Genomic DNA, 41,258 nt, shown 5'->3' with positions numbered 1-41,258 from the left:
TAGGCTCCATAGCCATCAGCATGGCGCGTTGGACAATGCGGTCTGTCAGGGTCGGAATACCCAATGGTCGTAGCTTGCCATTTGATTTCGGGATAGGCAATGATAAGCACGCTCTTAATTTACTGAAAATTTTGTGACACAACCCGCGCACCTTGATCATAGATTATCAGATTTATAATCTTATAGTTCCATAATATAGATTACCGCCCCAAGAGCTACGATGAGGGTGGGTTCAAGCTTGAAGTGCGACTTGCAAATGATAACAATGAGTTATCCAATGCAAGGAACTCGTCATGGAACGCACCTACTCGCATATTGATCTGGATGAACGCCGTAAAATAGCACGCTGGCGTAGTGCGAAGCTCTCCGTTGACGTTATTGCTGAGAAACTGGGTCGCCATCGTGCCACGATTTTCCGTGAACTCAAAAGTAATCAGTTTAACGATGTTGAGATCACAGATCTGCGCGGTTATTATTGCACGATCGCTGATCAAAAAGCTCGCGAGCGGCGTTCAAAGCAACGGAAACTGATCCGCTTTGATCATTTGCGTAAGTCCGTGGTCGAGCACATAAGTAGTGGATGGTCGCCGCAATAAATTGCTGGGAGAATGCGCTTGGAGCGCCATCCCATCTCTGTCAGTCATGAAACCATCTATCAGTTTGTGTATTCTGCCGATGGTCGAAAAAATGAGCTCTGGAAATATCTGCCTGAGCGCCGCACCAGACGACGACCGCGTCATGCCAGACGGCGTCATGGGCGTCGTTTCCCCCCGAATTTAGCATTCTACACCGCCCGGACATGGTTGCTAGACGTAAACAGTTTGGGCATTGGGAATGTGAGCTAATCCAGTTTCGTAAGAAATTCGGCAAGGCCAATGTGACGTCTCTGGTCGAGCGAGTTAGCCGTTTTACAGTTTTGTTGCGTAACAACGATCGCCAGTCACGACCAGTCATGGATGGGGTGATTAGAGCACTCCAACCCCTACCCCAAATGGCGCGTCGGTCTATCACGTTTGATCGCGGCACCGAGTTTGCAGAATGGGCCTATTTGCAAGCCGGTATTGGATCGCAGACATGGTTTTGTGATCCGCAATCACCCTGGCAAAAAGGAACCGTTGAAAACACCAACAGACGAACAAGGCGCTGGCTCCCCAGAGACATCGATCCGCTGACGCTAAGCAACCGCGATCTGGCATTCATTTGCAACCGCCTCAACAATACGCCGCGTAAATGTTTGGGATACAAAACGCCTGCACAAGTCTTTCGGCAAAAATTAATCGCAAACAGACATCGTTATACGTAAACTCGAACCACAAAGTCGCGCTTCGGCATGAATTCACAAGGTAATATACAGATGCGACTTATGGGCAAACCATGACTGGGACGACCTACGTGACTCATTGCAACGCAATAGATAAAAATTGCAAGAACCATAAACATATCGAAGACAGCGATTTTGTGTGCCGCCGGTTTTATCCGCTGCCATAGCAAGGACATTGGCTCCTCCTCCCCCCTGATATGGTTTTATTATTTATTCTGAGCGGCCTGCCAGCTTAACAAACGCTGACAGCCTGTTTCATTATTTTACGTCTGCAACCTGTTTGAGCAGGTCGGGCATCCATTTACCTGTCAACCCTGATAGAATGGAGATCTGATCAAACAATTGTCTTTATTGCGTGTTTTAATTGATTTTTAGGTTTTGACAGCGGAAGGCTTATCATGAGCGATCTTTTCTGGCTTTCAGATGCTGCATGGAATGTAATCGAACCAGATTTTACCCAATAACCACCCCGTACCTTGTCTTATGAGTATCTTGGGCTCCTTGAGATAAAAGGAGCGGCTACCAAGCACTCCAAACTGCGGGGTCGCGGCGTAGGTGGCATCGTACGGAGCATGGTCCTGAAGGGCTGCGGTCGAGTTTGATGAGCCTCCGCCTTTTTCTGACGTCCTGAACGGATACGTGGGCTGCGGGTCCGAACGACAAGTAAAGGTAGATAGAAAAGATGGCCAAGGATACCATTTGGATTGATGTGTCGAAAGACCGTCTGGACGCTTTTTGGCTCTCTCGTGATAAGGCGCGCTGCATAGCTAACACGGCATAAGGTTTTGCACAGTTATGCGTCTGGATTAAGCAAATTGAAGATGTGTTGGTTGCCTTCGAGGCGACGGGTGCCTATCATCGTGGTCTTGAGCGACATCTCAGCCTGGCAGAATTACGCTTCATCAAAGTCAATCCCAAACAAACTCGCAGATTTGTGCAGGCGATTGGTCGACTGGCCAAAACCGACACCGTCGATGCTAAAATGCTAGCACGCATGGGTATCGTTCTCGATCTGGCACCACAAGGCGTGCAGGGCGAAGATGTTCATGATCTCAGAGAGTTACTGACTGCACGTCGCGCACTGGTTAAAGATCAGATTACAGCGAAGACGCGCCTCGCTACAGCGCTCAATTCGCTCATTCGTGAGCAACTCCATCGCTGTATCAATGACATTATCGCCGCTATTCATACACTGGACGCAGTGATGGCACAGATCGCCAAGCAACGCGGAACCCTCGAAAAACGCACTCTGCCATTTAATGACTATTCCAGGAATTGGCAGGTTAACCGCGATGACGATGTTGATCGACATGCCCGAACTTGGACATCTGGATAGCAAAAAGACCGCCGCTTTGGCTGGTTTGGCTCCGATGACGCAGCAGTCTGGAAAATGGCAGGGTAAGGAACGGATAACCAGCGGACGATCATCGCGCCGAAGAGCAACTTATATGCCTGCGCTCGTCGCGATCCGCTTTAACAGTGATCTTCATCAAAAATACCAAGAGATGCTGATGGCCGGCAAAGCGAAGAAGGTTGCCACTGCTGCCGTTATGCGCCGCATCGTTATTCTGGCAAACACATTGCTGCGTGAAGGGCGTAATTGGCTTCCATATCACTCTTGACAAAGACAGATACACGACGAGTTGATGATCGGCGCGTGATCTCTGGTATCTCGCATGTTCTCAAGGTCGGTTGTCGCTGGCGTGTTGTTCCTGCCACTTGACACAGTAAGCAGGACAAGCCTCATTCTTGAAATCATACGTAATAACTGGTCGCTTGTTCTTACTCATAAGGTTCTCCTGTTCACTCAAATATTGACAGAAAATCCCTCCATTTTATCGGGGCCAGTCTAATCAGAAGAATGACACTCCGTATCGCGAATATAGAATTTTGAGCCGCGTTCTTAAAAATTCTCGCCACCCGTCATACTATCAACATAAACTCATCAAGAAGAATTATTGGCTAAGCTTCACACAGGTTCATAAAAATCCCTCCGCATATATTCTGCGGAGGGATATAATAAAGATAAATTAGTCTTGCTTGCCGTAAATGCCGGTATGGATAACACCGTCAGCACCACACCAAGCGCGGTACATGCCCGGGCTATTGAACGGTAATTCGATATTACCTTTAGCATCAACCGCAATCAAACCGCCGGAGCCACCAAGTTCGCCAAGTTCCTGCACAACATCGCCTGCAGCCTGAGCAAGACTCTGCCCAGCCCAACGCATGCGTGCATCAATTTCATGGCCAACTGCCCAGCGGATGAAATATTCACCATGGCCGGTTGCAGAAATGGCGGCGGTTTTATCATCTGCCCATGTGCCGGCGCCAATAACCGGACTGTCACCGACACGGCCTGGTGTTTTTGCCGTCATACCACCAGTCGATGTTGCAGCTGCTATATGACCATGTTTATCAAGCGCAACGGCACCCACAGTTCCGTGCTTGCGTGCCGGATCACCATCATCGGCAAGGCCTAAACGGCGACGTTCCATTTCAGCATTTAAAGCATCGAGACGCTGCTGAGTGGAAAACCATTCAGGTTCCATCATTTCCAGATCAGCATTTTCACAAAAGCGCTTAGCGCCTTCACCTGCAAGGAACACATGCTCGGTTTTTTCCATCACTGCGCGTGCAGCCAGCACAGGATGTCTTGGCCCGCAAATACCGGTAATTGCACCGCAACGACGAGTTGCGCCATCCATCACTGCCGCGTCCATTTCATGGGTTGCATCTGTGGTGAAAACTGCACCGCGACCAGCATTGAAAAGCGGATCGTCTTCCAGTGCCATTACTGCCGCAGTTGCGGCATCAAGTGCACTGCCGCCTTGCTTGAGAATGTTAAGGCCTGCTTCCAAGCAAGCTTTTAAGCCGGCATGATATTCGGCTTCACGCTCTGGTGTCATATTGGCTTTCAGAATTGTTCCTGCGCCACCATGAAGTGCAATTACAGGGGTTGTTTCAGACATCATATTCCTCAGATGGTTTTAAGAGATCGTGGGTTTGCTTTGCGAATGCTGAACATCATCCGCATAAAAGTAAGGCATGAGAAAACGGGTGAGCGCCACGGCATCAGTGACCGTCTGATGATGTGCCGTCAAAATAGCGAGAATGGCCTCAAAAACAGCCAATGCAGCAATACCTGAGCCATGCAGTACAGGATGCTCTGCCGGTATGAAAATCTGCTCATCACTGAGAGCACATAAAGGCGAGCTGTCGCCATCTGTAATGGCGACGCAATAGGTGCCACGCCCGCGAGCGATTTTCATAAAGTCAACGGTAGCTTGAGAATAGCGCGGCAAAGCCATCGCAATGAGCAGATCATCAGGGGTAAGCCCTGCTGCCTTAATAGCAACGCGTTCTAAGCCGCAATCACCGGTCAGCATCATTTGAGCGCGGCTGAAAGGCAGCAATCTATCGGCAAAAAGCTGCAATAAATTAGCGCTGATGCCAAAACCTAAAAATGCAATACGTTGCGCATTCAATATCCGTTGGGCTGTGCTTTCCCAAACAGGATTATGCACTTGACCCGATATAGTTTCCAGCAATTTTACGGCATTGGTAAAGGAATCCTCAACCACACGCTGAGTTGGTACATGCTGAGCACGCTCGACATTTTTGACGGGTTTCAGCAAAGATTGATAGCCCTGCACAGCATGGTTGCGAAACTCCGCATAACCATTGAGACCGAGCGCTTTAACAAAACGAGTAATAGTTGCAGAAGAAGTTCCGGTTGCGCTGGCAAGATCTTCAATACCCATTGTGGCAACCGGAAAAGGATTGGTCAGCACGAAATCAGCAATTTTTTGCTGATTAGCTGTTAAATTTAACCATTGCGCTTCGATGAGTACGGCCAGTGACACAAATTTCCTCCTGTAGGGAATGAAAATAATTCTATCAAAAATAAAATAATATGAAAATCTTTTTTCAATCTATATGCGATATAATCAGCATTGAGATTAGCATTGAGATTAGCATTGTGATTAGCATGTTGAATTTTTAGCTCAATTTGCTGTACCCAAAATGTGAGTACTACAGGAGGGATGATATGAGAGTTTATATTTCAGCGGATATTGAAGGTGTCGCAGGTGTAGTGACAGCACAACAAGGGCAACCTGGAAATCCTGAATATGAGCGCGCACGTCGCCTGATGACAGAAGAAGTTAACGCTGCCATAGAAGGCGCATTAGCGGGTGGTGCAGACTATATTCTGGTCAATGACTCTCATGGGCCAATGGTCAATATCATTCCGGAAATGCTTAACCCTGCAGCCGAACTTATTCTCGGCCGCCCTAAAAAATTTAACATGGCAGCCGGTCTGGATCAAAGTTTTGATATGCTGTTTTTCACCGGCCACCATGCAAGTGCAGCGCAATATGGTGTGCTGGCGCATACTACCAATGGTTTTGCATTCAGAACGATTAAACTGAACGGACAAATCGTCGGTGAGCCCGGTTTTTATGGTGCTTATGCTGGTGAGTTGGGCGTGCCTGTTGCCTTGATCAGCGGCGATGATCAAACCGAATTAGAAAACCGCCTGTTCTTTCCGAATGCAGAATTTGCAAGTGTTAAAGCGGCTCTCGGCAACCGCGCTGCCCGTCAGATGTCTGTGCATAATGCCCGCGCTCTGATCCGCGATTTAGCACAAAAAGCTGTTGAGCGTAAAAATGAACTAAAAGCGTGGAAACCATTTACCGGACGCATCCATGCCGAGTTTATCATGAATTCGCCTCTGCTTGCCGATCAGATGGCGATTATCCCATGTGCAAAACGCACAGATGCGACCACGATTAGCTTTGATTGCGCCAATGTGGCCGAAGCTGTTGGCTGGATGGGTGTTCTCTCAGGTCTTTCTGCGAGTGTGAGATGAAAAACTAACGGGGCGACGGTCCGATATAGTTTGATTGCGGGCGGATAAGTCGCCCTAACCTCTCCTGCTCAAGCACATGAGCCGTCCATCCTGCCATGCGCCCTGCCGCAAAAACATTAGTAAAACTATCACGTGGAAAACCTACAGCTTCCAACACCAGAGCTGTATAAAATTCGACATTAGTTTGCAGCGAACGAAGCGGCTTTTTAACTTCTAATAGAGCAAGTGCTGCCTGTTCTACCTGGCCGGCAAATAGAATTCGGTCAGAACCATCCTGCAGCGCAGATACTGCCTCTTTCAATACGTCTGCACGCGGATCGCGCACACGATAAATACGGTGGCCAAACCCCATCAGGCGCTCCCCACGCTCTAACCTGTCCCGCAGCCATGTTTTTATATTAGCTTTCTCTCCGATTGCATCCAGCATATCCAGCACAGGGCCAGGTGCGCCGCCATGCAAAGGCCCCTTCAGAGCGCAAAGCGCACCAATCACAGATGAAAAAAGCCCTGCTTCTGTTGAGGCTATAACGCGCGCAGTAAAGGTTGATGCATTCAAACCATGATCTGATACGGTCGTCAGATAAGTATCTAATGCTTTAATCTGTTCAACGGACGGTATCACTCCGCTCAACATATATAAAAAGTCGGCTGAATGTCCAAGCGAGGGATCGGGTGCAATGGGTGCAAGTCCTTGCTTCATTCGGATGGTTGCTGCCGTAAATACGGGAACCGCAGCCACCGCCATGATGTAATGCGGACAGGTTTCTGTATCCGACAGTGCGGATAATTGTAATCTCAGTGCCTCTACGGGTGTGAGTGCCCTCGTTTGCGGTTGTATTAACGCAAATGCCCGCTCTCGTGCCCCTGCCAGTTGCATACGTATGTCTGTTGCCGTCATGGTATTGGCAGTTTGTCCTGACCACAAAAGTTCCAGCACTTGCTCGAAAGTCCAGCTCGCTAATTCAGCTAAGTGATAACCGCGAATGATCAATTGACCAGCATTGCCATCTACATGGCTAAGTATGGTTTCAGCAGCCACTACATTATCAAGGCCAGAGCCAGACATGTCATTCACAAGAGCAGATTCGATTGTCATATTGACTTTCCTCATATTGATAAAATCTGCCTTGAGGATGATTGCTTGATTATATATCGTCAATCTTGATTAAGATAATCAATGTGGGGTTTCATGCAGGCAACGGAAAAATTCATCACTGCCGAGATGGCCGCAGCTGAACTTGGCATCAGTCGTGCAAGTCTTTATGCCTATGTTAGCCGCGGATTAATCCAGACAAGCAATGTAGAGAATGACCCGCGTCGGAAGCTTTATAGCGCGCATGATATTGCGGCTTTGAAAAAAAGAAAAACGGTTGGGCGCCGCCCCACGCAAGTTGCAGCGACAACGCTCGACTGGGGGTTACCCGTTCTGAAAACTTCAATTACTGAAATTGATGCGGGGCACTTAACCTATCGCGGGCAGGACGCGCTCATTTTATCTCAATCGTCCACATTAGAAAACATCGCCTGCTTGCTATGGGAATGCGCCGACTTTGATCCGTTCAGCACACAACGCTCTGGTCCGGCATCATGGCCTAGGGACGTTCTTTTGAATGCTCAATCATTACCATTGATTGAACGATGTCAGTCATTGCTTCCATATGTCGGGGCTGGGCAAATGCCGGTTTGGGGACGTGACCATCGCCGTCTGGTGCAAGATGCAGCCTGTTTGCTGCAAGCTATCACAGGCGTCTGCACGGCATCGCAGCCAGATACGCTTCCCGTTCACTTGTCTCTGGCTGAAAAGTGGAAAACCGATGCGGAAGGCGCAGATATTATCCGGCGTGCGCTGGTATTGCTTGCCGATCATGAGCTCAATGCCTCGGCTTTTACTGTTCGTGTTGTTGCATCAACCGGCGCCTCACTCGGCGCATGTTTAAATGCCGGCTTATCGGCTTTAAGTGGCCCTTTGCATGGTGGCATGACCAGCTTGGTCGAGTTATTATTTGATGAGTTGGAGCGAAAGGGAGATACTAAAAGACTTATTCATGAGCGTTTGCGTCGTGGTGAGACTGTACCAGGTTTTTATCATCCGCTCTATCCGGATGGAGACCCTCGCGCCATCGGTATTCTTTCGTATTTACCCGCGGATGAACGGCGTGTCGAACTATTACAATGCATGTATGAAATGACCGGACAATTACCGACTTGTGATGTCGCACTGGTAAGCTTGCGCCGGAGCTTAAACTTACCCGTTGGCAGTGCCCTGGTGCTTTTTGCGATTGCCCGCACAGTCGGATGGATCGCTCATGCCTTAGAGCAAAAGCAAGATGGAAAACTCATCCGCCCGCGCGCGCAATATGTGAGATGATGTTAATGTTTTCTACTTTATAACAGCAGATTAGATATTTTAATTGTGCATTTATAAATGAAAATATCTCAATATTCGTCAAGGTTACGCGCTTTACGATAGACGCTAGGCGTCACACCTGTTTCACGTCTAAAGGACGTGGACAGATGTGCGACATCTGAAAATCCGCAAGCACTTGCGATGAAGGAAATGGATAAATCCGATTGTTTTAGCAACTTACGTGCACGTTTAATCCGCGTTAAAAATATATAACGCGCAGGTGTGTAGTGCATAGATGTATTAAAGCGTTTGATGAAATTGGTACGGCTCACGCCAGCAATCGCTGCCAGATCATTGGTTCTGATGCTGCTTGCAAGCTTGTTGTCAATATATTCCAATACACGTTTTAATTGACTTGGATTCAATGTCTCTTCAATGCAATCAAAACTTGGTTCAACTGTCTCTTCTGTAAATTTTTGTAAAAAATCGACAATTAATGAGCGGGCAGTATATTCCATCAAAAGTTCACTTTTAGGGGAAAAGCTTTTTAAAACTTCCCGTAACGATTGAATAAGTACACTCGTTGTTGAATTACTTCTGACAATATTAGCCGGCAATAAAATTTTACACTTACCCGACTGGTAGAATTTTTCTGTCACTTCCTCTACCAAAATGTTTTTAATAAAAACATGGAATGCTTTGATGGGGTTTTGTAAGTGAACCTCAATAGGTGCCTGATTGCTGTTAATAAAAACATCACTAGGTAATATAGTCAGGCTCTCTTCAATATCGTTAAATCTAACTTTAACATGCGCTGTATTTAATGGCATAATGAACCATAAACCAGAACCTGCTCCATAAGTGAAATGGTGCGGTAACTCTTCTGTTAATGCGAGGCAAACGGTTGAAGATTGCGCGATATCTTCGCTTGAACAAAGAATATGAACATCTTTATTCATAAATACTGAAGTTTGCTTAACTGAATATACATCCGGAGAGCTCAGCTTGGTTGCGAATTGACCTTGCTATTCTGGCTCGCAATTCATGCTATATAGAGCATTATTAGCATCAAAATGCATTATTCCTCACAAACATACAATAGGCTGTCCTTGCTTCGCATTTATGTCAAATTAAATGCAAAATTGAGTGCCATAAATTAATATGGCTATGGTCTTACATATATTCATAAATTGCATTTTACAAAACTGATATAAATATATGCAAATTTTGTTGTATAATCGTCCATATTATTAATTACTCATCAGAATTTATAAAAATATCAGGAAATAACCTAGACGATTTTACAGGCTTACATATGAATATCTTATCTGTCTCAAACATAACATATTCGTGCTATAGAGCCGTTTCTGTAAAAATGACGCGCCGTTTACTGACATGAAAGCTCTTAAAATGAAGCCGTTTTCCAGCCAGATTGATATGTTTGAGGCTCAGCCACATCATAAACAATCAGAACCCTCGAGACGGATTAATCCCCAAAAAACCAAAGCTGAGGATTTTGATGAGCTGATGGCGCGCCGATTAGAAAAGACGGGACGCTTTCGCATTCTGCGCCAGCTTACGCCACGCCCCATTATTGAACGACAAGACAGCCTGTTTGAAAGATTGGCCATTGTCATTGATACGGAAACAACCGGCCTGAGCCACCAAACAGATCAGGTCATCGAATTTGGTGCTGTAGCCTTTACCTATAATGATGACGGTAGTTTTGGTGATGTTGTTGGTGTGTTCAACGGTTTGCAGCAGCCAACAACTCCGATACCTGCCGAGATTACCCGCATTACAGGCATCACCAATGAAATGGTACAAGGACAAGTACTCGACATTAAAGCAATCGAGGCCATGATTGCACCTGCAGATTTAATCATTGCCCATAATGCCAAATTTGACCGGCCATTTTGCGAAAAACTCTCCCCCCTCTTTGCATCAAAGGCATGGGCTTGTTCTGTTGCTGAAATTAGATGGGCTGATCTTGGCTTTGAGGGCAGCAAGCTTGGCTATTTAGTCGGGCAAGCGGGGCTTTTTCATAACGGGCACCGCGCGACTGATGATTGCCATGCTTTATTGGAAGTTATGCTGCAACCAGTCGGACGCAAAAAAACAATTCCCTTTGCCGAACTATTACAAGCAAGCCGCAAATCACGCATCCGCATTTATGCCGAAAACAGCCCGTTTGATTTAAAAGATCATTTAAAGAAAAGAGGCTATCGTTGGTCTGACGGCACGGATGGACGCCCGAAAGCGTGGTGGACGGAAGTAGACGAGAGTGACTATGCGGCTGAGCTGGATTACCTGCGCACAGATATTTATCGCTGGAAAGAGGCCGAGCCACTGTCGATACGTTTAACTGCGGTGGAACGGTTCAAGGCTTAAGCGGCATGTCCATGATTTCAGCCGCAACATCCGTAATTAAAGCAGAAAATTTGCGCATGAAATCGTTCTTTTTACTCGAACTACGCCAAAACAAACCGATTTCACGCTGAAAATCATCCGATTCCAGTGGCAGATAAGAAATTTCTGGGTCGGTAACTTGCTTGCCGCAAGCCAATTTCGGCAGCAATGTCAGCCCCATGCCGGCAATAACCATCTGCCGTAATGTTTCAAGGCTGGTGCCGCGAAAATCGTCATATTCATGCGCGCCATAGCGATGACACAGCGCCAATGCCTGATCGCGCAGGCAATGCCCTTCTTCCAACAACAAAACGCGCTGCCCAAATAAAGCACTTGATGACAATTTTTCATTGTTGGCCATCGCGTCTTTAGCTGGCACCGCCAGCCGGAACGGCTCGTGAAAAAGCTTAACACCTGTCAGCTGCGGATAATCGACAGGTAAAGCCAATAAAGCGGCATCAATCTGCCCATCAAGCAAGCGCTGGATGAGAACAGGACTTTTTTCTTCCGTCAGTAAAATTTCCATTGAAGGAAAACTACGAATGAAGCGTGTCACGACATGGGGTAAAAGATAAGGCCCAAGAGTGGGAAACACGCCTAAATGCAAGCGTTGTGTGCCTGATTTGGCGTAAGCTTCCGCCTCTTCACGTATTTGTGCCACTTCATGAAGGACAGTGCGCGCCCGCTTGACCGCAGCCTCACCGGCTTGCGTTAAAATAATACCGCGCGGCAAACGCTCGAATAAAGCAACGCCGAGCTCTTCTTCAAGTTTACGAATTTGTGTCGATAATGTTGGTTGACTGACAAAACAGCTTTCGGCAGCACGGTGAAAGTTGCGCTGTTTAGCCAGCGCAACTATATATTCCAGATCACGAAGGTTCATAATAAGCCGGCCTTAAGCCGCCTTTTCCTCCGCTGGCAAACGGATCAGATAATCAAAAGCAGAAAGTGATGCTCTCGAACCTTCACCCATTGCAATCACGATTTGCTTATAAGGCGCAATGGTGCAATCCCCCGCAGCAAACACACCCGGCACTGAGGTGGAACCGTAAATATCAGTAATGATTTCACCGCGTTCATTCAGCGACAATGTATCTTTAAGCCATTCAGTGTTCGGCACGAGACCGATCTGTACAAATATGCCTTCCAGCGCAAGTTTATGCACTTCACCGCTGTTACGATCTTCATAGACCAAGCCGTTGACGCGCTTGCCGTCGCCGGTCACTTCAGTGGTTTTGGCAGAGGTCAAAATTGTAACATTCGGGAGGCTTTTCAGCTTACGCTGAAGCACATCATCCGCACGCAGAACTTTATCATATTCAATCAATGTGACGTGGCTGACAAGACCTGCCAGATCAATGGCTGCTTCCACACCCGAATTACCGCCACCGATCACGGCAATCTTCTTGCCTTTAAACAAAGGGCCGTCGCAATGCGGGCAGAAGGCAACGCCTTTATTGATATAGTCCTGTTCACCCGGCACATTCATCTTGCGCCAGCGCGCACCAGTCGACAAAATCACGGAAGTGCCTGTCAAGCTTGCGCCTGATGCCAGTGTTACTTTAAAACCAGCTGAAATCTGCTCAAGCTTCACAGCCTGCTGGCCGTTGATAATTTCTGCGTCATACTGGCGAACATGTTCTTCCAGCGCACGGGCAAGCTTTGGCCCTTCCGTATGCGGAACAGAAATCAGGTTTTCGATCGACATCGTATCCAATACCTGACCGCCAAAGCGCTCAGCCACAACACCAGTGCGGATACCTTTTCGTGCCGCATAAACGGCAGCTGCCGCACCGGCAGGACCGCCACCAACAATCAGCACATCAAACGGTGCTTGTTCGTTGATTGCTTCCACAGCGCGCGCACCGGCACCAGTATCAATTTTAGCCAGAATTTCTTCAGCACCCATACGGCCGGAGCCAAATACTTCGCCGTTGAGGAAAATCGACGGGACAGACATAACCTGACGCTCAGAAACTTCTTCCTGAAACAGAGCACCGTCTATTGCGACATGCTCAATGCCAGGGTTAAGAACAGCCATCAAATTCAGCGCCTGCACCACGTCCGGGCAGTTCTGGCACGACAGCGAATAATAGGTTTCGAAACGGAAATTGCCTTTTAAATTACGGATCTGATCAATCAGCGCCTGCTCAACCTTTGGCGGATAACCACCAACCTGAAGCAGCGCCAGAACCAGTGACGTAAATTCATGGCCAAGCGGCAAACCGGCAAAAGTCAGATGAATATCTTCATCTGGCGCATTGAGTGCGAAAGAGGGAATACGCGCCCCTGCAATTTCGCCATGCTTGATGGTAATTTTATCGGACTGTTCGCGAATTTGTTCAAGAAGCTGCATCAGCTCGCGTGATTTAGCATCCTCACCGGTAAAAGCCGTGATTTCAACCGGACGAACCAAACGTTCCAGATAGCCCTTGAGCTGGGTTTTCAAGTTCGTATCGAGCATACTTTATTCCTCTACAAAAAAACGATGGCAGTCATCAGGCGGCTGTGGGAGCCAGCCGCCTGAGTTTTAATGTTTGAACAAAATTAGATTTTGCCAACCAGATCGAGTGAAGGAGCAAGAGTTGCTTCGCCTTCCTGCCATTTTGCAGGGCAAACTTCACCTGGATGCGCGCGAACATACTGCGCAGCTTTGATTTTACGAACCAGATCAGACGCATCACGGCCAATACCTTCAGCGGTAATTTCCATAGCCTGAATGATACCATCCGGATCAACGATGAAAGTTGCACGGTCTGCAAGACCCTGACCTTCACGCATAACGCCAAAATTGTTGGTTACAACACCGCTTGGATCGCCAAGCATGGTGTAGTTGATTTTGCCGATTGTTTCGGAAGAATCGTGCCATGCTTTGTGGGTGAAATGTGTGTCGGTTGACACGGAATAAACTTCCACACCCATTTTCTGCAGTTCTTCATAATGATCTGCAACGTCACCTAATTCTGTCGGGCAAACAAAAGTGAAGTCGGCAGGATAGAAGAAAAAGACGGCCCATTTGCCCAATACATCTTCTTCAGTCACGGAAATGAACTTGCCCTGACGGTAGGCCTGCGCGAGGAAAGGTTTGATCTGTGTATTTACGTTTGCCATTAATGCACTCCTATCAGAATGGTGTCTGCAGTGCATATAGTGGTTATTCTGCAATTTTCCAAATCAATTAAAATTCTTTTATTGATAGCTTTTACCTATCAAAAAAAAGAAATTCGATATAGGGGCATATCGTTGGAAAACTATGCCAAAAAACAACGTGTTTTTCATGACTTATGGCAGATTATTTGCCTTTCGCATTTTACACGACATGCTGTAGTCTTTGGTCAGGATATCAGGGGACGAGGTGGGCAAAATTATTGATCTCATCATTTTTGATTGTGATGGCGTATTAATTGATAGTGAAATTATCAGCGCCACAATGCTGATCAAAGAACTCTCGAAAATCGGCATCGATATCGATCGCAATTATGTGGCAAAACATTTTCTGGGACGCAGTTATCCAACGGTGTTTTCTACCATTCGTTCTGATTTCGGCATCGAATTGCCTCCTTCCTTTGAAGATCAGTATCGCGAGCAGCTTTTAAAAACCTTTGATACAATGCTGGAAGTCATTCCAGCTGTTGAGCAGGTGTTGCGTAGTGTCACTTTACCATGGTGCGTGGCCACTTCATCCAGTTTGCCCCGTGCCGAAAAATCACTGGAGCTGACCGGTTTGCGTCACTTGGCAGCTGATCGGCTTTTTACCGCCAGCATGGTTGCAAACGGTAAACCTGCGCCCGATCTTTTCCTTCATGCCGCCGCCAAGATGAAGGTCTTACCAGAGCGTTGCCTTGTGATTGAAGACAGCCTCAACGGTATACGGGCTGCGCGTGCTGCGGGTATGAAAGTCTGGCGCTTTACGGGTGGAAGTCATATGAAAGGACAGGATCTTTACGAATCGGATGATGCACGGCCTGACTTCCGGTTTGATGATTTTTCAAATTTTCAGCGATTATTAGAACAGAAATTTCAATGAGTGCTGCCCCGATAAACCGACCTGATATCGATTTGAAATCCGACGATGCTGTTGCACGTGCAGGTTGGCTTTATTATGCGGGCGGCATGACACAAGACCAGATTGCTGCCGAAATGGGTATCTCGCGCCAACGCGCACAGCGTCTTGTCAGCCGTGCTGTTGCCAATGGCTTGATTAAAGTAAGGCTTGAACATCCGCTTGCGGCTTGTCTGGAATTAGAAGCCCGATTGCGTGATCGTTACGGGCTTATTGAATGTCGTGTTGCGCCCATGCTTGGCACAAGCGCTGATCCAGCTCGTGTCATAGCCGCTGCTGCGGCTTCGCTTTTTGAAAAAGTTTTGGCGCGGGCAGAACCGCAGGTCATTGGTGTCGGCACTGGTCGCGCATTACGTGCGATGTCTGATGAATTGCAGGAAGGCACCTGCGACCGGCATCGTTTGGTGTCGCTGATCGGGAATATTTCAATTGATGGTTCTGCGACCATGTTTGAAGTTATTCTCTATATCGCATCACGTTTGAATGCTCCGCATTATCCTATGCCGGTTCCTGTCATCAGCAGCACTCGCGAAGAACGCGATGCCTTTCTTGCTTTAAAACCAGTGCAGGCAGTGCATCGTTTGGGGCGAAAAGCCGATGCTATTTTTGTCGGCATTGGCCAAATGAACAATCAGGCTCCCCTCTTCCTTGATGGCTTTGTCAGCGAGCAAGAATTGAGCGAAGTGCGCTCCCTTGGCGGGATCGGTGAAGTCGCCGGACATATTTATGATGCCAATGGTCATTATATTGACAGTGAAATTCATGGCCGGATGGCCGGAATACGTGTGGAGCCGGGATTAGAGCGCTTAGCTGTCGGCATTGCGGCAGGCGCCAGTAAAATTGATGCCATACGCGGTGCACTCAACGGGCGTATTATCAATGGTCTGGTGACCGATGAAGCAACGGCGACAGCACTGCTTTAGTGCACGTTTATAATAGTAACGGATAAAGCGACTCGGCCAAGCCATCGCGTTTACCGCTTATTCAAAACTTAAAACAGTTCTTTCGCCGTTATCCAGCGATCTCGGCGCTTGGTTCCTTATGCTTTTGTATGAGGTTACAGCTTTGTTACATGCATTTCCAGAAATAGAACTTGACAGAATTGCGCCATTATTCAAATATTTGATCAATGTTCGAATAATTGCTCAAAATTACCTTGGGAGGGGTAAAATGTCAGTAACTATACGTGGATTGGTTAGCGCCGGTTTTATGGCTGCATTGTCGGTGGCGGCAAGCGCAGAAACCATCACGGTCGCAACCGTTAACAATGGCGACATGATCCGCATGCAGGGTCTCATGTCCGAGTTTAAAGCACTTCATCCAGACATTGATGTCGAATGGGTCACGTTAGAAGAAAATGTACTTCGTCAACGTGTCACGACCGATATTGCTACACAGGGCGGTCAATATGACGTCCTGACGATCGGCAATTATGAGGTGCCGATTTGGGCCAAACAAGGCTGGCTTCTGCCACTTGAAAAGCTTGGTGACGACTACGATGCCGCAGATATTCTGCCGGCCGTTGCGGCATCCGTCAGCTTGGACGGCAAGCTTTATGCAGTGCCGTTTTATGCAGAAAGTTCGATGCTGATGTATCGCACTGATCTTATTGAAAAAGCCGGACTGAAAATGCCCGAAAACCCGACTTGGGAATTCGTGCGTGAAGCAGCAGAAAAAATGACCGACAAAGGCGCCGGTGTATTTGGCATCTGCCTGCGTGGTAAAGCTGGCTGGGGTGAAAATATGGCGCTGTTGCCAGCCATGTCGAACTCCATGGGCGCCCGTATGTTCGATATGGACTGGAAGCCGCAGTTTGACAGTCCTGAATGGAAAAAAACCATCGATACATATCTTGACCTGATGACCAATTTTGGCCCTCCAGGTGCATCTTCCAATGGCTTCAACGAAACATTGGCACTGTTCCAGACCGGTAAATGCGGCATGTGGATTGATGCGACGGTTGCTTCCTCGTTCATCTCCAATCCAAAAGATTCAACCGTTGCTGATAAGGTTGGTTTTGCCAAATCGCCAAGCGGTGAAGGCATCGACAATCACGGCAACTGGCTCTGGTCCTGGAACCTTGCTATTCCAAAAACCTCCAAGAAAGCCGATGCAGCACAGGCATTTGTCGCCTGGGCAACATCGAAAGCCTATCTTGATCTGGTTGCCAAAAAAGTAGGCATTGCCAACGTACCGCCAGGCACCCGTACTTCACTTTATGAAAATCCTGAATATCTGAAGGCAGCACCATTTGCCAAAGTGACATTGGATGCAATCATGGCAGCCAATACACAAAAACCATCTGTTCAGGATGTGCCTTATACAGGTGGCCAGTTTGTCGCCATCCCTGAATATCAGGCAATTGGTACAGCTGTCGGACAGCAGTTTTCGGCAGCGCTTGCAGGCAGTGTCACCGGCGATGCGGCCAGAGCCACTGCACAGCAGTTGGCAACCCGCGAAATGACACGCGGTGGTTACATCAAGTAAGCGCAAGCAATTCAAAGACCCGCCCTTTCTGTCAAATGAAGGGGCGTGTCTTTCGCTATATGCGGCTATGAAAACCGCATTTGTGCATTCCGGCAATCAACGACATTCCATTATGATTTTTACGCGATAAGTCATCGTTTATAATCATGAAAGTTCAGACAAGGGTAAAAACCCATGGCCACACAAGCATCACGCTCGGCAAGTCGCCTGATGATTTCGCCTGCTGTCATCCTGCTGTTATTATGGATGATCGTACCGCTGGCCATGACCATCTGGTTTTCGTTTCTTCGCTATAATCTTTTAATTCCTGATGCGGTCAGTTTTTCAGGTTTCGAAAACTACCACTATTTTTTCACCGATCCTGCCTTCTGGCCTGCCCTCTTCAACACGTTAATTCTAGTGCTTGGCGTGCTGGCAATCACGACAATCGGCGGCACTTTGCTGGCTTTATTGCTGGATCAGCCGATGTTCGGTCAAGGCATCGTTCGTGTGCTGGTGATTGCACCCTTCTTTATCATGCCAACGGTATCTGCATTGGTATGGAAAAATATGTTTTTCAATCCGGTCAATGGTTTATTCGGATGGGCTGCAAACAGTCTTGGTTTTGCACCGATTGATTTTCTTGCGCAATATTCGTTGCTGTCGATCATCATTATTGTTGCGTGGCAATGGCTGCCCTTTGCAACGCTCATTCTTTTAACCGCATTGCAATCACTTGACCGCGAACAATTGGAAGCAGCCGAAATGGACGGCGCGGGCGCTGTTTCACGGTTTTATTATATCATGCTACCGCATCTGGCGCGCGCAACAACCGTCGTTATCCTGATCCAGACAATCTTCCTGTTATCTGTTTTTGCAGAAATTCTGGTGACAACCAATGGCGGCCCCGGCACGTCTTCCACCAATCTGACCTATCTCGTTTACGCACAATCACTGCTGCAATTCGATGTCGGGCTTGGTTCGGCTGGCGGTATCGTTGCGGTTATTTTAGCAAATATAGTTGCGATTTTCCTGATGCGGATGATCGGTCGCAATCTGGAGATGTGAGATGAGCAACCGTAACACCAGCACCAAACGTTATCTTGCATTCACCCTTTTGGCATGGTGCATCGCACTGATCATTTTCTTTCCAATTCTTTGGACCATTTTGACGTCGTTCAAAACGGAAGCCGATGCCATTGCCAGCCCGCCCAAATTCCTGTTTTTCGATTGGACACTGGAAAGCTACCGCGTCGTACAAGAACGCTCGAATTACTTCCTGCACTTCCGCAATTCAGTGATTATTTCACTTGGGTCAACTGTCGTTGCTTTAATCATCGCCATTCCGGCCGCATGGTCGATGGCTTTTGTCCCGGGTAAGCGCACCAAAGATGTGCTGATGTGGATGCTGTCGACCAAAATGATGCCGGCGGTCGGTGTGCTGATACCGATCTATATGCTGTTTCGCGATGCTGGCCTGCTTGATAATCTGATCGGTATCACAGCCATACTCACGCTGATTAATCTGCCTATCGTGGTGTGGATGCTTTACACTTATTTCAAAGAAATTCCGGTGGAAATTCTGGAGGCAGCACGTATGGATGGCGCTAATCTGCGCGCCGAGATCATCTATGTTCTCACGCCAATGGCCATTCCGGGTATCGCATCGACTTTGCTGCTGAATATCATTCTTGCATGGAATGAAAGCTTCTGGACGCTCAATCTGACGACCGCTAATGCGGGGCCGCTCACAACTTTTATTGCCAGTTACTCCAGTCCTGAAGGACTATTTTACGCCAAACTTTCCGCGGCTTCTACACTCGCCATTGCCCCTATTCTTATTCTTGGCTGGTTCAGCCAGAAACAATTGGTGCGCGGTCTGACATTCGGCGCTGTCAAATGAGCGGTTTAAAGGAACAAAATATGGGACAGATCGAACTCAAAAGCGTCACAAAAAGCTTTGGCACCACGCAGGTTATCCACCCATTGGATCTCGCCATTAATAAGGGTGAGTTTGTCGTTTTTGTCGGGCCTTCCGGCTGTGGTAAATCCACGCTTTTGCGCCTAATTGCAGGCCTTGAAGATATATCATCAGGCAATATCCAAATTGATGGAAAAGATGCAAGCAATCTGGCACCTGCCAAACGCGGATTGGCTATGGTGTTTCAGTCTTATGCGCTTTATCCGCATATGAGCGTACGCAAAAATATTGCATTTCCGCTTAAAATGGCCGGAATGGCGCAAAGCGAAATTACCAAAAGGGTGGAAGGCGCAGCTGAAACCTTAAACCTGACAGCCTATCTTGACCGTCGTCCGGGGCAACTTTCCGGCGGCCAGCGCCAGCGCGTCGCAATTGGCCGCGCCATTGTGCGCGAACCCTCTGCCTTTCTGTTCGACGAACCATTATCAAATTTGGACGCAGCCCTGCGCGTCAACATGCGTCTCGAAATTGCCGAACTGCACCAAAAACTGAAAACCACCATGATCTATGTCACCCATGATCAGGTCGAAGCGATGACGCTCGCCGACAAAATTGTGGTGATGCAGGCAGGCCGCATTGAACAAATAGGCACTCCGCTTGAACTTTATCACAAACCTAAAAACCGCTTCGTCGCCGGTTTTATCGGCAGCCCTAAAATGAACTTCATTGAAGGTGCGCCAGCGAGCACCAAAGGTGCACATGCAATCGGTATTCGTCCTGAACATATAACCGTCAGTAATGATGAGGGCTTATGGTCAGGCACTGTCACGCTCGCAGAACATATGGGCTCCGATACCTATCTGCATGTCCAGACAGAGCATGGCCTTGTCAATGTGCGCGTTGATGGCGCTTTTACCTCGCATAGCGGCGATCATGTATTTTTAAGCCCGCAAGAACATCAAATTCACCGCTTTGACAGCGAAGGACTGGCCTTGTCATGAGATTGAAAGATAAAACCGCCATTATTACCGGTTCTGCACGCGGCATCGGCAAGGCTTTTGCCGCACGCTATGTGGCCGAAGGGGCACATGTGGCAATCGCCGATATCAATTTGGCTGCTGCCGAAGCCACTGCCAAAGAAATAGGCCCGCAGGCTTTCGCTGTTCATCTTGATGTAACAAGCCAGGAAAGCATTAATCAGGTGGTTAAAACGATTGAAGAAAAACGGGGCGGCATTGATATTTTGATCAATAATGCCGCGCTCTTTGATCTCGCCCCTATCGTTGATATTAGCCGCGAAAGTTACGACAAGCTTTTCGCGATCAATGTTTCAGGAACACTTTTCATGATGCAAGCTGTCGCCCGTTCAATGATTGAGCGTGGCAAGGGCGGCAAAATCATCAATATGGCCAGTCAGGCGGGGCGACGCGGCGAAGCATTGGTAGCTGTTTATTGCGCAACCAAGGCCGCAGTCATTTCATTGACCCAATCGGCCGGTTTGAACCTCATCAAACATGGCATTAATGTCAATGCGATTGCCCCTGGTGTCGTTGATGGCGAACATTGGGATGGGGTCGATGCTCTATTCGCGAAATTTGAAAACCGGCCTATTGGCGAAAAGAAAAAGATAGTCGGCGCTGAAGTACCGTTTGGCCGTATGGCGCAAGCAAAAGACTTAACCGGAATGGCGGTTTTCCTTGCCTCAAAAGATGCCGATTACATCGTTTCCCAGACATATAATGTCGACGGCGGCAATTGGATGAGCTGACATGAAAATTTCAAATGCAACGCTTGATCAACTGTCCGCAAAAATCCAACGCCCGAATTATAACCGTTCGGAGCTTAAAGCCGGTATTGTCCATATCGGTTGCGGCAATTTCCATCGTGCCCATATGGCTGTTTATCTGGATGACCTCTTTAATCTTGGGGATGGACATGAATGGGCGATCATCGGCGCGGGCGTACGCGCCAATGATGCGCAGATGCGTGAAGACTTGGCCACTCAGGATTTCATGTCATCGGTCATCGAACTTGATCCGGACGGTGTGAGTGCACGCATTGTCGGTGCAATGATCGACTTTTTACCTGTCGAAAAAGCGAACCAGGCCTTGATCACAGCTATGGCAACAGAAACGATCCGTATCGTGTCGCTGACTGTGACGGAGGGTGGTTATTTTATTGACCCTAAAACGGGTAGTTTTTCCGCAAGTCACGCTGATATTATTCATGATGGTGCGCATCCAGAGCAGCCGGAAACAGCTTTTGGCGCCATCATTGCGGCATTAAAGCTGCGTTTTCAACGCGGCTTTAAACCTTTTACCGTCATGAGCTGCGATAATGTTCCGCATAATGGCAATGTCACACGCGATGCGGTAGTCGGGCTTGCGACATTGTCCGATCCGGATTTTGCGCTATGGATTGCTGATAATGTGGCTTTTCCAAACAGTATGGTGGATCGTATCACGCCTGCAACCGGCATGCGTGAGCGTGAACTTGCCCATTCACTTGGGGTTGACGACAAAGCACCGGTGACATGCGAGCCATTCCGTCAATGGGTGATGGAGGATAATTTCCCGGCTGGCCGGCCACCGTTGGAAAAAGTCGGCGTTACTTTTACCGATCAGGTACACCGTTTTGAAACGATGAAAATCCGTATTCTCAACGGCGGTCATGCGATTATCGCTTATCCGGCTGGTTTGCGTGACATTGAATATGTGCATGAGGCAATGCAGGATGACCAAATTCGCGCCTTCCTTGACCATATTGAAAGCACCGAAATTCTACCGATTGTGCCGCCTGTACCCGACACAAATCTGACAGCCTACCAAAACCTTATCGTAGAGCGGTTTTCCAATCCAGATATTGGTGACACCATACGCCGGCTTTGTTTGGATGGTTCTAATCGACAGCCCAAATTTATCATCCCGTCAATCAGGGATGTTATCGCTCAAGGAGGCAAGGCATCCGGTTTGATTTTATTATCGGCTTTATGGTGCCGCTATTGTTTTGGAACGAGCGAAAATGGCAATGATATTGCACCCAATGATCCGAATTGGGATCGCTTGCAAGCACGCGCCATAGAAGCCCGCAACAACCCTGTCGCATGGCTTGAAATGCGTGAAATTTATGATGATTTGAGTGAAAATGCTGCTGTTGTTGAAGCATTTAGTACAAGCCTCAATGCTATATGGCGCGAAGGCAGCCAAGCTGTGATTACAAGTTATTTGTCTGGTCACACATAAGATATTGAAGTCATTATGCTTCAAAATAGAGCAAGACAATTGCGACTGCTGTGATTTTTAAAAGGCATCTTCCGTCGTTCGATTGACAACGGGAGATGTTCAGTGATGTTTAATTAAATTCTGATGCAGATTGCTTAAGCAATTACAGCAAGCAATCATAATATAGTTTTCACATCTCATCGCACAGGCTTATCGATGTTTTCTCTTTAAAAATGTAAGCTGTGGTGGCACTGATTTAAATAAAGCGGATAGCCCCAAATATAACACGCCGTTCTTTATATCACCGGTTTAACATGCAGATTAAAAAACATTCTATAGAATCCAATGTTGGATAACTATGTGGGTTAAGTATTCACTTTAAAACAATATGAAACAATGCCGCAATATGGATACAGGGCGGCATTGTTATGATTGAATGCAATAGTTCAGTGGGGGTTAGGCCTTTTTCACGACGATACCACGTGGCATATCGGAGAGCACCTCAGCGCCAGATGAACGCATGATAACGATCTCTTCCTGACGCACGCCAAACTCTTTCGCCAGATAAATACCCGGTTCAATCGAGAACACCATCCCCTCTTCCAGGACAACATCAGACGTTCCGGTGATGTAAGGTGGCTCATGCACATCAAGGCCTAAACCATGGCCGGTACGGTGAAGGAAATATTCGCCAAAACCTGCCTGCGTAATGTGATCACGCGCCGCACGATCCACTTCACAAGCCTTAACGCCCGGCTTGGCCGCAGCCAATGCCTTGGCAACAGCTTCATTCACAATGTTAAAGACTTGCGTGAATTTTTCTGTTGGTTCACCAAAGAAACCGCTGCGGGTCATGTCAGACGGATAGCCGTTCAAACGCGCGCCGATGTCGATCATCACTGCATCGCCGTTTTGCAATTTGGTTGCTCCGGTGTGGTGATGCGGATAAGCACCATTTTCACCAAAACAAACGCTGACAAAAATCGGCTGTGCGCCATTCGCTCTAAAGTGATCGCGAATAATAGTTGCCACTTCCAGCTCTGTAACGCCAACTTTCAAAGCATCATAACCAGCCTGCATGGCAGCATCATTGAGCAGTGCACTGGCTTTGAGCAGATCATATTCCTGCTCGTCTTTATGGGCACGCAAATGACCGACCGTGTCATTGGTAAATTTACGCGCTTTGTGTGGTACATTATCCAAGACCAGTAGCGCAAAATCCGCTCGCATAGTTTCATCAATGGCAATCACCGGATTCGCCGGCAACTCGCAAGCCTTAATCAAGGTGTTGAATGCTGCAAGCGGACCTTCGGCATCCGCCCATGTGGCAAATGGCAGATCAGTTTTGTTACGTGCACTATCCGCATTCAGGGCAGGCATTAAAAAGCCCGCATGTTTTTGCGAAATCAACAGCATCACTGCGCGTTCATCACCATGCGGATCAACGCCACTCATATAAACCATATGGGTAGAAGGCCCGAGCACCACCAGATCGGTACCGGTAGCAACCATTTGCGCACGCAAAGCTGCAATACGCTTTTCGTTTGAGAAGGACATTTTCAAATTCCTGATCACAAAAATTCAAGGGCTGCGATGCAGCCCTTGAAGCTTATGTATTTTAGTTTTTGGTCACAAGGCGATAATAAACAAAATCAGAAAGCGCGCCATTCACATAGCCATTTACTTTCTTGTTCATTGGAACCTGATAGGCCGCCTGGAACATGACAACGACAGGTGACTCTGTCTGAACGCGTTTTTGCAGCTCAATATAGAGTTCCTGACGCTTTTCCGGATCTGCTTCCGACAATGCTTTGGTGGTCATGTCGTTAATGTCATCCGGCACTGCCCATGCGTTACGCCATGCAGTGGTTGCCTGATAATTTTCGTCGGAATTATCGCGGTTATAAGCAAAAGCTTTGGCATTGGAATGCGGATCCATGAAATCCGGCCCCCAATAGAGCAAAACACCATCATGGCTGCGTTCGCGATATTTGGTGATGACCTGCGAACCCGTACCCGGCAGAATGTCGAAGTTGATGCCGCCTTCAGCAAAGCTTGCCTGCAATGACTGAGCCATATCGGCAAATGGTGCCGAATTGATTACATCGAGCTTGACATTAATTGGTGTTTTAATACCGGCATCTTTCAAGATCTGCTTAGCTTTTTCAGGGTTGTAGCTATATGGCATTTCGTCATATGAGCCAGGGAAACCCTTAGGCCAAAATGCCTGATGCGGCACCATCTGGCCTTTGAGGAAGGTGTTGGACATGCCTTCATAATCAACCAAATAACGGGCAGCTTCCCACACAGCCTTTGGCTGCAAGGCTTCTGATTTCTGGTTGAAAGCAAGGAAGTGAACGGCTGCCTGCGGGAAGCTTTCGACTTTAATATCATCGCTCTTGATGCCGGAAATCTGATCGGCGGTCATATTGCGAGCCATATCAACATCGCCTGATGTCAGCAGCAATTGCTGAGTGGCGGATTCTGCCACATGGCGAATAATGACACCTCGCATCGCCGGTGCACCTTTGAAATAATCCGGATTGGCGTTCAAACGCACCATTTCACCCGGTTTATAGGCTGCGAGCGTGAAAGGACCTGAGCCTGCGCTATTGGTGTTGAGCCAGCCATTACCCAGATCGCCGTCTTTTTCATTGGCCATCACTGTTTTTTCATCAACGATGGAAGCCGGACGGGCGGCAAGTACGTTCAGCACAAAGGCTGACGAGAAATCGCCGTCATATTTCAACACGACCTGACCATTATCAACAGTGACCATCTGATCGACATTTTCAGGTGTCCAGCCTAGCTGGGTCAGGATGAAAGCTGGTGTCAGGTTCAGTTTGATAACGCGTGAGAGCGAAAAAACCACATCCTCAGCACGAACCGGATTGCCTGAGTTGAATTTGGCATTTTCGCGCATGGTGAAGCGGATGGTTTTGGCCGCGTCGTCCGCGGTCCATTCAGATGCCAGACCAGCAGCCAGCACGGTGGTGTCTTCTGCATCATATTGCACCAGACGGTCATAAAGATTGCTGACCAGCTCGCCGGACGAAAATTCATAAGCCTGTGCCGGATCAAGTGCAACAATATCATTGATATTTTGTGCAACGACCAGAGAATGATCCGGCGTTGCCGCCCAAACAGGCTGCATGAATGGCAGCGTCAAAGCTGCTGCCATCAGGGCTGCTTTATAGAGTTTCACGAGAAATTCCTCCACTTTAAATTGATGCCATGAAAGGCATGTTGCATGTTGTTTAGTCTCAAAGAACAATCGAAGGGGCCTGCGACACCACCACATTGTTCAAGCCGGAATTGTTGAAAACAGCCAGCGAACCAACCCATAAAATACGTGCCGGACTAGCGGTACGATTGCCCCATGAATGAGGTGTGGTGCCGCGATAATGCAGACTGTCACCTTCAACCATGGTAAATTCCTGCCCATCCAGACAGAGGAAGATTGATCCTTCCAAAATATAAATCAGCTCGTCACCTTCATGGCTGGCCACTTCCGCCTCATATCCTGCGGGTGCATTGAGAATGAAAGATGAGAGCTGGTTGCCCGGCAATTGGCAGCCGAGTTTTTCATAAAGCAAAGGTGATCCCGCAATGGAAAAACGCGGACGGTTTGCAGCCTGCGTAAAGCCCTGCTCCAAGGCTGGCTCGGAGATGAAATAGTCAAGATTAACTTCCAGCGCGCGGGCAATACCCGCTAGTGCTGCCAAGGTGGGCGTCGCAAAATCACGCTCGACCTGACTGAGATAACCAACTGACAAATTGGCTCCGTCGCCCAATTGCTGCAATGTCATGCCAAGCTGCTTTCTACGCATACGGATCAGGTGTCCGATCTGCGTTTCCAGCTCTGATGACGGGCGGCCTAATTTTTTACTCAAATTTTCTCCTCACAAAAATTTTTTTGATTTAATCAGATTTTTCGTTATTATCCAAGTGAAATTTTGCAAGAGGCGCAGCTGAGTGAGGCACTTTTTTCCTGGGAAAAAGCTAAAAAAGCCCAGAAAAGATACCGAAATGCTGCAGCGCTTGCCAAATACAATAGCGCGCCTGTGGGAGGCTCAATGAACTTTTTCTTCATGCCGCAAGCGGCTGATTCTGGCAGGAGGGCGATCAATGTCTGCTGATCCATCGGCCGCAAATAATTTGAATTCACTGGAAAAAGCCACAGGCAGGCTTGGCCAGACTTTCAAAGATATGAGTTATTTTTTAATTGTCATTCTAGGCACCTTTATAGGGCTTCTGGCGATTACTTTTTTCATCGGCCGCATTGTGCCGATTGATCCGGTTTTGGCCGTTGTCGGAGACCGTGCCAGCAAAGAAGTATATGAAGCAGCGCGTCAGGCCATGGGGCTCGATCGTCCGCTGATCATGCAGTTCTTCTCTTATGTCGGCGATGTGTTCAGTGGTAATCTGGGTAACTCCATCTCCACCGGACGCTCCGTTGCACAGGATTTGGCACGCGTTTTCCCTGCAACTTTAGAAATGGCTACAATCGGTATTATCATCGGTGTGGTGTTTGGTGTGCCGATGGGCGTATATGCGGCCACCCATCAAAGTGGCTGGCTGGATCAGCTGATCCGCGTTTTTGGTCTGCTCGGCTATGCGGTGCCGGCCTTCTGGCTTGGTCTTGTCGGTCTGGCATTTTTCTATGCCCATCTTGGCTGGGTTGCAGGCCCCGGCCGTCTTGATGTTTTCTATGATGGCATGATCGATCAGGTCACCGGTCTTTATCTTATTGATGCGATTATTGCGCGGGATTGGGAAATCTTTGCCAATGCCTTTGCGCATCTGATTTTGCCGTCTTTCATCTTGGGCTTTTTCAGTCTTGCCTATATTTCCCGTATGACACGCTCCTTCATGCTGGAACAGTTGGGGCAAGAATTTGTCACTACAGCACGCGTTAAAGGTGTGGCGGAGTGGCGGGTAATCTGGCGTCATGCGTTTTACCCGATCCGCATTCAGCTCGTTACCGTTATTGGTCTTTCATATGCAGCATTGCTTGAAGGTTCGGTGATGATTGAAACGGTTTTCTCATGGCCGGGCATCGGTAACTATCTGACCACAGCTTTATTTAATGCAGATATGAACGCCGTTTTAGGCGCCACATTGGTGATCGGTACAGTCTTCATTCTGATCAACAAATTATCTGATCTTCTCTATCAGTTTCTGGATCCGAGGGCGCGCCGATGAGTACATTGCGTAACTGGCTTTTAGACGACTCGCCATCCTCACGTTTTCAGGCACGGATGGGTCGTTTCTGGCGTGTTTTTACGGCACTTTTGCGTAACCCGTTAACAGTTATCGGGTTGATTATCATTCTTGCCTTGCTGCTGATTGCCGCTTTTGCACCGATGCTTGCGCCCTATTCACCAACCAGTCAAAACCTTTCTGCCCGCCTGTTGCCACCAAGCAGTGCACATTGGATGGGCACAGATGAACTTGGCCGTGATATCTGGTCACGCGTGGTTTATGGTGCGCGTATCACATTGCTGATTGTCACCATGGTTGGCGTAATTGCCGCTCCTCTTGGCCTCATTATCGGTGCCGTTGCCGGTTATTTCGGCGGCTGGGTTGACCGTGCCATGATGGCAATCACCGATATTTTCCTTTCGATGCCAAAGCTTATCATGGCGCTGGCATTTGTGGCAGCTCTCGGGCCCGGTATTGAAAATGCCATTATAGCTATCGCGCTCACCGCATGGCCGGTTTATGCCCGCATTGCACGCGCCGAAACCATAACTTTCAGAGATGCCGAATTTATCGCAGCCGTGCGCATTCAAGGTGGCGGCCATACGCGTATTATCTTGCGCCACGTGCTCCCGCTTTGCGCTTCATCTACAATCGTGCGTGTAACTCTTGATATGGCAGGCATTATTCTGACCGCCGCCGGTCTTGGTTTTCTCGGCCTTGGTGCGCAGCCGCCATTGCCTGAATGGGGCGCAATGATTGCCAGCGGTCGTAATTTTATTCTCGACCAATGGTGGGTGGCAACCATGCCGGGCTTTGCGATTATTCTCGTCAGTCTTGGCTTTTGTTTGCTGGGCGATGGCCTGCGTGATGTGCTTGATCCAAAACAGGGAGGCAAACAATGAGTGCTGCTGACACAAGCCAACCTCTATTGGAAGTTAAAAACCTCACCGTCACTTTTCCGACCAGTCGCGGGCCTGTTAATGTCGTAAAAGGCATTTCCTTTCAGCTTGGACGCGAAAAACTCGGCATTGTCGGCGAAAGTGGTTCCGGTAAATCCATGACCGGCCGCGCCATTCTCAAACTCATCCGAAGCCCGGGAAAAATTGCTGCCGACACAATGAATTTTGACGGCATTGATTTGTTGAAAACATCCGAGCGTCAAATGCGTGCCTTACGCGGCAGCCGTATTTCGATGGTAATGCAGGATCCGAAATTTTCGCTCAATCCGGTGATGACCATTGGCGATCAGATTGCCGAAGCTTTGCAAACGCACGAGAAAATCTCACGCAAAGAGTTAAATTCCCGCGTTATTGCAATGCTGGAAGCGGTGCGCATCAACAATCCGGCGCACGTCGCTAAGCTTTATCCGCATGAGGTGTCCGGCGGCATGGGGCAGCGCGTGATGATCGCGATGATGCTGATCCCCAAGCCGGATTTGCTGATTGCGGATGAGCCGACATCGGCTTTAGATGTCTCCGTTCAGGCGCAGGTGCTTGATATTATGGATGCGCTTGTTTCAGGCAATGGCATGGGGCTTTTGCTTATCAGCCATGATCTTAATCTGGTAGCACGCTATTGTGATCGTATCATCGTGATGAATAGCGGTGAGATTGTTGAAGAATGTCTGGCCAAAGACCTGCATCAGGCCAAACATCCTTATACGCAAGGGCTTCTTGCAGCCATGCCGAAAATTGATGAGGACCGCGACGAGCTTCCCGTGCTTGATCGCAGCCTCTGGAGTGCAGGAGCACGAACATGAGTGGCGCTGCTATCGAACTGAAAGATCTGTGCATTTCTTACGGCAAAACGCAGGTTGTCCATGATGTGAATATATCGGTGGAACACGGTGAAAGCTTTGCTCTTGTGGGTGAAAGCGGTTCTGGTAAATCGACCATTTTGAAAGCCATTATGGGACTGGCGCCGGATTGGAGCGGTGAAATCTCCATTCTCGGCAAGTCCCGTCTGCATGGTGCTGACAAACAGGCAGCACTGCAATGCCAGATGGTGTTTCAAGACCCTTATGCATCGCTGCATCCACGTAAAACCATTGATGATTGTCTGGCCGAAGGCATGTCCATCCATGGTTTGAGCGGGCGCGATCAAAAGGTGAAAGATATGCTCAATGCGGTGGGGCTAGATCAGCGCTTCCGCTTCCGCTATCCGCACCAATTATCCGGTGGTCAGCGTCAGCGTGTGGCGATTGCCCGTGCTTTGATGCTGGAGCCTAAAGTGCTGCTACTGGATGAGCCAACCTCTGCCTTGGACGTTTCTGTTCAGGCCGAAATTCTGAATCTTTTGAAACGCTTACGCAAAGAGCGGAACCTTACATATTTGATGGTTACCCACAATTTGCCGGTTGTTTCATTTTTATGTGACCGGATGGCGGTCATGCGCCACGGTCGCGTGTTGGAAATTGCCGATGTCACCCAGTTGAAACAAGGTCGTTTCAACAGTGACTACGCGCAAGAATTATATGTCGCCAGTGGCGGCAATCAATAGGGAAGAGTAAATATGAGCCGTTTTCAAGCAGAACTGATCGCCTTTGACAAAGCATTGGCCAAAGCAACCAAGCCTGAAGAGCCATTTGAAGCACTTTGGCGTTTGACCGATGCTGTCATTGGCGCAAAACTGTTTACGCTGATGGAAGCCAATATGAAGATCGAGCGTTCAGGGCGTATTTTCACATCGCATCCGGAAGAATATCCGGTCTCCGGCAGCAAGCCGATTACCTATAATTCCTGGTTCGATGTAGTGCATAAAGAGCGCCGTACATTTGTCGCCAATAATCTTGCCGATATCGATAAAGTGTTTCCTGATGCGGAGCTGATCGGTCAGCTTGGCTGTGCGTCGGTCATCAATCTGCCGATTATTTTGAACGATACACTTGTTGGCACTGTCAATATTTTGAACGGCGAAAACCATCACACCGAAGAACGTGTGGAACTGGCAAACACTGTGCTTTCCGTTCCGGCGAAAGCTGCATGGCTTGCCAGCCGTCATATCATAAGCCAGCAGGCGTAAACGGTAATAAAATATGCCTCGGAATGCTCAATGCATTCCGAGGCATATAAGTGAATTATCCTATGCTTTATAAATAGAGCCTGCGTAACTTTCGCATTTACTCTTTTGGCATTTTGATCGACATATCAAGATATTCATTACTATAGGCGGTTTTGATATCGAACGGTTTTTCTAAATCGAAATATTTCTCAACCATTTCATAATCTTGCTTCATGCGGTCATCATCAAAAGCCCCAAGGCCAACTTCCATTGTGGTTTTATCACGCATCAATTCCTGAATGCGGTTCCACTGATCTTGCTGATTGCTTTTATCCAAACCAGAAACCTGACTGAGCAATGCCTCAATGCACGGGTCTCTATCCTTAACGCAAGTTTCAAAAGCTTTTTGAGTCACTTGCATAAATTTACGCACAGTTTCAGGGTTTTTATTCAGATAGTTTGCATTGACAATAATAGAATTGCCATAAGGATTAATGCCGATATTACGCCATGCTAAAAAGCCCAGATCATCACCAAACTCGCGCACTTTCATGTCATGTTCGTTGTAAAAATCACTGGTGATATCAATGGCACCGCTTTTCAGGGACGCCACTTTTGCCTGCGGAGAAATATTAACAAATTTCACTGCTGCCGGATCAATCTTTACAGCTTCCGCAAACATTGGCCACATCACGCGTGACGCATCTGCCGGCGGATTGCCGATCGAATGTCCCGGAAAATCTTCAGCACCTTTGATGCCCTTACTTTTCAGCCAATAAAAACCCTGCGGCGAGTTGGTGTATACCGTCATCAAAGCAACGCTGTCTGCACCCTGCCCTTTGGCAAGCAAAACTGTAGGCATGTCAGCAATGCCAAATTGCGAAAAACCGGCACCTACTTTTTGTGCTGCCGCGCCAGAACCACGACCGCTCTCGATGTTAACGTTCAAGCCTTCTTTTTCGTACAAGCCCATCTGCTTGGCATAAAAATAAGGCATATGGTCCGCGGTCGGCACCCAGTTCAAAACAATGTTAATGTCTTCTGCTGAAGCAATAGCCGGCGCCATGACACATGAGGCCAAGAATCCTGCAATAAATTTATTGAACTTTTTCATGGATATGCCTCCCAACATTTTCCGTTATATTTTTCAAGCCATCACTTAATTTGAAGCTTTGACAGAGATGAAAAGCCTGCTTGATCTATCGTGACGCCGCGTTCATATCTGGTAAAATATTTACACAGATGTTATGAGAAGGCAACAACCAAACAACTGGTTGGTTGATTAAAGGGGTATATTTTTGAAGACGCCAAAAAAACAAGAAGCCGTACAGAAGCGTGATCCTGTTGCAACTTCGAAAGCATTGCTGCAGGCGGCGATGAGTGAATTTACCCAATATGGCTTTGAGGGAGGCCGTGTTGACCGTATTGCCCAAATGGCAGGCTGCAATAAACAGCTTGTTTATCATTACTTCGGCAGCAAAGCCGAGCTTTACAAACTGACTTTGGAAGAAGTTTATCGCGAAATTCGCGAAAGCGAGATGCAGCTGCATCTGGAAGATCTGGCTCCTGAAGCCGCCATGGCGCGCCTTGTCTCATTTTCGTTTGATTATCTGGCTGAGCATCCCGAATTCATTGCGCTTCTCAATGATGAAAACCGCATGGATGCATGCCATCTCAAAGCATCCGATAATATTGCCGAAATGCACTCACCCCTCGTCAAAATGATTGATGAAACACTGGCCAGAGGTATCAAAGCTGGATTATTCAACAATAAATTCGAGCCGATCAATCTCTATCTTTCCATTGCCGGTCTCTCCTTCTTTTACTTCTCCAATCACAAAACACTCTCAGTGATTTTTAAACGTGATATGATAAGCCAAGACAGCATTGATGCCAGACGTCAGCATGTCATTGATCTGATCTTGAGCGCTTTGCGGCCTTAGCATTATACCACCTGATAATAATCAACCAACCGGTTGGTTGACATTCCTCTGAAAGCGCGGTTTACTTTAAATCGGGAACTCAGGGGGAGTAACAAATGGCCGAAGCAATTGATTCCGGCAGCGAACAAAATGAACTGATCCGGCTGCAGCGCCGCGAGACCAATAAAAATCGCGCTATCGCAATTGCCATGCATGTGGCAGCACTCTTGTTTTGGGAGTTCGGTGTTCGCTGGTTGGAAGTGCCGCGCTATGTTTTGCCTGCACCAAGTGATGTCATTGCGACAATTACAGTGGCCAAATATGACTGGCTCAACAATAGCTGGGTTACGGCAAGTGAAATTTTGGGTGGCTATCTGCTTGCCATCATATTAGGCATTGCAACAGCCCTGCTGTTTTCATGGTCAAAATGGCTGACAACGCTTGCTTTTCCGCTGCTGATCACCCTGAACATGATCCCGAAAGTGGCACTTGGCCCTTTGGTGATCGTCTGGTTCAGCTACGGTATCAGCACCAATATCCTTATTACTTTCTCACTCTGCTATTTCCCTATTTTGCTGACTACAATCAGGGGCTTGCGTGAAATTGAGCCTGACCTTCTTGATTTGGTGAACTCGCTCCGCGGCACCAAATGGCAGCAATTTATCTATATCCAATTACCTGGTGCCATGCCTTTCATTTTCTCCGGTATGAAGGTTGCAACCATTCTGGCTGTTGCCGGTGCAGTGGTGGGCGAATTTATCGCTTCCGACCGCGGTCTGGCTTACCTGATGATCCAGGTGCAAGCCTCTCTCGATACACCGGCAATGTTTATGGCCGTCACCCTTATCACGCTTATTGGCATGCTGCTTTATCTCGCAGTGCTGCTGCTTGAGCATATGATCGTCCCACAAGATGCGAGAAAATCATGACAATGCTTTCATCACCAAATAACATTACAATGCTGGATCAAAGCAACCATCCTGCTGGCTTTACCTCCACCGATGAACTCGAAACATTCTTGTCACTGCCGACACAAGCTCTGATTGATGATATGCGCAAACTGGACGGCGATATCATGATCCTTGGCGCATCCGGCAAAATGGGACCATCGCTTGCACGTCTTGCCAAAAATGCGGCACCGGAAAAGCGCATCGTTGCAGTTGCGCGCTTTAGCGACCCTGCGGCGCGCGAACAGCTGGAAATGCACGGCATTGAAACAATTGCCTGCGATATGCTGGATCGCGATGCCTTGGCAAAGCTGCCGAAAATCAAAAACATCATCTTCATGGCAGGGCGCAAATTTGGCTCCAGCGGTGATCAGGCTGCCACTTGGGCAACCAACACGCTGATGCCGGCACTGGTTGCAGAAGTTTTCCATCAGTCACGCATTGTCGCTTTTTCCACCGGTTGCGTTTATGAATTTGTTGCCACCGACAGCATGGGCAGCAATGAAAATTCACCGCTGAACCCTCCGGGCGAATATGCACAATCCTGCATCGGTCGCGAGCGTTTGCTGGAACATTTCTCGCAGACCCATCAAACACCGGGCATTCTTTACCGCCTGAATTATGCAATTGATCTTCGCTATGGCGTTTTGCATGACGTCGCCGTTAAAGTCCGCGATGGCTTGCCGGTGGATGTCACCATGGGACACGCGAATGTCATCTGGCAGGGTGATGCCAATGCGATTGCCTTGCGTTGCCTGCTTCAGGCCACAGTGCCAACATCACCGATTAATGTGACTGGCCCTGAAACAATTTCCGTTCGCTGGCTTGCCAATGAATTTGCCCGCATGATGGGTAAAGAAGTTGTCATCACCGGTGAGGAAGCCGACAAAGTATGGCTTTCCAATGCGACACTCTCCAACCGTCTTTTCGGTTATCCGGTTGTTTCTCTCGGCCAGATGATGCAATGGACAGCAGACTGGGTCATGGCGCAGATGCCGTCGCATAACAAGCCGACGCATTTCGAGGCACGCGATGGCACCTACTGACGCTTTCAATATTGTTCGGCTGTCTGAAAAAGACATGGAACAAGCCTGTTTGCTTTCAACGCAAGCAGGCTGGAACCAGACTGAACAAGATTGGGAACTGTTTTTCCGGAACGGGGTTGTTTTTGGCGTTTTTGCAACGCCGGAACAACTCGCCGCCAGTGCAGCTATCATCCCCTATGGCGATGATATTGCATGGATCAGCATGGTTCTCACGAAAGCAGAATGGCGCGGGCGTGGCTATGGTACGGGCTTATTAAAACATTGCCTGCAATGGACTGTAGCACGAAACCGCACTGCCTTTTTGGATGCAACACCGGCTGGCGAACCGATCTATCGCGCACTCGGTTTTGTGCCTTCGCTCAAAATCACGCGCTGGCAAGGTTCTGGCATAGGCTTAGCATCAGAAACCTTAAGCCAGACCATCTCTCACAATGCTGCAGACCAAGCAAACCTTGCCTTTGGTGCTGACAGAAGCTTTGTGCTGGAGAACTTTAACAAGCGTTATCCAGTTGTAACAAGCGCCAACGCATCAACAACATGCTTTGTCCGTGACGGGCGCCTGGCATGGCAGATAGGGCCGGTTATCGGCCGCGATGAAGCCGAAGCATTGGAGTGCATCGAAGCCCTGATCAAACAATTATCAGGCGCTGTCTTCATTGATCTGGTGGACGATTGTGCAAGCATTGCACAACGTCTGGTGCAACTCGGATTTACCAAACAACGGCCATTTTTGCGGATGCAAAAAGGCTCACATCAATTTCAACAAACACAATACCAGACACTTGCCATTGCAGGGCCGGAATTTGGGTAGAGCGCCTGATTATAAACAAATCAAAGGGGCGTAAGGAGTTCAGGAAAATGGGATTACACTACACACAACTGCCTGAAAATGTTCTCAATATTATACGCCGCGGCGCGGTTATTCCGGCGCATCCGCTCGCACTTGATGAGAACCGCAATTTTGACCGCAAACGTCAACGCGCTTTGACACGTTATTATATGGATGCCGGTGTCGGTGGTCTGGCGGTTGGCGTGCACACCACGCAATTCGCCATTCGTGACAATGGCTTATACGAACCGGTGCTCAAGGCTGCAATTGAAGACAGTCGCGCATGGACAGATCGTCCGCTTGCTATGATTGCAGGTGTTGCAGGCCAGACCGCGCAAGCTCGCAATGAGGCTAAAATTGCCCGTGAACTTGGCTATCACGCCGCTCTTATCAGCATGGGCGCGCTAAAAGGCCAGACAAGTGCAGAACTGATCCAGCATTGCAAAACCATTGCGGAAGAAATTCCTGTCATTGGTTTTTACATGCAAACCTCGGTTGGCGGCATTATTCTGGATGAAGATTTCTGGTGCGAATTTGCACAAATCGACAATGCTATCGCGATTAAAGTAGCGCCGTTTCATCGCTATCGCACATTGGATGTGCTGCGCGGTATTGTCAAAGCTAAGGCCGAAAACAAGATCACCCTTTATACCGGCAATGACGACCATATCGTTGCTGATCTGACACTGCCTTTCACCCTTGCACGTGGCGATGAAGCGGTCACACTCTGTTTCAAAGGCGGCTTGCTTGGTCACTGGTCAGTCTGGACAAAACGCGCGGTAGAATTGCTTGAACGCATTCACTCAGAAACAGCCGACAACAAACCTGTGTCCCAGTCACTGCTTGCGCTGGATGCAAAAGTAACCGATTGCAATGCAGCCTTTTTTGATGTCGCCAATAATTTTCATGGCTGTATTGCTGGCTGTCATGAAGTTTTACGCCGCCAAGGCTTGCTGGAAGGCATCTGGTGTCTTGATCCTGAGGAAGGCCTTTCCAAAGGTCAGGCAGAAGAAATCTCCCGTGTTTATCAGGCACATCCTGATCTGAATGATGATGAATTCGTTGCAGCTAATCGCGAAAGGTGGCTCGCATGAACAGTCTTTCAACACAGCAAAGCACCGTTGCGCCGACACCGCTGATCCGCTTGCAAAATGTGCGTAAAACCTATCATACCGGCAACAAAGAATCCGTTGCAGTCTCCGATGTGACACTTGAGATCAATGAAGGCGATCTCTTGTCCGTCGTCGGCCCATCCGGTTGCGGCAAAACCACTGTGCTTAAAATTCTGGCCGGTTTGCATAAAGAAAGCGGTGGCACCGTTACCATTGGTGACGGTACAAAAACCGATTTTGACGGCACAGATATCGGCATGGTTTTTCAGCAGCCTTTGCTGCTAAAATGGCGTACCATTGCTGAAAATGTTATTCTGCCTGCACAGATTTTAGGCTTACCAAAAAAGGCTGCCAGAGAGCGTGCCAAAGACCTTTTACATATGGTTGGCCTTGGTCATGCAACGGATAAATATCCGTACGAGCTTTCCGGCGGCATGCAGCAGCGCGCAGCCATTGCACGCTCATTAATCCATGATCCTAAACTCGTTTTGATGGATGAGCCGTTTGGTGCATTGGATGCGATAACGCGGGAAAAAATGAACCTTGAAATGCTGCGGATCTGGCAAGAGAGCAAGAAAACTTTTGTCTTCGTCACCCACGGTATTCAGGAAGCCATTTTCTTAGGCTCGCATTGCGCAGTCCTAAGTGCTGGCCCTGCCCGCATGGCAGATTATTTTAAAATCGATTTGCCTGCGCCGCGCACATTAGACGTCAAACTGACCGAGCCGTTCGGACAATATGTCCAGCGTGTCTACAAGCAATTAGGCATGAACTAACGACAGAATAGATTGAGGGCTGATACTCAAATTGCATCAGCCCTCATTCAATTATTTTAAAAGTCATTATTTTGCTGCCTGCACTTTACTTCTGAGCCGCGCATCAGCGCGTTTTTCTTCCATGCTTGGCGAATACCAAAAAACAATATACTAATATTTCAAAACTAAGATTTACAAAGTAATTTCAGTAGGAAACAGCAGTGAGCTCGCAACCGATATTTGCTCAAACAGAGCAACCAAAGCGTCGGGCTGTCCGTGAAACTGCCGCCAAGCTTATTTACAGGGCATTGCAGGCAGACATCATCGCTATGAAACTTCTGCCCGGTACAGCCCTCAATGAAAAAACCTTTATTGATCATTTCGGGGTCAGCCGCACGCCGGTTCGGGAGGCTCTTATCCGTTTGAGTGAAGAAGGCTTGGTCGATATTTTCCCGCAATCCGGCACATTTGTGGCTCGAATTCCTGTCGACCGCATACCTGAAGCCGTCGTAATACGACAAGCCTTAGAAGGCACAACGGCTGAATATGCAGCGCATGCCGCAACAAAAGAAGCAATCAGCAAGCTCGATGAACTGATTGAATTGCAAGAATTTCACGCCAAGCGCAGCAAATTAGATCTCTTTCACGAAGCGGACGATCAGTTTCATGAAGCGATCGCCGAGATATCCGGCTTTCCCGGTATCTGGCAACATTTGAAACTGGTAAAGATTCAGATCGATCGTGCGCGACGCATGACCGTGCCTGTACTTGGTCGCATGGATCAGGTTGTGCGCGAGCATAAACACATCCGCGATGCTATCGCCGCAAAAGATACAGCTGAAGCAGTCAAAGCCATGAAACAACACTTGAGCGCTGTTTTACCGGATATTGACGAGTTGCGCAAAAGCCGGCCGGATTATTTTGTCTGATTATAAAACGGCTTCTTTCTTGCCGGATTTTGCGGATTGCAACATCGCATCAATCAAAGCATGCGCCTGTAATGCCTCTTCACCACTGATGGCTGGTTTGCGCTTCCTTATCAAAGCTTCGGCAAAATCTTCAATGATTGCCTGATGCAAACTATGCGAAAAAGCCATCGGATTCGCACCAGAGCCAGAGAGTTCTTCGCTTGCTATTGTTTCAGTACGGCCATCCCGCCAGATAATATCAAGTTTACCGGATGAAAGGCGTAAAGTTGCCTTCTCATAATAAAGTGAAATTGTTTCCGTATTGCCCGGATAACTCGCCGTTGAAGCCATGAATGAGCCCACAGCACCTGAGGCAAACTCAATACCCGCTGTAACAAAATCCTCGGCCTCCATCTGATGAAACCGTGAGGTAACAGCCATGGCCTGAACCGATTTGGCAGGCCCCGTCAAACTCAAAGCCATATCGATAGTATGAATTGCCTGCGTCAGCAATACGCCGCCGCCATCGCGCCCATAAGTGCCGCGTCCAGGCTCGTCATAATATGTTTGCGGCCGCCACCATGGCACTGAAATTTCGCATATTCCTAAAGCGCCAAGCTTGCTGCCAGCCACCAGTTGCACCGCGCTTTGATAAGCAGCTCGCATACGCAATTGAAAAACAATACCTAAAGAAACATCATGATCCTGACACAGATCTACAATCATCTTTGCTTCATGGGTATTTCTGGCAACTGGCTTTTCCAGCAAAATATGCTTACCCGCCCTTGCTAAGGGAGCAATAATTTCTTCACGCACATTCGGCGGGGTTAAAACAATTACAAAATCCACGGCCGGATCGGCCGCGATTTCTTCCACATCATGATAATGACGCAGGCGAACCCCAAGTTGCCTTTCCGCCCCTTCATGAAAGCTTTTTGACCGCTCATAATGGCGGCTTAAAACCCCATGCAAGTTGACTGTATCAGAAGCAGCAATCGCATCCAGATGCGTTTGCGCCACCATGCCCACACCAATGATGACCGCTTTTTTAATCTCTGCCACAGCCACTCCTCCCAGAGCAAACACAGAACCTTATTCTTACTTAAACTGTGCCACAGATCGCGCTGCACCAATTTCCAGCAAGCTTTGCAGCGCGCGCTCTACACAAGCCCGAAAGACTTGATTGCCAGCCAGATCACGAGGGAAAATTTCTTCGATCGAGCAATAGGCTGCAACGAGTTCCGCTGCCGTTTTCTGCCCCGCAATCCGGGCCTGAATTTCCTGAACCAACGGATCGCGCACATCAATAGCTGCGCCTTTTTCATCCCATCCAGTCGCATAACGCATCCAGCCTGCAACCCCTATCGATAAGCGATCAATAGACTGCCCTTCAGCCAATCGTTCGCGAATAGTACCCAACAAGCGCTGCGGTAATTTTTGACTGCCATCCATAGCAATCTGCCATGTCCGATGCTTGAGTGACGAATTTCTAAACCGCTCAATCAGCTGATCTTTATAATGGTCGAGATCGAAATCCGGAAGTTTTGGCAAAGTAGAGCTGATCTCTTCATCCATCATTTCGCGTATAAAACGCGCAAAACCTTCCGCCGCCATGACGTCCGAAACAGTCTCATGACCAGCCAAATAGCCAAGATATGCAATTGTTGAATGGCTGCCATTTAACAGTCGAAGCTTCATCAGTTCAAAAGCCGAAACATCCTGCACAAAAGTAACACCCGCCATTTCCCAGTTCGGGCGTCCACTGGTAAAATGATCCTCAACGACCCATTGGCTAAAAGCCTCAGTCATGATCGGCCAGGCATCAATCACACCGGTTGCATCAACAATAGCGGAGCGATCAGCATCTGTTGTAGCCGGCACAATCCGATCAACCATCGTAGACGGAAATGCCACATGTGCTGCAATATATTCAGCGAGTTCAGGATCACGCAGAGCCGCAAATCGTGTCACAACACGCTTAAGCGTTTCGCCATTTGAAGGCAGATTATCACAAGAAAGCACCGTGAATGGTGCCACGCCCGCTTGCCGGCGACGGCGCAGCGCTTCCACAATAAAGCCAAGTGCAGAGCGTGGATGATTGTGCTCTTGCAAATCGTGAACAACATCAGCATGAGTTTCATCAAGCGTGCCGGTAGCTGGCGCGTAGCAATATCCCTTTTCGGTAATAGTCAGAGAAACAATTTTTATCTCAGGCTCGCACAGTGCATCCATCACAGTTTGCGGATTTTCGGGCGCCACCAATAATTGCACAACACTGCCAATTACCCGCACTTGTTCATGCACCGCAGAACGCACGGTAATGGTGTAAAGGCCGTCTTGGGGCGCAAGCGCATCACGCGTATCAGGACTGCGCAAAGACACACCAATTATGCCCCATTCCTGCGCGCCGGCCTGTAAAATTTCATCCGTATAAACAGCTTGATGCGCACGATGAAAGGCACCAATACCAAGATGAACAATACCTGCTTTTATTTGTTTTCGATCATAGGTCGGGCGTAAAACGTCTTGCGGTAACTGCTCAAGAACTTGCATTGACAAACGGGGATGTGTCTCATTCATTTTATGCTAATCCGCCCAAATTTATATACAGCTTTTAATTATCACAATCAGCGCCGACTAAACATCTTTCAATCCGCCCACCGATCTTGCGGCATCACCTGTCAATATTGACTGCAGGATATCAGCTAAATGATACGCCCCCTCAACTCCACGACCTTAATTTTAAATATTAATATATCAATATGTCAACAAAACCTATGACGTAAAACCGTAAATTTACGCGTTTTTAAGCGCCCTTAGAGGCTGACTCATAAAGAATTCATTTTTATCATGATCTTGCGATGCGCCTTGTGAGCATGCGGATATTTGCGATATAAATCCACGCCTCAGCAG

The 41,258-nt window shown here is 48.2% G+C and carries 37 protein-coding genes and 3 pseudogenes; 27 read left to right on the top strand and 13 right to left on the bottom strand.

What is annotated here, in order from left to right; genetic code table 11:
* The first annotated feature begins 293 nt into the window (after positions 1–293).
* The 4 genes and pseudogenes from FHS77_RS13520 to FHS77_RS13510 all read left to right on the top strand — a co-directional run.
* Positions 294–1,303 (top strand): annotated as a pseudogene (locus FHS77_RS13520) (IS30 family transposase).
* 811 nt (positions 1,304–2,114) lie between these two features.
* Positions 2,115–2,657: pseudogene (locus tag FHS77_RS16145) on the top strand (IS110 family transposase); the annotation flags it as partial.
* Positions 2,614–2,943 (top strand): transposase, encoded by a 330-nt coding sequence (locus FHS77_RS16140; RefSeq protein WP_210307144.1) that lies wholly within the window; start codon positions 2,614–2,616, stop codon positions 2,941–2,943. The pseudogene FHS77_RS16145 and the gene FHS77_RS16140, both read left to right, overlap by 44 nt.
* Positions 2,922–3,035, top strand: a pseudogene (locus tag FHS77_RS13510) (IS5/IS1182 family transposase); the annotation flags it as partial. The gene FHS77_RS16140 and the pseudogene FHS77_RS13510, both read left to right, overlap by 22 nt.
* A gap of 316 nt (positions 3,036–3,351) precedes the next feature.
* On the opposite strand, the gene FHS77_RS13505 reads toward FHS77_RS13510, so the two are convergent.
* Together FHS77_RS13505 and FHS77_RS13500 are read right to left on the bottom strand one after the other, a co-directional pair.
* Positions 3,352–4,293: an isoaspartyl peptidase/L-asparaginase family protein gene (locus FHS77_RS13505; RefSeq protein WP_184224251.1), complete on the bottom strand. Its 942-nt coding sequence runs from the start codon at positions 4,291–4,293 to the stop codon at positions 3,352–3,354.
* 18 nt (positions 4,294–4,311) lie between these two features.
* Positions 4,312–5,187: an SIS domain-containing protein gene (locus FHS77_RS13500; protein WP_184224249.1), complete on the bottom strand. Its 876-nt coding sequence runs from the start codon at positions 5,185–5,187 to the stop codon at positions 4,312–4,314.
* Positions 5,188–5,372: 185 nt separating this feature from the next.
* On the opposite strand from FHS77_RS13500, the gene FHS77_RS13495 reads away from it, so the two are divergent.
* A complete protein-coding gene (locus tag FHS77_RS13495) occupies positions 5,373–6,194 on the top strand; it encodes a M55 family metallopeptidase (protein WP_184224247.1) in 822 nt (273 codons plus the stop codon).
* Positions 6,195–6,198: 4 nt separating this feature from the next.
* On the opposite strand, the gene FHS77_RS13490 is transcribed toward FHS77_RS13495, so the two are convergent.
* Positions 6,199–7,290 carry a citrate synthase/methylcitrate synthase gene (locus FHS77_RS13490; RefSeq protein WP_246431338.1) on the bottom strand — a complete coding sequence of 364 codons (1,092 nt, stop codon included), beginning with the start codon at positions 7,288–7,290 and terminating at the stop codon, positions 6,199–6,201.
* Positions 7,291–7,383: 93 nt separating this feature from the next.
* Here FHS77_RS13490 and FHS77_RS13485 point away from each other — a divergent pair, with 93 nt between their 5' ends.
* The gene (locus FHS77_RS13485) at positions 7,384–8,562 is read left to right on the top strand and encodes a citrate synthase (RefSeq protein ID WP_210307143.1); all 1,179 of its coding nucleotides are present in this window, start codon (positions 7,384–7,386) and stop codon (positions 8,560–8,562) included.
* 68 nt (positions 8,563–8,630) lie between these two features.
* On the opposite strand, the gene FHS77_RS13480 is transcribed toward FHS77_RS13485, so the two are convergent.
* On the bottom strand, positions 8,631–9,500 hold the full coding sequence (locus FHS77_RS13480; protein ID WP_184224245.1) for a helix-turn-helix domain-containing protein: 870 nt from the start codon (positions 9,498–9,500) through the stop codon (positions 8,631–8,633).
* 436 nt (positions 9,501–9,936) lie between these two features.
* Here FHS77_RS13480 and FHS77_RS13475 point away from each other — a divergent pair, with 436 nt between their 5' ends.
* A complete protein-coding gene (locus FHS77_RS13475; protein WP_246431337.1) occupies positions 9,937–10,932 on the top strand; it encodes a 3'-5' exonuclease in 996 nt (331 codons plus the stop codon).
* Here the strand turns inward: FHS77_RS13475 and FHS77_RS13470 are convergent.
* From FHS77_RS13470 to ahpC, 3 genes are all read right to left on the bottom strand, one after another.
* Positions 10,922–11,833: a LysR substrate-binding domain-containing protein gene (locus FHS77_RS13470; protein WP_184224243.1), complete on the bottom strand. Its 912-nt coding sequence runs from the start codon at positions 11,831–11,833 to the stop codon at positions 10,922–10,924. The two genes, FHS77_RS13475 and FHS77_RS13470, sit on opposite strands and share 11 nt — an antisense overlap.
* Before the next feature lie 12 nt (positions 11,834–11,845).
* Positions 11,846–13,414, bottom strand: coding sequence for an alkyl hydroperoxide reductase subunit F (gene ahpF / locus FHS77_RS13465; protein WP_184224242.1), 1,569 nt, complete (start codon positions 13,412–13,414; stop codon positions 11,846–11,848).
* A gap of 83 nt (positions 13,415–13,497) precedes the next feature.
* Complete coding sequence (gene ahpC / locus FHS77_RS13460; protein WP_184224240.1) at positions 13,498–14,061, bottom strand: alkyl hydroperoxide reductase subunit C; 564 nt, start codon at positions 14,059–14,061, stop codon at positions 13,498–13,500.
* A 244-nt stretch (positions 14,062–14,305) separates the two neighbouring features.
* Between ahpC and FHS77_RS13455 the strand changes: the two genes are divergently transcribed.
* The 8 genes from FHS77_RS13455 to FHS77_RS13420 all read left to right on the top strand — a co-directional run bounded on the left by FHS77_RS13455 (position 14,306) and on the right by FHS77_RS13420 (position 22,642).
* Positions 14,306–14,977 (top strand): HAD-IA family hydrolase, encoded by a 672-nt coding sequence (locus FHS77_RS13455; RefSeq protein ID WP_210307142.1) that lies wholly within the window; start codon positions 14,306–14,308, stop codon positions 14,975–14,977.
* Entirely contained in the window at positions 14,974–15,936 is a 963-nt protein-coding gene (locus tag FHS77_RS13450) for a sugar-binding transcriptional regulator (RefSeq protein WP_184224238.1), read from the top strand. Before FHS77_RS13455 ends, FHS77_RS13450 begins: the two co-directional genes overlap by 4 nt.
* Before the next feature lie 247 nt (positions 15,937–16,183).
* The gene (locus FHS77_RS13445) at positions 16,184–17,500 is read left to right on the top strand and encodes an ABC transporter substrate-binding protein (protein WP_184224235.1); all 1,317 of its coding nucleotides are present in this window, start codon (positions 16,184–16,186) and stop codon (positions 17,498–17,500) included.
* Positions 17,501–17,674: 174 nt separating this feature from the next.
* Complete coding sequence (locus tag FHS77_RS13440; RefSeq protein ID WP_184224233.1) at positions 17,675–18,547, top strand: carbohydrate ABC transporter permease; 873 nt, start codon at positions 17,675–17,677, stop codon at positions 18,545–18,547.
* Position 18,548: 1 nt separating this feature from the next.
* On the top strand, positions 18,549–19,382 hold the full coding sequence (locus tag FHS77_RS13435) for a carbohydrate ABC transporter permease (protein WP_184224231.1): 834 nt from the start codon (positions 18,549–18,551) through the stop codon (positions 19,380–19,382).
* A 20-nt stretch (positions 19,383–19,402) separates the two neighbouring features.
* Entirely contained in the window at positions 19,403–20,401 is a 999-nt protein-coding gene (locus tag FHS77_RS13430) for an ABC transporter ATP-binding protein (protein ID WP_184224229.1), read from the top strand.
* Positions 20,398–21,168, top strand: coding sequence for an L-iditol 2-dehydrogenase (locus FHS77_RS13425; protein WP_184224227.1), 771 nt, complete (start codon positions 20,398–20,400; stop codon positions 21,166–21,168). The genes FHS77_RS13430 and FHS77_RS13425 overlap by 4 nt, the downstream gene beginning before the upstream one ends.
* Before the next feature lies 1 nt (position 21,169).
* Positions 21,170–22,642 carry a mannitol dehydrogenase family protein gene (locus FHS77_RS13420; RefSeq protein WP_184224225.1) on the top strand — a complete coding sequence of 491 codons (1,473 nt, stop codon included), beginning with the start codon at positions 21,170–21,172 and terminating at the stop codon, positions 22,640–22,642.
* A 435-nt stretch (positions 22,643–23,077) separates the two neighbouring features.
* Here the strand turns inward: FHS77_RS13420 and FHS77_RS13415 are convergent, their stop codons facing one another.
* The 3 genes from FHS77_RS13415 to FHS77_RS13405 form a co-directional block, all read right to left on the bottom strand.
* Positions 23,078–24,178 carry a M24 family metallopeptidase gene (locus FHS77_RS13415; RefSeq protein WP_184224223.1) on the bottom strand — a complete coding sequence of 367 codons (1,101 nt, stop codon included), beginning with the start codon at positions 24,176–24,178 and terminating at the stop codon, positions 23,078–23,080.
* Positions 24,179–24,239: 61 nt separating this feature from the next.
* A complete protein-coding gene (locus FHS77_RS13410) occupies positions 24,240–25,826 on the bottom strand; it encodes an ABC transporter substrate-binding protein (protein WP_184224221.1) in 1,587 nt (528 codons plus the stop codon).
* Positions 25,827–25,884: 58 nt separating this feature from the next.
* Complete coding sequence (locus FHS77_RS13405; protein WP_184224219.1) at positions 25,885–26,514, bottom strand: helix-turn-helix domain-containing protein; 630 nt, start codon at positions 26,512–26,514, stop codon at positions 25,885–25,887.
* A gap of 316 nt (positions 26,515–26,830) precedes the next feature.
* Between FHS77_RS13405 and FHS77_RS13400 the strand changes: the two genes are divergently transcribed.
* The 5 genes from FHS77_RS13400 to FHS77_RS13380 are packed head-to-tail and all read left to right on the top strand — an operon-like array spanning position 26,831 to position 30,847.
* Positions 26,831–27,826 carry an ABC transporter permease gene (locus tag FHS77_RS13400; RefSeq protein WP_246431340.1) on the top strand — a complete coding sequence of 332 codons (996 nt, stop codon included), beginning with the start codon at positions 26,831–26,833 and terminating at the stop codon, positions 27,824–27,826.
* The gene (locus FHS77_RS13395) at positions 27,823–28,728 is read left to right on the top strand and encodes an ABC transporter permease (RefSeq protein ID WP_184224215.1); all 906 of its coding nucleotides are present in this window, start codon (positions 27,823–27,825) and stop codon (positions 28,726–28,728) included. Before FHS77_RS13400 ends, FHS77_RS13395 begins: the two co-directional genes overlap by 4 nt.
* Positions 28,725–29,585: an ABC transporter ATP-binding protein gene (locus FHS77_RS13390; protein ID WP_184224213.1), complete on the top strand. Its 861-nt coding sequence runs from the start codon at positions 28,725–28,727 to the stop codon at positions 29,583–29,585. Before FHS77_RS13395 ends, FHS77_RS13390 begins: the two co-directional genes overlap by 4 nt.
* Positions 29,582–30,325, top strand: a complete 744-nt coding sequence (locus tag FHS77_RS13385; protein WP_184224211.1) for an ABC transporter ATP-binding protein — start codon at positions 29,582–29,584, stop codon at positions 30,323–30,325. The genes FHS77_RS13390 and FHS77_RS13385 overlap by 4 nt, the downstream gene beginning before the upstream one ends.
* A 12-nt stretch (positions 30,326–30,337) precedes the next feature.
* Positions 30,338–30,847: a GAF domain-containing protein gene (locus FHS77_RS13380; RefSeq protein ID WP_184224209.1), complete on the top strand. Its 510-nt coding sequence runs from the start codon at positions 30,338–30,340 to the stop codon at positions 30,845–30,847.
* 97 nt (positions 30,848–30,944) lie between these two features.
* Here FHS77_RS13380 and FHS77_RS13375 read toward each other — a convergent pair whose 3' ends face one another.
* On the bottom strand, positions 30,945–31,940 hold the full coding sequence (locus FHS77_RS13375) for an ABC transporter substrate-binding protein (RefSeq protein ID WP_184224207.1): 996 nt from the start codon (positions 31,938–31,940) through the stop codon (positions 30,945–30,947).
* Between the two features lie 184 nt (positions 31,941–32,124).
* Here FHS77_RS13375 and FHS77_RS13370 point away from each other — a divergent pair, with 184 nt between their 5' ends.
* From FHS77_RS13370 to FHS77_RS13340, 7 genes are all read left to right on the top strand, one after another.
* The gene (locus FHS77_RS13370) at positions 32,125–32,769 is read left to right on the top strand and encodes a TetR/AcrR family transcriptional regulator (protein ID WP_246431335.1); all 645 of its coding nucleotides are present in this window, start codon (positions 32,125–32,127) and stop codon (positions 32,767–32,769) included.
* 95 nt (positions 32,770–32,864) lie between these two features.
* On the top strand, positions 32,865–33,677 hold the full coding sequence (locus tag FHS77_RS13365; protein WP_184224205.1) for an ABC transporter permease: 813 nt from the start codon (positions 32,865–32,867) through the stop codon (positions 33,675–33,677).
* Positions 33,674–34,741, top strand: a complete 1,068-nt coding sequence (locus FHS77_RS13360) for an NAD-dependent epimerase/dehydratase family protein (protein WP_210307141.1) — start codon at positions 33,674–33,676, stop codon at positions 34,739–34,741. The genes FHS77_RS13365 and FHS77_RS13360 overlap by 4 nt, the downstream gene beginning before the upstream one ends.
* Complete coding sequence (locus tag FHS77_RS13355) at positions 34,728–35,552, top strand: GNAT family N-acetyltransferase (protein ID WP_184224203.1); 825 nt, start codon at positions 34,728–34,730, stop codon at positions 35,550–35,552. The genes FHS77_RS13360 and FHS77_RS13355 overlap by 14 nt, the downstream gene beginning before the upstream one ends.
* 47 nt (positions 35,553–35,599) lie before the next feature.
* On the top strand, positions 35,600–36,664 hold the full coding sequence (locus FHS77_RS13350) for a dihydrodipicolinate synthase family protein (protein ID WP_184224201.1): 1,065 nt from the start codon (positions 35,600–35,602) through the stop codon (positions 36,662–36,664).
* Positions 36,661–37,458 carry an ABC transporter ATP-binding protein gene (locus tag FHS77_RS13345; RefSeq protein WP_184224199.1) on the top strand — a complete coding sequence of 266 codons (798 nt, stop codon included), beginning with the start codon at positions 36,661–36,663 and terminating at the stop codon, positions 37,456–37,458. Before FHS77_RS13350 ends, FHS77_RS13345 begins: the two co-directional genes overlap by 4 nt.
* A gap of 200 nt (positions 37,459–37,658) precedes the next feature.
* Entirely contained in the window at positions 37,659–38,366 is a 708-nt protein-coding gene (locus tag FHS77_RS13340; RefSeq protein ID WP_374786274.1) for a GntR family transcriptional regulator, read from the top strand.
* On the opposite strand, the gene FHS77_RS13335 is transcribed toward FHS77_RS13340, so the two are convergent.
* Positions 38,367–39,407: a Gfo/Idh/MocA family oxidoreductase gene (locus FHS77_RS13335; RefSeq protein WP_184224197.1), complete on the bottom strand. Its 1,041-nt coding sequence runs from the start codon at positions 39,405–39,407 to the stop codon at positions 38,367–38,369. It abuts the gene before it with no gap.
* A gap of 36 nt (positions 39,408–39,443) precedes the next feature.
* Positions 39,444–40,925, bottom strand: a complete 1,482-nt coding sequence (locus FHS77_RS13330) for a mannitol dehydrogenase family protein (RefSeq protein WP_184224195.1) — start codon at positions 40,923–40,925, stop codon at positions 39,444–39,446.
* Positions 40,926–41,258: the final 333 nt, after the last annotated feature.

The organism is Paenochrobactrum gallinarii (assembly GCF_014205685.1).
Taxonomy (GTDB): domain Bacteria; phylum Pseudomonadota; class Alphaproteobacteria; order Rhizobiales; family Rhizobiaceae; genus Paenochrobactrum; species Paenochrobactrum gallinarii.
Note: the sequence above shows the minus strand (reverse complement) of the source record. Positions and strands in the feature narration are given on the sequence as shown.

Excerpts from the sequence above, each read along its gene's own strand:
- FHS77_RS13385 (WP_184224211.1), top strand. The coding sequence starts at position 29,582 with ATGAGTGGCGCTGCTATCGAACTGAAAGATCTGTGCATTTCTTACGGC.
- FHS77_RS13380 (WP_184224209.1), top strand. The coding sequence starts at position 30,338 with ATGAGCCGTTTTCAAGCAGAACTGATCGCCTTTGACAAAGCATTGGCC.
- ahpF (WP_184224242.1), bottom strand. The coding sequence starts at position 13,414 with ATGCTCGATACGAACTTGAAAACCCAGCTCAAGGGCTATCTGGAACGT.
- FHS77_RS13395 (WP_184224215.1), top strand. The coding sequence starts at position 27,823 with ATGAGTACATTGCGTAACTGGCTTTTAGACGACTCGCCATCCTCACGT.
- FHS77_RS13390 (WP_184224213.1), top strand. The coding sequence starts at position 28,725 with ATGAGTGCTGCTGACACAAGCCAACCTCTATTGGAAGTTAAAAACCTC.
- FHS77_RS13415 (WP_184224223.1), bottom strand. The coding sequence starts at position 24,178 with ATGTCCTTCTCAAACGAAAAGCGTATTGCAGCTTTGCGTGCGCAAATG.
- FHS77_RS13450 (WP_184224238.1), top strand. The coding sequence starts at position 14,974 with ATGAGTGCTGCCCCGATAAACCGACCTGATATCGATTTGAAATCCGAC.
- FHS77_RS13505 (WP_184224251.1), bottom strand. The coding sequence starts at position 4,293 with ATGTCTGAAACAACCCCTGTAATTGCACTTCATGGTGGCGCAGGAACA.
- FHS77_RS13420 (WP_184224225.1), top strand. The coding sequence starts at position 21,170 with ATGAAAATTTCAAATGCAACGCTTGATCAACTGTCCGCAAAAATCCAA.
- FHS77_RS13400 (WP_246431340.1), top strand. The coding sequence starts at position 26,831 with ATGAGTTATTTTTTAATTGTCATTCTAGGCACCTTTATAGGGCTTCTG.
- ahpC (WP_184224240.1), bottom strand. The coding sequence starts at position 14,061 with ATGGCAAACGTAAATACACAGATCAAACCTTTCCTCGCGCAGGCCTAC.
- FHS77_RS13360 (WP_210307141.1), top strand. The coding sequence starts at position 33,674 with ATGACAATGCTTTCATCACCAAATAACATTACAATGCTGGATCAAAGC.
- FHS77_RS13345 (WP_184224199.1), top strand. The coding sequence starts at position 36,661 with ATGAACAGTCTTTCAACACAGCAAAGCACCGTTGCGCCGACACCGCTG.
- FHS77_RS13485 (WP_210307143.1), top strand. The coding sequence starts at position 7,384 with ATGCAGGCAACGGAAAAATTCATCACTGCCGAGATGGCCGCAGCTGAA.
- FHS77_RS13440 (WP_184224233.1), top strand. The coding sequence starts at position 17,675 with ATGGCCACACAAGCATCACGCTCGGCAAGTCGCCTGATGATTTCGCCT.
- FHS77_RS13375 (WP_184224207.1), bottom strand. The coding sequence starts at position 31,940 with ATGAAAAAGTTCAATAAATTTATTGCAGGATTCTTGGCCTCATGTGTC.
- FHS77_RS13490 (WP_246431338.1), bottom strand. The coding sequence starts at position 7,290 with ATGACAATCGAATCTGCTCTTGTGAATGACATGTCTGGCTCTGGCCTT.
- FHS77_RS13480 (WP_184224245.1), bottom strand. The coding sequence starts at position 9,500 with ATGAATAAAGATGTTCATATTCTTTGTTCAAGCGAAGATATCGCGCAA.
- FHS77_RS13430 (WP_184224229.1), top strand. The coding sequence starts at position 19,403 with ATGGGACAGATCGAACTCAAAAGCGTCACAAAAAGCTTTGGCACCACG.
- FHS77_RS13495 (WP_184224247.1), top strand. The coding sequence starts at position 5,373 with ATGAGAGTTTATATTTCAGCGGATATTGAAGGTGTCGCAGGTGTAGTG.
- FHS77_RS13475 (WP_246431337.1), top strand. The coding sequence starts at position 9,937 with ATGAAAGCTCTTAAAATGAAGCCGTTTTCCAGCCAGATTGATATGTTT.
- FHS77_RS13470 (WP_184224243.1), bottom strand. The coding sequence starts at position 11,833 with ATGAACCTTCGTGATCTGGAATATATAGTTGCGCTGGCTAAACAGCGC.
- FHS77_RS13330 (WP_184224195.1), bottom strand. The coding sequence starts at position 40,925 with ATGAATGAGACACATCCCCGTTTGTCAATGCAAGTTCTTGAGCAGTTA.
- FHS77_RS13355 (WP_184224203.1), top strand. The coding sequence starts at position 34,728 with ATGGCACCTACTGACGCTTTCAATATTGTTCGGCTGTCTGAAAAAGAC.
- FHS77_RS13445 (WP_184224235.1), top strand. The coding sequence starts at position 16,184 with ATGTCAGTAACTATACGTGGATTGGTTAGCGCCGGTTTTATGGCTGCA.
- FHS77_RS13435 (WP_184224231.1), top strand. The coding sequence starts at position 18,549 with ATGAGCAACCGTAACACCAGCACCAAACGTTATCTTGCATTCACCCTT.
- FHS77_RS13350 (WP_184224201.1), top strand. The coding sequence starts at position 35,600 with ATGGGATTACACTACACACAACTGCCTGAAAATGTTCTCAATATTATA.
- FHS77_RS13425 (WP_184224227.1), top strand. The coding sequence starts at position 20,398 with ATGAGATTGAAAGATAAAACCGCCATTATTACCGGTTCTGCACGCGGC.
- FHS77_RS13365 (WP_184224205.1), top strand. The coding sequence starts at position 32,865 with ATGGCCGAAGCAATTGATTCCGGCAGCGAACAAAATGAACTGATCCGG.
- FHS77_RS16140 (WP_210307144.1), top strand. The coding sequence starts at position 2,614 with ATGACGATGTTGATCGACATGCCCGAACTTGGACATCTGGATAGCAAA.